This is a genomic window from Streptosporangium lutulentum (genome assembly GCF_030811455.1).
Classification (GTDB): domain Bacteria; phylum Actinomycetota; class Actinomycetes; order Streptosporangiales; family Streptosporangiaceae; genus Streptosporangium; species Streptosporangium lutulentum.
Map to the genome: position 1 here is coordinate 7273388 of NZ_JAUSQU010000001.1, position 57240 is coordinate 7330627.

Sequence of the window (57240 nt, forward strand, 5' to 3'; positions counted from 1 at the left end):
GATCGTCCGTTATCGGCGCGGTCTACAACAAGAAGGTCTTTGAGAAGGCCGGGGTCGACCAGCCACCCACAACGTGGAGCGAGTTCCTCCAGGTCTGCGAGAAGATCAAGAAGTCGGGCGTGGCTCCGATCGCACTCGGCGCGCAGACCCCTTGGGTAACCCAGATGATCACCTTGGCGCTCGTGCCGTCCACGGTGTACGCCAAGGACCCGACCTTCGACGACAAGCAGCTCGCCGGGCAGGCCAGCTTCTCCCAGTCGGGCTGGCGCGACGCCATGGAGATGTATCTGGAGCTGCAGAAGCGCGGCTACTTCAACGACAAGCCGAACGGGACGACGTTCGAGCAGCAGACCTCCATGGTGGCGACCGGCAAGGCGGGAATGGCCATCCAGGTGTCAGCGGTGCTGGCCGCCTTCCGTGACGCGACCACGACACCGGACGACCTGTCGATGTTCCCACTGCCCGGCACCGACGACCCCGGGCAGATCCGGATCCCCGCCGGCGTGGTGGTGGGTCTGGGCGTAAGCGCCAAGTCCGGGAACGTGGAGGAGGCCAAGGCCTTCATCGACTTCCTCGGCAAGCAGGAGAACATCAATCGCTGGGCCAAGGCCATCGCCGCGATCCCGCTGACCCAGGACGCGAGCTCCACCATCGATCCGGCGGTGGAGTCGTTCATGCCCTTCACCAAGGACCAGGCGGTGCCCTTCGACCATCGGTGGCCCAACGCCGAGGTGCAGCCGACCCACTTCGCGGTCGTCCAGGAACTGCTGGCGGGCAAGAGCACGATCGACGAAGCGCTGAAGAAGATGGACGAGGCGTACGCCAAGTGAACGGCCCGCACCCCGTGACAGCCCTGAGCCGCGGCCCAGATCTGAAGCTACCTCGGCGAGGAGGAGCCCTTCGCCGGCGTGGCGAGCTTCCGGGCGATCCTCGGCGACGAGCAGGTCATGGGCTCCCTCGGGAACACGCTCCTGCCGACCGTGGCGATAACGACGACGAAGGGTTCCGGCTCCAGACGCGCATCCCGCCGGGCGCCACGGCGACGGTGCACCTGCCCGGCGGCGACACCCACCGGGTGACCTCGGGGGACCACATTTTCGAGCTAGTCCGAGGAGAGAAAGCATGACCGACCTTCGCGACGCCAGGATAAGCCGCGCGCAGTTCTTCCGCATGATGGGAGGCCTGGCGGTGGCCGCCGCGGCCACCGCGTGTTCCACCAACCCCCAGACGGGCGGCACCACCGCCGCCGGCGCGAGCGGTGACGCGGCGGTGAGCCTGAAGTTCGTGGGCGTCGCCGACCAGAAGGCGCCGATGGACGTGCTGCTCGCCGCCTACAAGAAGGCCAAGGCGAGCGTGTCGATCTCGGTCTCCTACGCCCCGACCGACCAGGTGCAGACCTCGCTGCGCACCCAGCTCGGCGCGGGCAACGCCCCCGACCTGCACGTCGTCTACCCCGGCAGCGGCAGCGCGATGTCGATGGCCGAGATCGCCAAGGCCGGGCTGCTCGCGGACCTGTCGGCCCAGGCGTGGACCCAGTCGATCCCCACCGGGTTCAAGCCGGCCTTCCAGCAGGACGGCAAGACCTTCATGTACTCGGCGGGCTCGTCGGTCATCGGTGCGATCTACAACAAGAAGGTCTTCCAGGAGGCGGGCATCGACACCCCGCCCACCACGTGGACCGAGTTCCTCGGGGTCTGCGAGAAGCTGAAGAAGGCGGGCAAGGTCCCGATCGCGCTGGGCGCGCAGACCCCGTGGGTCACCCAGCTCATCAACTACGCTCTCGTGCCCTCCACCGTCTACGCGAAGGACCCCACCTTCGACGACAAGCAGGCCGCCGGGCAGACCAGCTTCGCGCAGTCCGGCTGGCGCGACTCCATGGAGATGTACCTGGAGCTGCAGAAGCGCGGCTACTTCAACGACAAGCCCAACGGCACCACCTTCGAGCAGCAGACCTCGATGGTCGCGACCGGCAAGGCCGCGATGGCGATCCAGGTGTCGGCGGTGCTGCCGGCCTTCCGCGACGCCGCCACGAGCCCCGACGACCTGTCGATGTTCCCGCTGCCCGGATCCGACGACGCCTCGACCGTGTGGATCCCCGCGGGCGTCGTCGTGGGGCTCGGCGCCAGCGCCAAGGGCAAGAACGCCGAGGAGGCCAAGGCCTTCATCGACTTCCTCGGCAAGCAGGAGAACATCAACCTCTGGGCCAAGGCCATCGCCGCGATCCCGCTGACCCAGGACGCGAGCTCCACGATCGACCCGGCCGTGGAGTCGTTCCTGCCCTTCACCAAGGACAAGGCGGTGCCGTTCATGGACCAGCGCTGGCCCAACGCCGAGGTGCAGCCGACCCACTTCGCGGTCGTCCAGGAACTGCTGGCGGGCAAGAGCACCGTCGACGAGGCACTGAAGAAGATGGACGAGGCGTACGCCAAGTGAGCAGCTCGCACCTCGTGAGCGGTCCGGGCGATGTGAGCGGCCCGGACCGTGTGGGACGGCACGCCACCGTGGACAGGCGGGAGGCGCCGTGACCCTGACCACTCAGCCCGTCAAGACGCCGCCCGCCGCGCGGGTACGGCGGATCGGGCGCGCGGCCGCGTTCGCCCCCTCCTGGTGGTTCGCCGTCCCCGCCCTGCTGGTCTACGCGGGGGTCGTGCTCTACCCGAGCATCGTGGGCGTGTTCTACGCCTTCACCGACTGGAGCGGCATCGGCGAGGGGAAGTCCTTCGTCGGCCTGGCGAACTTCCGGGCGATCCTCGGCGACGAGCAGGTCATGGGCTCCCTCGGGAACACGCTCCTGCTGACCGTGGTGATCCTGGTCGTGCAGAACGGCGTGGGCCTGTTGCTCGCGCTCGGTGTGCACGCCAAGCTGAAGAGCAGGGCGCTGCTACGGGTGATCTTCTTCGCGCCCGTCGTGGTCAGCCCGGTCATGGTCGCCTTCCTGTGGAAGTACGTCTACACCCCCGACCCCTCCGCGGGCCTGAACGGGCTGCTCGGCCTGAACATCGACTGGCTGGGCGACCCGTCGGTCGCGCTGTGGTCGATCGCGGGCATGGTCGTGTGGCAGTACGCCGGGTACTCGATGGTCATCTTCCTGGCCGGCCTGGAGGGCGTCCCGAAGGAACTGCACGAGGCCGCGATGATCGACGGCGCGGGCACGCTCCAGCGGTTCCGCTACGTCACCTGGCCGCTGCTCGCCCCCGCCCTGACGATCAACCTGATGCTCTCCACGATCGGCGGGCTGAAGCTGTTCGACCAGGTGTTCGCGGCGACCAACGGCGGCCCCGGCTACGCCACCGAGACCTTGTCGACCGTCCTGTACAAGCAGGCGTTCGTCTACGGCAAGTTCGGCTACAGCACGGCGATCGCGCTCGTGCTCGCCCTGTTCGTGGCGGCGGTGTCGCTCGTGCAGGTCTACTACCTGCGCTCCCGGGAGGTCGCCCAGTGAAGTCCAGGACCTTCCTGCTGGAAATCGTCATGATCGCGGTGGCGGTCGCGTTCCTCTTCCCCGTCTACGCGCTGGTCACCCTGTCGTTGAAGAGCCCCGACCAGATCTCGCAGACCCCGCTCTCGCTGCCCAACCCGCCCACCACGGCCAACTTCACCGAGGCGTGGTCGGCGGCGGCGCTCGGCCCCTCCCTGATCAACAGCACGGTGATCACGGTGGCCAGCCTGGTCGCGCTGATCGCGTTCGGCTCGTTCGCCGCCTACTTCCTGGCGCGGACCGCGACCCGGCTCGGTTACGGGCTGTACATCCTGTTCCTGCTCGGCATCGTGCTGCCGTTCCAGCTCGGCATGATCCCGCTGTACGAGCTGGTCAGCGACCTGGGCCTGATCGGCACGCACGCGGGGATGATCATTTTCTACACCGGCGTCCAGATGCCGTTCACGATCTTCCTCTACACCGGTTTCATCCGGGCGCTCCCCCGCGAGTACGCGAGCGCCGCCCAGATCGACGGCGCCTCGCACCTGACCGCCTTCACCAAGGTCGTCTTCCCGCTGCTGCGCCCGATCACCGGCACGGTGCTGATCCTCAACGCCGTCTTCATCTGGAACGACTTCTTCACCCCGCTCCTCTACCTCGGCGGTTCCGGATTCGAGACGATCCCGGTGAGCGTCTTCGCCTTCGTCGGCCAGTACGTCTCCGACTACGGCCTGGTCTTCGCGGGGCTGGTGCTGGGCGCGCTGCCGATCGTGGCCGTCTTCCTGGTGCTGCAGAAGTATGTGATCAAGGGCTTCTCCAGCGGGCTGAAGGGCTGACGTGCTCCCCCGCGCCCGCGCCGGATGACCGCCGGGATCGGCGACTCGAAGGGCTGACCCGATCCTCACGGCCCGTGCCGGGGGGCTCCACGCTGGAGGAACTGGATGAACGTGTTCGACGCGCTGCGGAACCCGCCCCGCAGCCACTCTCCCGCCGCGATCTGGTGGTGGAGCGGTGAGCCGCTGCGCAGGGATCGGCTGCGCTGGCAGATGGAGCGCCTCGTCGCGGGCGGCGTGCACAACCTGGTCATCCTGAACCTGGCCCCGTCGGGCCCGCTGTTCGGTGCCGACGCCGACGACCCGCCGTTCCTCTCCGAGGCGTGGTGGGAGCTGCTGGACGGGGTCTGCGAGGACGCCCTGGAGATCGGCGCCCGCCTGTGGTTCTACGACCAGCTCGGCTTCTCCGGCGCCGACCTGCAGGCCCGCCTGGTGCAGGAGAACCCGGAGTTCGCCGGGCAGTGGCTCGCCGCCGACGGCTCGATCTCCTCTCGCGGCTTCGACTACCTGTCCCCCGCGGCGTGCGAGGTGCTGCTCGACCGGGTGCACGGCGAGTTCGCGCGGCGGCTGGGTCACCGGTTCGGCAACGTGATCGTCGGCTCGTTCCAGGACGAGCTGCCGTCGATGCCCACGTGGTCGGCGACGTTCGCCGAGGAGTTCCTCGCCAGGCGCGGCTACCCGTTCTCCCAGGACGGCGGCCCCGCCGTCCAGCGCGACTACCAGCGGACCCGGGCCGAGCTCGCCGAGGAGGCGTTCTTCCGGCCGCTGTCGGAGTGGCACGCCGAGCACGGCCTGCTGAACGGCTGCGACCAGCAGGACCCGGCCCGCGCCGGGCACCCCGTGGAGGGCGTCGAGCTGTACGCCGACTACACGCGCACGCACCGCTGGTTCAGCGCGCCCGGTTCCGACCACCACGGCGACGCCCGGGTGCACTCCTCCCTCGCCCACCTGTACGGCCGGCCGCGAACGTGGATCGAGGCGTTCCACTCCAGCGGCTGGGGCGGCACGCTGGAGGAGACGTTCGACTGGCTGCTGCCCTGGCTGCGGGCGGGGGCCAACCTCTACAACCCGCACGCGGTCTACTACACGACGAGGGCCGGCTGGTGGGAGTGGGCGCCGCCGTCGACCGACTGGCGCCAGCCGTACTGGCGGCACCACCGCGTCTTCGCCGACGCCGTCACCCGCCTGTGCGCGGTGCTCTCCCTGGGCCGCCACCTCTGTGACGTCGCGGTCCTGTTCCCCACGGCCACCGCCCAGGCCGGCTCCGGAAACCCCGGAGCTGACGCCACCGCACAGGCGGGCCCCGGAAACACCGGGCAGGACACCCCCCGGACCGGGTCCGGAAACGCCGCGGCGCAGGACGGGTCCGGAGGCGACGCGCGGGACGCCGCCGCGCGGGCGCAGCGGGTGTACCGGGAGCTCGTGGGCGACATGGCGTGGTTCCAGACCGTGCCCGGGGCGCTCGACCGGCTCTGCCTGGACGCCGACGTCATCGACGACGAGTCCGTCCGGCGCGCGGTGGTCTCCGGCGGCAGGCTTGAGGTGTCCACCGAGTCGTACGGGGTGATCGTCCTCCCGGCGGCCACCGTTCTCGACGAGGTCACCGCCGAACGTCTGGACGCGTTCGCGGCGGCCGGCGGCAGGCTGATCGCCGTCGAGGCGCTTCCCGACTCCCCGCGACTCCGCAGGCGCTTCGAGGAGGGCACCGCGCGGTTCGCGGCGTCGGCCGCGGATCTCGGACAGGCCCTGGAGGGGTTCGTCCCCCGGGTCGAGGCCCCCGTGCCGCCCCTGGTGCGTGAGGTGGACGGCACGACCGTGGTCTTCCTGACCGCCGCGTTCCCGCGGGCGAGCGAGATCAGCGTCAGCAAGCCGGACGAGCGCGGCGTCGAGCTGGGCTGGCTGGACGCGACCTGCGATTTTGATCCCGGCCGCTACCGGCGGGACATGCGGGTACGGGTCCGCGGCGTGACGGGCGCCCCGCTGCTGGCGAGCCCCTTCGGGGGCGAACCCCGCCCCCTGCCGTACACGATCGAGGACGACGCCGTCGAGGTGACCGTCCCCTTCGACGACGGTCCCGCCGCCCTCCTGTTGTTCCCCGCCGCGGGGACGTTCCCCGAGCCGCCCGTGGAGGGGAGTGCCCTCGGAGCGTGGAGTCCGGAGACGGACGCCGGGGCACGGCGTGAGCCGTACGCGCATGAGATCGACCTCGGCGACGAGTGGGACATGGAGCTCGTGCCCACGCTCGACGACACCTGGGGCGACTTCGGTGCGTCCGCCACGGTCGAGCGCTGGGAGGTGGAGACCCCCGACGGCGAGGCCGTGCACGTGACGTTCGGCCCGCGCGGCCTGCGGCGGACCGGCGACGGCGACTGGCACCCCGCCGTCTGGTCGACCTCGCGCGGCCTGCGCAAGGACCCGATCCACCGCGACACCCTGGGCCCGAAGGGGCACGTCCCCGAGGAGTTCATCGACTTCGGTCCCGTCTCCGCGGGCCAGGCCGCGTGGTTCCGCACCCGCGTCACCGTCCCCGGTGACCTACCGGAGTCCTGGCTGGTCGTGGGGGCGGCGGCGGCGAAGGAGATCCGGGTGGACGGGGTGGAGCTGCCCCTCGACGACGCCGGATACCTCGCCGTCTGCCCGGCTCCGCTCGCGCCCGGCGAGCACCTGCTGGAGCTCCGGCTCATCCCCGACGAGGACCTCACGCTGCGGGCGCACGTGTCCCTCACCGCGGACCCCGGAGCCGTCCGCAGGCCCGAGTGGATCACCGGTTCCGACCTGGAGACGGTCGTCGAGGCCGAGGAGGGGACGCTCCAGGTCGCCTCCACCGCGACCTGCCTGGTGCTGGTGAACGGCGTCGAGGCCGGAAGGCAGGGCGGGTTCGACCCGTACGCGGAGGCGGACATCCCACGCGTACGCCGCTACAACGTGTCACACCTGCTGCGTCCCGGCCCCAACACGATCCGCGTGGAGTCGGCGGGGGCGGTGCTCGTCGACGGTCTGGTGGTCTCCGGTCCCGGCTGGTCGAGCCGTCCTCCCGTACGGCGGCGCCAGCACGGCGACCCCGCCGCGCTCCACCTGACTCCCCGCCCGCACCCGCTCCCCGAGGCCGGGTGGATCGACGCGCGCGCCACCGCCCTGCCCGCGACCTTCGCGGTGCCGGACTCCGCGGAGCGGGTCGAGCGGTTCCTCGTGGACATCCCGCCGGGCGCGACGCTGATGGAGGCCGACGCGCACGGCCCGGTCCGGGTCCTCGTCGACGGTGTGGAAACCGGCCTCCCCGCCGTCCTCGACGGCTCGGCCCGCCGGGCCGAACTCCAGGTGACGGCCCGCCCCGGCTTCCAGGGTGGCGCGGCTCTGGCCGGACCGGTCAGGTTCTCCTGCGGGCCCGGACGGATCAGGCTGGGCGACTGGGAGTCGCAGGGGCTGACCGGGTACAGCGGCGGTGTCCGCTACCGGACCGCTCTCCGGCACTCCGGGCGGGCGCGGCTCGACCTGGGACGGGTGCGCGGCACGGCGGAGGTGACGGTGAACGGGCGTTCGGCCGGCGTGCGCGTCTGCTGGCCGTACACCTTCGACCTGAACCTGGACGAGGGGGAGAGCACGATCGAGATCCTCGTCCTGGGCACCCTGGCCCCCTACCTCGACGCGGTCAGCCCCACCCACTTCGTCTTCCCCGGCCAGCGCGTGACGGGCCTGTTCGGCCCGGTGATCCTGAGCACGGAGGACGCCGCGAACCCCGGCCCGCACCAGACGACCTGAGAACGGAGAACGCCACAACCTCCGGCCCGCGACAGGATGTCTGAACCGCGGTCGCCGGGGGTGGTATCGGAGACACCTTCCCGAATGTCCGGCTTGGGGCCTTCCCACCGCATGAGCACCGGATTCTGTCGTAACGACCTGCCATGATCAGGCCGCCTGGAACCCACTGCGAAGGGAAACGCGATGAGTGGCACGACAGCGGCGGATTACGTCTGGTTCAACGAGCAGTACGGCGACACCCTGGCCGTCTCGGGATTCTGCGTCACCTTCGTCAAGGACCTGACGCCCGTGGAGGCCCTCAACCAGATCGGCGTCGTCATCGAGGAGGGCGCCGACCCCGACGACATCGACGGTTTCGACGAGTATCCCATCGTCGCGAGCGCGGCCGCCGGGGGAACGATCCTCGTCGAGCAGGGCGGCTACTCGTGCAGCCTGGACGATGTGGCGAACCGTCTCTCCCGGGGCACGGTGACAGCGACGGTGTTCCGCAATGTCAACTTCGACCAGGCATTCATCCAGTCCGAGAACGGCAGCGTGGTCCTCACCTTCGACTCGGACATGCCGTACGACCGTAGCTGCCACTCCGACCGGATGCTGTCGCACATGCGCGACCTCGGCATGCCCCTCGAAGAGTCCGACGCCCCGGACCCGAACTACATCCTGACCGCCTTCGCCCTGGCCGAGCGTGCCACCGGCGTACGGCTGCTGCCCGCCCACATCGACAAGCCCACCCTGCTCGGAACGACCGAGCACCTCTGCTGAAGAACGAGCTCTCCACGGCCCGCGCCATCACCTTGTCCTGGGTACTTGTCAGCATCGTGCTGACGTTGTGCCGACCCACGACGGCCTCACTTTTCCTGAATCGCTTGACGGTCTTGTCCTCGCGGCTCAAACTCACGGTGCGCAAGTTCGTACATGCCCAAAGTCCAGGAGATTCTCATGGCGCTACGGTTCTACGGCAAGGGCGGCAGTCAGACCGAAAGCTGCCCCTCGGTACACGGCGACGACGCCGACGGGAGCCTGGTGATCGTTGGCTGGCCGGTAGAGGACCCTGAAGTGATCGCCAAGATCATGGAGGTGAGCCACATCGAGCCTCATGAGCGCGCGTTTCGGGTACCGAAGGAGCTAAAGAAGGCACTTTGGGAGGCATGCGGTGGCCATGATCCAGACTTTGACTGAGCTGTTCTCGAAGGCCCAGCACTCGGTGACGCACCTGGAGTTACGCGACACCTATGGCTCCGGAGGCCCCGGCTATCGCGCGTGGCGCGAGGGGGCCTCGCTGGAGGCCGCCGCCCAGATAGACGAGCCCTTTGTGGCTCCCTGGGTGGAGTTGGTGCGGTCTACCACGGAGCGCGGGGTTACGTTCCGCCGTGCCCGTGTCATCTCAGAACCGGTCACCAAGTACATCCGTTTCGAGCACGCCGCGACCGGTTACTCCAACCTGGCCGGTGGCGAGCAGGTTCGCTGGCTTCCTCGCCCGCAGGCGAGAGGAATTGCAGTACCGGGATGTGACTTCTGGCAATTCGATGACGGGCCGGTGTGCTGGATCTTCCAGACCGGGGAGGGCGATCCGGCCGGTTACGTCCTGTCGGAGGACCCGGACGAGGCCACGTTGTGCTCCACGGCCTTCGAGGCCGTCTGGGAACTGGCATTCGACCATTCGGAGTACGAGCCCTCCTGACGACCACCCCCGCACGTGTCCAACTCACAGTCCAGTAGCGTCCAGCAGGCGCGACGGGCCATCGCTGACAGGCTACGAGAGGTCCTTCGCGATTCGGGCCTGTCCTCCCGGGCGTTGGCTCGGGAGGCCGGCTGGGAAGAGTCGAAGTGTTCTCGGCTCATCAACGGCCGCACTCCGCCCAGCGATGAGGACATCCGCCTCTGGTGCATTATCTGCGGCGTGCCAGAGGAGATCCCAAATCTGATCGCGGCCAGCCGCAACGCAGAGAGCGCCTACCTGGAATGGCGCCGGGTCAGTCGCAGCCAGAGGCACATGCAGGATCTGGCACTGAAGCTGTTCAGCGAGCCCCAGTACCGCTTCTACAGTTCCAATCTGGTTCCCTGGCCCTTGCAGGTGCCCGCCTACATGCGGGCCATCATGCTTCGCTTCAACGATTTTCATCAGTCCACAGCCAACGATGTCGAGGAAGCTGTAAAAGTGCGGCTGGCCCGTCGCCGCTTTCTGAAGGACGGATCACGCAGCTGCGCCCTGATCATTGAAGAATCGGTACTGCGTAACCGGCTTTTTGATGACGATACGACCCTTGACCAGCTTCGGTATCTGCTGGTCGGGATGCGCCAGCCGAACGTCTCACTCGGCATTATCCCTTCGACTGCCCGTCGCATGCAGAAGCTGACCGAGACGTTCCACATATACGGCGAGAAGACGGTGTCCATCGAGCTGACCTCGGCCATGATCACGATCACCCGGCCGTGGGAGATCGATCTCTATGTGAGGTGCTTCAACAGACTCGCCGGGAGTGCTGTCTACGGGGCCGCCGCCGAGGACATCATCAAGGCAGCCATCGAAGCCCTGGAGTAACTGACGTAGAAACTCGTACACACTCGTTGAGCCCTGGAAACCCCCACTCCTACTGTCTGAGTTATGGCATCCGGACAGACCGTGACGGAGTCCCGCGCTGGGGGACATGAAGAGGAACAGGTCTCCGACGCGACGGCGGAAAAGCACGATCAGGAACTGGCCACCGTGCAGCGATTGCTGAACGTTCGGGGAGTTCGCTCATGCCTCATCCACACGATCGCTTTGAGAATGTTCGGTGATGGTCGGCTGCTTCCCCGGGGAAATCTGGGGCTGTATGCGCCCGAGCTGGTCGTTCGCAGCGGTGCCGGGTGGGGGATCACCACGGTAAGCGTGGGGTCGCGTTCCGGCTGCTTCCTGGTGTCGATGCGCAATGGCAGGGGCATCGAAACGGCGCCGTCCGTGGACCCGGAGAAGGTCGCGGACCTGATTCTCTCCGCTCAATTCGGCGGGAGGGTGTGAGGTGGCGCTCAGAGACTGGGACGTCGTCGGTGACATGGCCCTGCGGCACGTCAACGGACAAGCGATCATCGTCAGGAAGGGCCTTCATGGGAGCCTGCCCGTCGCGGTGGCGGTCTGGGAGGCCAGGGAGCAGCAACTGGTGCAGGCCCGGCTGATCGAGCTGGGAAGGCTTGTGGACGGAGCCATGGACCGCCTGCATGCGCGCAGCATCAAGATCGGCCTGGGTGTCTGAAAAGCCCTCTTCGGGATGGGCTTTCTTCCCTGTTGATAGCCCTAACGGGGCCACAACGCAAAAAACGCCCTCGGACCGTAGGCCGAGGCCATGTCTCAGATGGTCGCCGCGTTGGCGCGAGGCTGCACAGGCGTAGCAGGAACAGCGAGCAAAGCTCAATGAGGAGGAACAATGACAGCGACGGCTGCCCCCTGGGGCTTAACCCGGATGACCGAACGTCTTCCCGCAGATCCATCACCGTATGCCGCATTTCGGCTCGACTCTGACACTCAGATCACCAACTTTTACGACGCGCACGGCGCGATCATAGATATGGGTAAGGACAGCACCAGTTCGACCTACCAGACGATCACCACGTCGAAGGGTGGCGGCGGAGACGGCTCAGGGGGCTCCTCCCCGATGGCAGACGACTCTACAAACGACCACCGGTCGGACTAGCGAATGCCGATCTCACCACAGATCGTATTGGTCATCACGTCAATAGAGGACGCCACCGCCAATCTGGTCATCCGGGCGCTGAACGAGCGTCAGGTACAGGTCGCCCGTGTCGACCCCGCCGATATCGGCGCTGACCTGATGTTCAGCGCCCGCATCGACAAGGACCGCACGAAGTGGACTGGGCGGCTCCGAACGCCGAGTCGTGAGATCACACTGGAGGAGGTCGGGGCGGTGTACTACCGCCGCCCCAGCCTCTGGCGCTTTACGGAGCTGGAGCGGCAAGCTCAGCAGTTCGCCGTGACCGAGGCCAGGCACGGGCTGGGCGGACTGCTGGAGAGCCTGCCGGTCTGCCGCTACGTCAACCACCCCGCCGATATCAGTGAGGCCGATTTCAAAGCCACGCAGCTACAGGTGGCCGCCCAGGTGGGTTTCAAAGTGCCTGCCACGCTGATATCGAACGACCCGGAGGCGATCAGGAAATTCGTCGCTGAACATGAGCCAACCATCTACAAATCGTTCCGAGGCGCTCCGTCTACCCTGGATGGTCATGTCGCTGCGATATGGACACAACGGGTAACCCAGCAAGACCTTGACGACTCCTTGTCCGTGACCGCTCACCTCTTCCAAGAGGAAGTGCGTAAGGTCGCCGACGCCAGGGTGACCGTGATTGGTCGAACCGTGTTCGCGAGCAGAATCACCACCCCCGACGGCGCGCTCGACTGGCGCAGCGGCGATTGGGATGCACTGGTCTACGACGCCATCGACGTGCCCAAGCCGATCAAGGACGCTCTACGCGCCTACCTTGACCACTTCGGCCTGGCATTCGGAGCGTTCGACTTCGCTCTTGAAGCGTGCGATTCCTGGACCTTCATCGAATGTAACCCCAACGGGCAGTGGGGCTGGCTGCCCGGCTCCGATGCGATGGCGCACGCTTTCGCTGATGTTCTGTTGGAAGGATGGTGGCCATGAGCGGCATGGCCGCGAAGCTCCGCCTCGCGCTGGCGGATCAGGTCGGTTCTCCCGGCTGGCACGAGGCACTGGAGGCGGTACCGCGCGAGCCGTTCCTGGGCGAGGCCGTCTATCGGGTCGATGAGACCCGTGCCGATCAGTGGTCCCCTGTCCATCGCGCTGAGGTGACCGAGGAAGAGTGGCTGACCCTGGCCTACACCGACGCGACATGGGTGACCCAGGTGGCAGGAGTCCTGGCCGAAGACGCGACCGGCATCGTGACCGGGTCGCCGAGCTCCTCCTCCACATTCCCCAGCCTGGTCGTGCTGATGCTGGAGGCCGCGCAGATCTCCGAAGGTGACAGGGTGCTGGAGATCGGCACCGGCACCGGCTACTCAACGTCGTTGATGTGCCAGAGACTCGGTCAGGAGGCCGTCACCTCCATCGAGTACGACTCGAAGGTCGCCGATCGGGCCAGAAAAGCGATCGCTGAGGTCGGATACGCACCGACCCTGGTCGTGGGTGACGGGCTCCACGGCTATGACGAAAATGCCGAATACGACCGGCTGATCGCCACCTGCTCGGTTCGGACCATCCCTGCGGCATGGATGCGGCAGGTCCGCAAGGGAGGGACCATCACCGCCCCCATATGGGGCTGGATGAGCGGGGTTGCCTTCGCTCACCTGACCTTGGCCGATGAGGGCAGCGCCAGCGGGCACTTCCTCAAGGAGGATCTCTATTTCATGACCGCCCGATCCCACCTGCCGCCGCCGCGACCTCCCCTGGTGACCGGCACCGGAGATGCCAGCCGATCTAAGATCGATCCGGCGATCCTGGAGGACGAGGCGGCCCTGTTCGTCGCCCAGCTCGCCGCACCGGCCGCCCAGCGGTCCATGGTCGGTGACGTAACGATCCTGTTGGATGTCGGCACCGGGTCACGGGCCGACACCAAGCCCAACCCCGACGGCGGATGGACCGTCCACCAGCACGGCCCCGTACGGCTGTGGGATGCGGTAGAGGAAGCCGTCCTGACTTGGCAGGACGCCGGGTCTCCGCATCAGTCGGCGTTCGGGCTCACCGTCACCCGGGATCGCCAGTATGTCTGGCTGGGCGAGCCGAACGGCCGGTCCTGGGACCTGCCCGCCTAGCTCGCCGAAAGCTCCCCCGGCAGAGGTAACGTCAGACGGTCACCAATTACAGACGTCGGCTCTCAATCAAGTTTCTGCCGGGGGGGGTAACTCGATGCAGCCGGATCGCCCGATCTCCTCGCCTGTGCGGAAGAAGACTTCGGTTGATGAGTTGATCAGAGCCAAACGTGCACGGCCGATCCGTTCTGTCGAGGACCTCACCGCCCATACCTTCGAAAGCGATGAGGAACTGGACGAGTTTTTGGCCTTCATCCACTCCGAGCGTCACTTCGACCTCGTGTAGCGCATCCGATTACCACGAGGCCGGGTGGCTCACGCGGGGCGCAGTGAGCGGCTGACGTCTATCCAGCGGTCCAGGAGGGCCGAGGCCGCGCCGGAGTCGACGGCCTCGGCGGTGCGCTTGCACGCCTGCCGGAGCGCCTCGGTGAGAGCGTCCGGAGCCGGGGCGCCCTCGGCCGCCACGACGGCGGCGGCGGCGTTGAGCAGCACGATGTCACGCACCGGCCCCGGTTCTCCCGCCAGCACCGCCCGGGCGATTCGGGCGTTGTACACGGCGTCCGCGCCGCGGAGATCCTCAAGGGCGACGGGGGCGAGGCCCAGGTCGGCGGGGTCGAACCGGGTCTCGGTCACCGTGCCGTGCCGTACGACCCAGACCGTCGAGGGACCGGACGTGGTGAGCTCGTCCAGCCCGTCGTCGCCGCGGAAGACCAGCGAGGAGCCGCCGCGCCCGGCGAGGACGCCCGCGATGACCGCGGCCATCCGAGAGTGGGCGACGCCGACCGCCTGCGCGCGGGGCCGGGCGGGATTGAGCAGTGGGCCGAGGAAGTTGAACACGGTCGGAATGCCGAGCTCGCGCCTCGGACCGGTCGTGTGCCTCAGCGCCGAGTTGAAGAGCGGGGCGAAGCAGAAGGTGATACCGACCTCCTCGGCGACCTGAGCGGTCTGCTCCGGAGGCAGGGAGATGTCCACGCCCAGTTCCTCCAGGAGGTCCGCCGAACCGGAGGAGGACGAGGCCGCCCTGCCCCCGTGCTTGACCATCTTCACGCCGGCGGCCGCCGCGACGACGGCGGCCATGGTGGAGATGTTGACGGTGTGGGCCTGGTCCCCGCCGGTGCCGACCAGGTCGACCAGGTCGCCGGAGATCTCGATCGGGACGCTGTGGCCGAGCAGGCCCTCGGCGAGCCCGGACACCTCGGCGACGGTCTCCCCCTTGGCCCGCAGGGCGACGGCGAATCCGGCGATCTGCGCGCCGGTCGCCGCACCGGTCCTGATCTGGTCCGTCGCCCACGCGATCCGGGCGGCCGACAGCGACTCGCCGTCGAGGAGCGCGCCGAGAAGCGCGGACCAGGTCGTACGGCCCACCGGCGGGCTGGATTGTGCTGCGGTCATCTCTGACGTCTCCGATGTCGAGGACTCGACGCGACGGCTGCCCTCGGAAACGACGACGGCCGCCTCGTCGAGGCGGCCGATGGTGCGCTGGAACCCGGGACCGCCTACGAGGCGGGCCACCACTGGTTCGAACGCGTAGTCACGGTGGAAAAGGTACACCAGGCCCCCGGACCGAGGCAGGCCGAGGCCCGCTACGAACCCGTCCCGGACGCATTCATCCGGTTTCCCGGAGGGTATGTCGACATCAAGTATCTTGACATCGAGACTATCTTCGTGCAGACTCTCCCCCGATGTTTAATCTCTTGATATCGAGATATATTCGATGAGGCGGGAGACACGGCGCCACACAGGGGCGAGCAGGGCCTGACAGGGCGGCTGCGCGATCCGCCGGGCGTCCGCAACGCACGGATCATGCTGCCCGCCCTGACCACGGACCGGACCGGCCCGGGGCTGTGAGCCTCGTCCCCGATCTCCGTTCTCCGTGGGAGGGCGCCCGGACGAAGGAAGAACATGAACGACGTCACCGAATTCGAGGACATCCCCCCGACCACGCTCGCCGATGTCCTGGGACGCGAGCAGGTCATGGATATCGGCATTCGCCCACTGTGGCCCTCGATCCGGCGAGTCGCCGGCCCGGCGTTCACCGTACGGTGCCCTCCGGGTGACAACCTCATGCTTCACGCGGCCATCTATCGCGCGGAGCCCGGCTCGATCATCGTCGTCGAAGCGGGTGACGTGGACTACGCCGTCGCCGGAGGGAACGTCTGTGCCGTCGCTCAACGTCGGGGGATCGCGGCGTTCGTGGTCGACGGGGTGATCCGTGACCTCGCCGAGGTGCGCGAGATGGACTTTCCCGTCTTCGCCAGGGGAGTCATCCCCGTGCCCGGAACCAAGGCGGCCGTCGGGCCGCTCAACGGCCGGGTGCGGTGCGGCGGGGTGGACGTGAGGGCCGGCGACGTCGTGGTGGCCGACGAAGAGGGCATCGTGGTCACTCCCGGCGCCCGTCGGGAGCAGGTGCTCCTCGACGCTCAGACGAGGCTGGCCAAGGAGGCCGGCGAAACCCTCGACGCGTGGGAGGCCGCGCATCGCGCCCGCATCGACAAGATCCTGGGCGAGAACGGCTTCGAATAAAGCAGCCGCGGTTGCGGGCTGTCCGGCATGCGCCGAGCGTGCGCGCCTCGGGTCTGTGGCGTCGTGGCCGGCGCGACGTGGTCCCTACCGAGTCGTCCGGCGATCAGGTGCGGCGCTTGAGCTGCCGGAGGGTGTAACCGTTGCCCGCCGGCTCCAGGGGCTTGGTGGCCTGCTTGAAGAGATACTCGGCCCGTTCGTAGGACAGGCGGCCTCGGCCCGTCTCCGGGCACAGATCTGCCCGCGCCGGGGTACGGGACGGCCCGGGCCTGCGGTCGGCGAGGAACAGGGGACCCCGGGTCCGGCCGCCGACCAGGTCGGGCAGGAGCCGGGCGGTCCCGGAACGCCAGCTCACCCAGGTGTCGCCCGCGCGGGCCCGGCGGTCGTCCAGGTCCAGGTCCTCGACGTTCAGGGACAGGACGGTCCTCACCCCGGCCGCCGACTCGTGCAGGAGCCGCCACAGGGTCCGTTCGCGCAGAGGCAGGTCGGGGCGGCTCCAGAGCGCCTGGAGCTGTGCCGAGCCGATCGTCTCCGTCCGGGGACGGGTCTCGGCACGCCGGTCGAGACCCGCCGCGAGGTGGTCCGAAGACGTCCAGGCGCCGAACGACCGGACGGCCGACCGGTGCCTGTTCCACGTCTTGGCCGCCGCCTCACCCCAGGCCATCGCGAACGCCCGCGCCACCTGGTCGGCGGTCAGGGAGGCCAGCGGCGTCTGATCGCCCAGGGTCAGGCAGAGGCGCCGCAGAGTCTGCCCGTACGAGCGGATCGTCTCGGCGTCCAGGTCGTCGCGTCCCAGGAAACTCCGAGCGGCCCGCCCGAGGGTGACGCCCTGCGCGCCGGGCACCGCGATCCCGTCCGCCCGGCGGCGCAGAAAGGCGCGTTCGGCGACGTTCCTGGTGAGAGACGCGGCCCGCTCGAACTCCCGCCGCGCCTCTTCGTGCCGGCCCAACCGGACCAGGAGATCGCCCCGGACCCCCGGCAGAAGGTGGTAATCCTGCAACGCGGGGTCGCCGGTCAAGGAGTCGACCAGGGCGAGCCCCGCCTGCGGCCCATGCGCCATCCCGAGCGCCACCGCCCGGTTGAGCTGCACGATCGGCGTCGGCAGCAGCCGGGCCAGCGCCTCGTACAGGGCCGCGATCTGTGGCCAGTCGGTGGCCTCGGGGGTCCGTGCCTGCGCGTGGCACACGGCGATCGCCGCCTGCAGCACGTACAGGCCGGGTGTGCCGCCGATCTCCCGTGCTCGCAGCATCGCGATGAAACCACGGCGGATGAGGAGCTGATCCCAGCGCCCCCGGTTCTGCTCGTGCAGCTGGACGGGTTCGCCCGAGGGCCCGATCCTCGCGGCGGAGCGGGACGCCTGGATCTCCATCAGCGCGACCAGCCCGTGCACCTCGGCCTCGTACGGCACCAGCTCGGCCAGCAGCCGGCCCAGCCGCAGTGCCTCGAGGCAGAGCCCCGGCCTCATCAGATCGTCCCCGGACGTCGCCGAATACCCCTCGTTGAAGATCAGGTAGATGACCTCGATCACCGACGACAGGCGCTCGGCCAGCTCCGAGCCGTCCGGCAGCTCGAACGGCACCCGCTCCTCGGCCAGCGTCCGCTTCGCCCCGGCGATGCGCTGGGCGATCCTCGGCTCGTTGACGAGGAACGCCCGGGCGATCTCCTCGGCCGTCAGACCGCCGAGGAGCCGAAGCGTCAGCGCGACCCGCGCCTCGGTCGGCAGCACCGGATGGCAGGAGATGAACATCAGCCGCAGGATGTCGTCCTGCTCGGGATCCTGCGGCTGTTCCAGCTCGTGGGCGAGCTGCTCGTGCTTGCGCTCAAGACGCCGGGAGCGCCGGAGGTGATCGATGGCGCGGCGCTTGGCGACGGCCATCAGCCAGGCGCCGGGGTTGCCGGGGACACCCGACTCGGGCCACTGTTCGAGCGCGGAGACGAGCGCGTCCTGAGCCAGCTCCTCGGCGAGGCCGACGTCGTGCACCATCCGCGTGAGCCCAGCGATGATCTTTGCCGACTCGAGTTTCCAGAGCGCGTCGATGGTGCGATGGACGTTCGTCACCGCCTGATGACAGCACCGTCCCGGCTCGCCCGCAAGCCGGGACGGTGCCGTGGGCGGCTCAGGGGCCGAAGACCTGCTGCATGATGCTCTCGCCGTCACCGACGATCCTGCGGAAGCGCCGGGCCAGCTCGATCGCCTCCTCCTTGGAACGGACCTCGATCAGCGCGAAGCCGACCACGGCCTCCTTGGCCTCGGCGAACGGCCCGTCGGTCATCGTGATCGTGTCGCCGGAGGATGTGATGCGGACACCGCCCGGCTCAAGGCCACCGGTGGCCAGTAGTGCACCCGCCGCGGTCAGCTCCTCGACGAACTTGGCCATCTCGACGTACAGCTTCTCGTCGGGGGCGGTGTCGGAGGCCTTGGACATCATCAGGTAGCGCATGAATTCTCTCCTTCGGTTTTGTTGCTCTGCCTACGCGTCGAACAACCCAATGTGACAGGGAACGCGATCATTCCCTGTCACATCACCGGATCGACGTGTGAGCGAGAACCGAAGAAGACGAACCTCAGAAAGGCCTCGGCCATGACCGCCGTCCAGCTTCCCGCCGCCACCACCCCCGCCTCGGCCCCCACCACCCGCTTGCTGCTCACCTGCGCGGTCGTCTCGGCGCCCCTGTGGGCGGTCGTCTCCCTGGCCCAGGCCGCCACCCGTGAGGGCTTCGACCTGATCCGCCATCCGCTGAGCGTGCTGAGCAGCGGCTCCCTCGGCTGGCTGCAGATCACCAACTTCCTGGTCGCCGGCGTCCTGACCGTCGCCGGGGCGACCGGCCTGCGCCGGGCCATGCACGGTTCCCCCGGAGGCACGTGGGCGCCCCGGCTGGTCCTGGTCAACGGCATCGGCATGATCGCCGCGGGGGTCTTCGTCATGGACCCGGCCGACGGCTTCCCCGTCGGCACCCCCTCCGGGATGCCCGAGACGCTCACCTGGCACTCCTACGGCCACATGGCCTCCGGCTCGATCGCCTTCATCGCCCTGATCGCCGCCTGCTACGTCCTGGGCCGCCACTTCAGTCGCGCCGGGAACCGCGGTCATGCCGTCGCCTCCCGCGTCGCCGGCACCGCCCTTCTGCTCGGCAACGGCTGGTCGATGACCGGCGGCAAGGCCGGATCCCTGACCTTGGCCGTCGGCGCCATCACCGCGATGCTCTGGATCTCCGTGGTCGCCGTCCGATACCGTCGCGGCCTCTGAACCTCCCTCCGGGAAGCGAGAGGAACCGGCTCCGCATCGAGCACGACCGGTGAGACGGAGGGCCGGGATCAGAAGCTGCAGCGCTGGGGGGCGTCGAAGTGAGGCGGCGGGCCGGTGAGCGCCGACCGCACCGACCGCTCCAGGACGGACAGATCCGGGCCGCGCAGGCGCAGGGGCGCCACCAGGCCGGCCTCCGTGTTGCTGATGAAACGCGGCGGACCCCCGTGCTTGTATCCACGGCTGTGGAACAGGAAGGGGTGCGCGAGGACCACGTCGCCCGCCTCCCCGGTCAGTTCGTGGAAGTTGCCGATGGGCTCGGCCAGGACCTCTTCGAACAGCTCCAGGTGGGTGAGCCCGCCGGGATGCTCACCGAGCACCTGTGCCGTGCGCCGATGGGACCCCTCCGACACGAGGGTCCCGCCGCCCCGGGGTGCGACGTCGGAGAAGAGCCCGATCAGCAGCAGGCCCTGGTGCTGGGCATCGATCGTGTGCCGGAACCAGTTGCCGTCGATGTGCCACCCCGAAGGGGGAACGGCGTACGGGAGCCGGGCACCGTAGGAGAAGTTGACCGGCCAGAAGCCCCACCCGCGGATGCCTCGCCAGCGCCCCTCGCCGATGAGCTCCTCGACGGCGGCCACGAGCCTGTCCGTGAAGCAGTCGAGCACCTCGGGGACGGCGAGCCGTTCCTCGATGTCGTAGACCTCCGGCCAGGTGGCGGGGTCGTCCTCACGGATACCGGCCTTCTCCTCCATCCGCCGCCACACGCGGGCTCGCGCGGCCGAGGCCCGCCAGGCGTCGAAGGCTCCGGGCAGGACGCAGAAGCCGCGCTCGACGAAGGCGTCCAGATCCGCTTTCCGCAGGACACTCACCAGTAGAGGCTCCAGCGTCCCGAGCACCACACCCCGTGGCCCTGCAGGGTCAGGCGCTCGTCGTCGGGCTCCACCCGGGCGCATGGCGCCACCTGGTGAAGGATGTGCCCGGAGTGCATGACGAGGCGGCCCGCCGTGTAGGCCACGTACTGGCGGGGGTGGAAGCGCTGCAGGTCGGACGCCCCGTCTATCCATCCCCTGTCCAGCGCCTCCCGGAACTCCTCGTAGGTGGCCTCCCAGACGTTCAGCCCGCCGCCGGCTTCCGGCAGGCGCAGGGGAAGCGTGAACGAGATCAGCCTCGACAGATCGGTGCCCGGCGGCCACTCCATCTCGCGGTACTGCATGTCGAAGTGGATCGGCGCCTTGGGCTTGGTGAACACCGCGGGCGCCAGCCACACGTGGAACCCGGGAAGAGCCAGGTTCTCCGGATAGTGCACGGGCTCCTTGAGGTGCTCTTCGAGCATCCCGGCCAGCCGTTCGTACAGCCAGCCGAACCGCTCCCACAGGACGGGCCGGTCGGCCCGCGCGTGGGCGTAGTAGCCGCCGCCTTCGGGATTCTCCGCGAGGTCCAGGTAGCTGGGCGATCCCAGGGTGAAGAACGAGGCCGGTTCGAGCCCCCGGGGCATCCAGCTCGAACGCAGCGCGTACACGTCCTGCCTGACCCGCGCGCTCTGTTCCTCGTCCAGCACGTCCAGAGAGGTGATCATGATTTCTCTCCCGTCAGAAGGCCGACCAGTGATTCGCTGATGGCGCCGCCCGCCCTGCGGTCGTACCAGTCGTAACCCGGCATGGGATTGACCTCCAGGCACCAGTGGACGCCTTGCGGGTCGCGCTTGAAATCCCACCCGGCGAACGACATCCCGAAGGATCGTGTGCGATCGGTCAGGATCTCGGCCAGGTCGGCCGGGAGCGTGTAGGGCTCGAAGACCGCGTCGTCGTCGGCCCGGTAGTCGACCGCCTCGGACCGGATCTCCTCCGCGTGCGCGCGGGTCCCGCACACGTGCACGCGGACGTCGCTTCCGGCGACGTATCGCTGCAGGTGGACGGGGCCCTGACCGCTGACGAAGGTATCGAAGTCGGCGGGGGTGACGAGCCTGCCCGTGGCCCGGACGCCGGAGAGCGTCTTCACGATGGTGGGCCCGGCCTCCGCGAAGGCGCGCAGCCGCTCTCCGTCGGAACTCGTCAGGCTCTCGGGGACGGTGAGGCCGTGGCTCTGGAGCGTGAACTCGTGAAGCGGTTTCGACGCGTTGTCCGACCACGCGCCCGGCCGGTTGACCACGGTGCCCGGCACCGCGTCGAGCCAGGCGAACAACCCCCTGACCAGGCCGTGCCACCGGGCGGCGGCGCGCGTGTCGTCCTGGAGGGCGGACAGGTCGATGAGCCTGCAGAAGTAGGACGCGGCGGGGTCGAGGTCGTACCGCCGGTCACCGTCCGTCACCCAGGCGGCACCGTCGTCGGGGACGGCGAGCCGCCAGTCGCCCCGCGTGGCGACGTCGCGCAGGTCGATGGGGACCACCCGCTCCCCGCACCGGCGCGCCTCGGCGACGAAGTGCTCGAACGTGCCGTCCGACGCGAGACCCAGGGCGTAGATCATGGGAAGAGCACCTCCATGAGACGCGGGCCGAACCCCGGCCAGACCATGCGCAGTTCCTCCAGGCCCGGGTAGGGCTCCACGTTGACCAGGAGCGCGTTCTCGGCGTCCGCCGTCACCCGCCAGGTCACGGCGGCGAGGTCCAGCCCGAGCCGCGCGGAGGCGGCGAGGCTGCGGCCTTCGAGATCCAGGTGGTCCAGGTCCACGGTCGTGCACCGCCAGGCACGCCCGTCCAGAACGACGACGATCTCGAAGGCGGGGTCGGGATCGGACCAGCGCCCCCGGTAGGGCCCCTCTCCCACGGGTCGATCGGGCCACTGGGAGGTCGTCAGCGCCCCGGTGTCCTGCACCCACCACCCGCCGCCTTCCGGCACGCCCGGCTCGGGGTAGACGGAGGTGAAGACCTCGGCCGAGCCGGCGTGCTCGCCCGCCCTCATCGCGGTGAGCGCCGCCGAATGGGACGCCTGGCCTCCCAGAGACCGGGCGGAGGGCCTGTTGATCACCGGAGCGGGTGACAGTGTGGCCACCGCCCACAGCTGGGCGAGGCACTCGTTGAACTGGAACTCGGCGTCGACGCTCGTCCGCGGCGCGGGTGGGGCGGGCAGCCGCAGGAGCATCGGCAGCGCGGGCTCGACCGTGGCCCGCCCGTTGGCGACGGAGAGCGTGAAAAGCTGTGCGGCCTCGAACATGTCGAGCACGGCCGCCGCCCGGCCGCGCTCTTGAACGTATGCGACCAGCTCGGCCGCCACCTTGTCGGCGGGGTCGGCGACTATCACGAACTCGATGTCGACCGGCGCCACGGCAGCCGGCTCCGGGACCGGTACGGTGACCGGCCCCGAGGTGGGCGACGACTCAGATGACAAGGCCACGTCTCCTCAGCAACCGGGTCGCCCGCGACCCGCGGAGTGTCTCAAGGATCTCGGCGGCGTCGTCCTGGGAAACCGTCACCAGAGTGTCGTCGACGGCCGACGAGGCTCCGGAGCGGTCCGTATCCGCGAACACCTTGAGCTCCGCGGAGACCCCCGACCAGTCAGAGCCGTCCTTGAAATCCTTGGAGTCCTTGCTGTCCTTTCCGTCCTTGAAATCCTTGGAGTCTTTGGAATCCTTTCCGTCCTTGAAATCCTTGGAGTCTTTGGAATCCTTGCTGTCCTTGGAATCTTTGGAGTCCTTGGAATCCTTCGAGTCCTTGCTGTCCTTGGAATCCTTGCTGTCTTTGCTGTCCTTGAAATCCTTGGAGTCTTTGGAGTCCTTCGAGTCCTTGTCGTCCTTGGAGTCCTTCCATTTGAACGCACTGGACGTGTATGACCGCCCCTCGGGGGATTCCTCCTCGAAGACGCGGCTCACCATGGGCTGCACCAGCAGCCTCGTGACGACGTCTCTTCGGTCAGACGTCGTAAGGAACGGCATCACGCGCGATTCCTCCACCACCCATGCCATCGGCCTTTCCTCTCTGTACGGAATCTCACTGGTCGCGATACAGGTGAAGCGCCGCGGACAACGCCTTCTGGGCGGTGGCGTCATGCGGATTGAGATTGCAGATCAGATGGCTGACCCCGTGTGCGGCGTACCCGTGGAACCCCGCCGCGATCTGCGCGGACGTCCCCGACAGCACCGGCCGATCATTGGGTGGGCCGGCAGGCGAATCGCCGGGGACGACGTTCACGCCCACGGTGATGCCCAGCGAGGCCGGGTCTCGTCCCACCTCGGCGCAGGCCGCGTTCACGCGCTCCGGCCAGTGTCCCAGGGTCGACGGCCCGCCCAGCCAGCAGGTGTTCCACAGGTCGGCGTAACGGGCGGCCAGGCGCAGCATCCTCGGCTGGAACGCGGCCACCAGGATCGGCGGACCGGAGTCGCGGACGCCCCGCGGGCGCAACTCACCGCCCCGGATGCGAATGTGCCGCCCCTCGAAGTCGAGCGTGCCCGTACGCAGCAGGGAGGTGATCACATGGAGCGACTCCTCGAAGCGTGACACCCGGTTCTCGAAGGGGACGCCGAACGCCTCGAACTCCGGCTCGTGCCACCCGCTGCCCAGTCCGAGGATCAGTCGGCCCTGGCTGACCTCGTCGAGCGTCACGGCCATCTTGGCCAGCACCGCGGGATTGCGGAACGCCGTACAGAGCACCAGCGTGCCCAGCGTGACCCGTTCGGTGGCCTCCGCGAGCGCGGACAGGATCGTCCAGGACTCCCAGATGCCCTCGGTCGGTTCGCCGGCGGCACGGAACAGCAGGTGGTCGAAGACCCAGACCGAGTCGAAACCCGATTCCTCAGCCGAGAGCGCCAGCGCGCGAATCTCGGAATATGAAGGTTGTTTCCAGGGATACTCCGCGAGCGGTAGGACCACACCGATTTCCAAAAGCGCCTCGCAAACCCGAACCGCCCCGAACCAAGGTAGGCACAACGTACGCCGATTTACGCGACCGGGGAATCGAGGTGACCGGATACGGACGCCACCGCTACATCAGCGAAGAACCGCCGCCGGAGCAGGAGCGATGCGGAAGATCTCGGTGAACCGATTCAGGAGCGCGGGGTCTCCGGTGACACGGACGGTGCCGCTCTCGACGGCCTCGCCGGGGTCGAGCTCTCCGGTCATCAGGCACCTGATCTCCGCCCCCGTCTCCAGGACGAGATCCGCCCCGGCCAGAGGCCCCTCCCCGATATCGAGGACGCCGTCGTCGACGCGCGCGTGGACGACGACCTCGCCGACGTGCAGTTCGTAGCCCACCCGCGTGCCTCGGGCCGCCTCGGCGCCGAAGGTGGAGCGGAGGGCCATGATCAGTGAGTCGGGGGTGACGATGTCCTCGGGCCCGGGCTCGCCCAGTGCCCTCGCGCCCCAGCGTCCGAGCCGGAGGACGATGTCGTCGAGCTCGCGGCCGTACTCGGTGAGCTCGTAGACGACCGAGGCCGCCGGGCGTGGCAGGACGCGGCGGCGGACGATTCCGGTGTGTTCGAGCTCCTTGAGGCGGCTGGAGAGGATGTTGGTCGGGATCTTCGGCAGACCACGGCGCAGGTCGGTGAACCGCCTGGGTCCCACGAGGAGATCTCGGACGATGAGAAGCGCCCAGCGCTCGCCGACGATCTCAAGAGCACGGGAGAGCCCGCAGAACTGCCCGTAGGTACGACCGGCCATGCTCTTTATATTAGCTTTTCGTTCTCTTGATAAAACTAAATTCATTGTAACAATTATCTGATTGCATAAAACAACCATGGAGGCGCGCGACCCTGTCCGGCCTTCAAGGCGCTCGTCGTCGCGATCGACGGCACGCCCGCCCTCGCCGGGCCGCTCACAACGGGGAGGCGGTGCGACGGTCCGGCGCGGCGAGCCGGGCGGCACGGGTCCGTTCCGCCCAGCGTACGGCCGGCCCCATCGCGAGACCGGCCCCCAGGAACAGGCCGCCCAGCAGGAGCCAGCCCGGTGCTCCCCAGGTGACGATCAACGTGGTGAGCAGCAGGGGGCCGAGCATTCTCGCGATCGCCGCGCCCGTGCCGAAGAAGCCCTGGTACTGGCCCTGCCTGCCGGGCGGGGCCAGGTCGAACCCGATCTCCCAGGCGCCGGAGCCCTGCAGCATCTCGCCGAACACCTGCAGGCAGGCGGCCACGAGCAGGACGGCTCCGGCGACCCAGGCCGAGGATCCGGCCGCCGACAGCGCGAACGCCGCGCACGCGACGAGCATCACCATGCCCGCCCGCCGTACGGACCGTGAGGCGGTGGTCAGGTCCGTCACCCGCCGGGCCACGCGCACCTGGAAGAACACGACGCCCAGGGTGTTGAGCACCATGAGCGCCGAGACCGTCCAGGCCGGGGCCTCGGTCCGCTGCACGATCCACAGGGGGATCACCAGGCTGAGGAGAGGCATGTTCAGCAGCGTGATCATGTTGAGGAGGGAGACCAGCGCGTACGGCCTGTCCCGGAGCACCGCCGGCGCCGGCTCACCGGGGGCGGTGGCCGGAGAGGGGGGCACCGCCGGAAGGCGGAGCAGCACGAGGGCGGACAGCAGGAAGCTCACCGCGTCCATCGCGAGGACCGCCAGATACGCCTCCTCCGTGTCGGCGCTCAGTGCCGCCCCGCCGAGTGCCGCGCCGATCGCCAGTCCCGCGTTCACCGTCGCCTGCAGGTAGGACCGGATCTCGGTCCGCCGCGCCCTGTCCACGAGCTCCGCGAGCAACGCCTGCCGGACGGCGGCGAGTCCGCACTGGCAGCTCGCGTAGAGGCAGGCGACCACGACGAACGGGACGAAGGATCTGACGAACAGGAACGAGCCGACCGCCGTACCGGTGGCGACGGCCAGGAGCACCGCCGTTCCCCGGGGCCCCCGCCGGTCGGCGAGATGCCCGAGCGGAACCCCCGCCACGGCCCCGACGGCCCAGCCGAGGGTCAGGCCGAAGCCGATCCGGGTCGGGGAGAGCCCCACCATCCGGACGAAGTACAGCGCCGAGCACACGTAGTACGCCCCGTCGCCGACGGAGTTGGCCAACTGCGCCAGGGCGAGAGTCCGGGACGGCCCGGAGAACGGCATGATCCGGCTGAACATGGGGGCTCCTCGGTCGTCTCCGCGATGAGTCGGGGGGCACGAACGACGGGAGCGACGCGAGGTCTCCGGGGCGTTCGCGCGGGCCGTACGGAGACGAGACGGGGCCGGCGGGCGCGACCTCGCCTCCCGCCTGTTCCGAGCGGTACGGAGATCACCTTAGGAGGTCGATTGGCATCGCAGGAGATCCAATAGTTGGCAAACCAGACAGACCAATACGATGGAAAAGTGGATTTTCACGTGAGTCTCACGGGACGCGGCGATCTGACGGCCCGGATCTACCGGCAGCTGCTGGAGGCCATCCTCGACGGCCGCCTGCGGCCGGGAGAGCGCCTGCCTCCCACCCGTGAGCTGGCACAACGACTCGACGTCTCACGCACCACGGTGACCGTCGCCTACGAACGGCTCACCGCCGAGGGCTTCCTCGTCGGCCAGGTGGGCGCCGGCACCTTCGTGGGCACCGAGCCCCTCAATCGCACGCGCCCCCGCAAAGCGCCCACGGGCAGCGGCGTGCGCCCCCGCCGGCTCTGGCGGTCCATCGCCGCCGAGCCCCGGCTCGAACCGGACTCTCCGGGTCCCGGACCGCTCTACGACTTCAGGGTGGGTGTCCCCGACGCGCGGCTGTTCCCGCTCGAAACCTGGCGCAGGATCGTCGCCCGCGAGCTCCGCCCCGCGCTGATGCACTCCGTCGTCTACAACGCCCCCTCGGGCCACCCGGGGCTGAGGGAGTCCATCGCCCGCTACGTCGGGGTCTCCCGTTCGGTGCGCGCGAACGCCGACGACGTGCTCGTCACCCAGGGGGCCCAGCAGGCACTCGACGTCATCGGCCGCGTCCTGATCGAGCCGGGCGGTTGCGTGGCGGTGGAGGAACCCGGCTATCGCCCGGCGCGGCTGCTGTTCCAGTCGCTGGGCGCGCGGGTCGTCGGCGTCCCCGTCGACGCCGAGGGGCTGGACGTCTCCGCCCTCCCCCAGCACGCCCGTCTCGTCTACGTCACCCCCTCCCACCAGTTCCCGCTGGGGACGCCGATGTCTCTCGGGCGCCGCGCCGCGCTGCTCGAATGGGCCGAACGGCGCGGCGCCGTGGTGATCGAGGACGACTACGACAGCGAGTTCCGGTTCGAGGACCGCCCGCTCGAACCCCTCCAGAGCCTGGACCGCAGCGGCCACGTCGTCTACGTCGGGTCCTTCTCCAAGACGATGCTGCCCATGCTGAGGCTGGGCTTCCTGGTGGCGCCGGCCTCGCTGCAGCCCGCTCTGCGCAGCGCCAAGCAGCTCACCGACTGGTACAGCGAGCTTCCCACCCAGGCGGCGCTGGCACGGTTCATCGACGAGGGCCTGCTCGCGCGGCACATTCGCAAGGCGACGCGCGAGTACGCCACCCGCCACGAACGGATCCTCACGACGCTCCACCGGGACTTCGCCGACTGGCTGGAGCCGGTGCCCTCCGCCGCGGGCCTGCACCTGTGCGCCCGCCTGGCTCCGGGCGCGGAGGTCGACCTCGACCGCGTGACGGCTCACGCGATGGAGGCCGGAGTCATGGTCGAGAACCTCGCCACCTTCTGCGGTGAGGCCCCCGCACAAAGGGGAATCGTGATCGGCTACGGCGCGATCCCGCCGGAGATGATCGAGCCGGGTCTGCGGCGGCTCGCGGAGAGCTTCCGCGCCGCAGGGGGCCCGCGGGACGCGAGGGTCCACGAGGAACGGCGTCACGAGCACGCCCCCTGAGACGCGGCGTCACGAGTCTGCCCGTATGTCCAGGGCGTCCAGAAACGCGGCGGCGGCCGGTGAGGGGCGCAGGCGGCTCCAGATCAGGTGCTCCACCCGGGTGGGCGGATCACGGAGCTCGACGACGTGCACGCCGGGGAGCTCCGGCACGAAGGCGGCGGGCATCATGCCGATACCCAGGCCCAGCCGGACCAGCCGCGCCAGGAGGTCCGCGTTCGTCACCTCGAAGGCGACCTCACGGCTGACGCCGGCGGCGGCGAACGCCTCATCCGACTGAGCGCGCGCGGCCGTACCGGCGGGAAAGTCGACGAACACCTCGTTCGACAGCCGGCGCAGATCCACGCCGGTCTCGTCGGCCAGCGGGTGGCCGGGCGCCACCACCGCGACCAGCTCACCCCGCGCCAGGGCGCGTCCGCGGACGCCCTTCGGCTGTACGTTCGGCGGCAGCCCGAGGAAGGCGATGTCCAGGGTGCCCTGCCGTACCTGTGCGGCCAGCTCGTCGCTCGACCCCACGCGCAGCGTGATCCGCACCTGCGGATGGAGCAGGTGAAAGCTCTTCAGCGCGCTCGGCAGGTCGACCGCCGTGACGGTGGGGATGGTGCCGATGGCGAGCCGGCCGCGAAGCTCCCCGGAGGCCGCCGCCACCTCGGCGCGAGCCCGTTCGGCGGCGTCGAGAGCCTGCCGGGCAGCGGGCAGGAACGCTTCGCCGGCGGGGGTCAGCCTGACCCGGCGGCTGGTGCGCTCGAAGAGCCGGGCGCCCAGTTCTCGTTCCAACCGGGCGATCTGGTGGCTCAGTGCGGACTGGACAACCCGGCAACGCTCGGCGGCACGGGTGAAGTTCGCCGTCTCCGCCACCGCGACCACGTAGCGCATCTGCTGTAGCTCCACGAATCCATCGTGAATCACGATCGCTGGCGTGACAAGTATGCGTTGGACTCATCGATCGTCGACGTCCGAGGCTGGGGGCATGACGAACGTGTCAGCCACTCCGCGCCGTACGACGCGCCACGAACCCACCGAGGCGCCGGACGGCGGCGCGCCGCTGAGCCGCGGGCTGCTGCTCCTGATGGCCGCGGCCACGGGACTTTCGGTTGCGAACAACTACTTCGCCCAGCCGCTGCTGGACCTGCTCGGCCGGGAGCTACAGCTCAGCACCACGATGGCCGGAATGATCGTGACGGCCGCGCAGGTCGGTTACGGGCTGGGCCTGATTCTGCTCGTGCCGCTCGGCGACCTGGTGGAGCGCCGCAGGCTCGCCGTCGTGTTGTACGCGGCGACCGCGGTGTTCCTGCTGGTCTCGGCGACCGCGCCCAACGGAGCCCTGCTGCTGGCCGGAACCGTGCTCACCGCGTTCACCTCGGTGGCGGCCCAGGTCGTGGTGCCGTACGCCGCCACGCTCGCGGCGCCGGGGCAGCGCGGCCGGGTGATCGGCACGGTGATGACCGGCCTGATGCTGGGTGCGTTGCTGTCCCGTACGGTCTCGGGAGGGCTCGCCGAACTCGGCGGCTGGCGGACGGTCTACTGGGTGAGCGCGATCCTCGTCGCCGGGGTGACCGTGCTGCTGTGGCGCTTCCTGCCGCCCCTGCACACCCCGGTCGGGCTGTCATACCCGGAGCTGCTGCGCTCGACGATCGCGCTGTTCCGCCACGAACCCGTGTTGCGGTGGCGGGCCGGTATCGCCGCCCTGTCGCTCGCGTCGTTCAACGTGCTGTGGACGGCGGTGAGCGTCCTGGGCGGCTTGCTGGCCTGCGGGACCTTCGTCCTGTGGGTGCTGGAACGCCGCGGGACCCGAGGGAGCTGAGAACTCTGCGGCTCACCGTATTCGAAGCGGTCGGAGTGGTCGGAGTGGTCGAGGCGCTGTCGCGCGGCCACGAGGTCACCGGATGATGCGTAATCCCGTTCGCTCGCGTGACCTGCCCGCTGCCGCCGACATCCGGATCGGCGACGCCGGAACCGTCGCTCTGATCGGCTCACCCGAAGCATGCCCCATCCCGTCGGCTCTCACGGAGCCGGCTTCACCATGACATCGTTGGAAGGATCTCGCAGTGTCGAACAAGAAGACCGTCCTGGTCACGGGCGCGACCGGCGGCCAGGGCGGCGCCGTCGCCCGCAGGCTGCTCGACAACGGCTGGGCGGTGCGCGCCCTCACCCGTGACCTGGACACGCAGAGGGCCAAGGACCTCAAGGCACTCGACGTGGAACTGGTCACCGGCGACCTCGACGACCCCGAGTCGCTGCGCGCGGCAGCGCAGGGCGTGCACGGCGTCTTCAGCGTGCAGCCCGCCGACCTGGCCGACCCGCACCCCGAAGTCGAGGTGCGGCAGGGCAAGAACGTCGCCGACGCGGCCGAGGCCGCAGGCGTCGCGCACCTGGTCTACAGCTCCGTCGGCGCCGCCTGGCGCGAGTCCGGCGTCGCGCACTTCGAGACCAAGGCGGAGATCGAGGCGCACCTCGATGCCATCGGCGTGCCCACGACGGTTCTGCGGCCGGTGTTCTTCATGGAGAACTGGCGGTACATGGTGCCGGAGGTGGAGAACGGCGAGCGGGTCGGTTCGATCGCGCTGGACGCGGACACCTCGCTGCAGATGATCGCACTGGTCGACATCGGCCGGATCGCCGCGGACGCGTTCGACAAGCCGGCCGAGTTCATCGGCAAGAAGATCGAGATCGCCGGCGACGAGCTGACCGTGCGGCAGATCGCCGAGATGTTCACCAAGGTCGACGGCATCCCGACCCGCTTCGAGCGGAAGCCGATCGAGGAGCTGCGGGCCGAGGCCGAGGAGGTGGCGAGCATGTTCGACTGGTTCGACAAGCAGGGGTACCAGATCGACATCGCCGCGCTCCGCGAGCGGTACCCGGAGCTGCTGACCCTTGAGGCGTGGCTGAACAAGAACCGGTAGGAAACCGGATGCCGTTCACCGACGGGGATACGGCGAGCCGAACCCGTCTGCGCCGAAGTCGTGGATCACGTCCCGGACCTGGCCGTCGCCGGTGAAGGCCACCTTGGCGAGCTGGCCGACGCTCATGCCCTGGGCCGACGGCAGCACCGCCCGCGCTCGCCGCCGGGTCACCGCCGAACCGCTGCCGCGCCGTACGATGCGCGGCAGCGGGTTTCCCGCATCGTCGTCGACCCCGCCCGGCCACGAGCGGGGTCTGAGGTGATCACACCGGTCGAGGTGGGACCTCGACCGGCGCGTCACACAACAGGACAGACCCAAGGTGATACGGCACGCTAGCGGGCCTGCTCCAGCAGCTTCTCGGTCGCGACGAGACGCACGCAGACGGTCAGGCCGGCGATGGCGAGCTCGACCTCGTCCAGCTCGGGATAGGTGGGGGCGATGCGGATGGTGCTGTCGCGGGGGTCCTTCCCGTACGGGTGGGTGGCACCCGCGGGGGTCAGGGCGATGCCCGCCCCGGCCGCCCGGCGCACCACCTCGCGCGCGCACCCCTCCAGCACGTCGAGGCTGATGAAGTAGCCGCCCTCGGGGTTGGACCAGGACGCCAGTCCGGTGCCGCTCAGTTCCTTGGTGAGGATCGTCTCCACGGCGTCGAACTTCGGCCGGATCAGCTCGCGGTGGCGGCGCATGTGCTCGGCCAGGCCGTTCTCGTCGCGGAGGAACTCCACGTGACGGAGATGGTTGATCTTGTCCGGGCCGATGGTCCGCTTGGCGGTGTGCCCGAGCATCCAGGCCACGTTGTCGGCGGACGAGCCGAAGAAGGCGACGCCCCCACCGGCAAAAGTGATCTTCGAGGTGGAGCCGAAGACGAAGGCGCGGTCGGGATTGCCGTTCTCCTCGCACAGCGCCAGGAGATCGGCGATCTCCACCGGCGTGTCCGTGAGGTGGTGTACGGCGTAGGCGTTGTCCCAGAAGATCCGGAAATCCGGGGCGGCGACCGGCATGGCCGCCAGGCGCCGCACGGTCTCGTCGCTGTAGGAGACCCCGGTGGGGTTGCTGTACTTGGGCACGCACCAGATCCCCTTGACCTGGGGGTCCTCAAGCGCGAGACGCTCCACGACGTCCATGTCGGGACCCTCGTCGGTCATCGGCACCGGGATCAGCTCGATGCCGAACCGCTCGCACAGGGCGAAGTGACGGTCGTAGCCGGGGACCGGGCAGAGGAAGGCGATCCGCGGCTCGTCCGCCCAGCGGCGCTCGCCCCCCGGAAGCCTGCTGAGCAGCGCGTGGACGATGGAGTCGTGCATGAGCGAGAGGCTGGAGTTGTCGGCGGCGATCAGCTGGGCGACGGGAACCTGGAGCGAGCCGCTGAAGATCTCACGGAGCTCGGCGAGCCCGTGGAGACCCCCGTAGTTGCGGCAGTCGGTACCGTCCGCGGCGGTGTGGCCACTGGGAAGGGTCAGCATGCGGGAGGCGAGATCGAGCTGGCGCGCCGACGGCTTACCCCGGGTGAGATCAAGGGAGAGACCGCGCCGGACGAGTGCCTCGTAGTCACGCAGGGCATCGTCTCGCTGTGCGGTCAGTTCGTCGAGGGTCAAGGCCGGAGGGCCCTGAAAGGCCGAAGATGACACGGAAGTTCCTTCGCCTGCTGGTCGGAAGTCTGCTTCGAACGGTCTTCAAAGGATAGAAGACCTCACCTGGCAGCGGGAAACCGGACCGTACTCATGTCAGGTCCCGCCACGCCCCGGGCGCATGCCCGAAACGCCTTCGAACCACACTCGGACCGCGTCCGGCCCGCTCACTCGAACCACGCTCGGGCGGTGTCCGCGCGCCCCGGCACCCGTACCAGACCCGATGCCGGAGGGCCGGACATGAGAGGGAAACGCATCATAGGATTCCCCTTATGGCTGAGGTCGTGGTTCGCGACGGTACCTGGACATTCGACGGTGAAATCCTGCGGATCGTGCCCGGCCACGACCGGAGCGTGAAGAAGCTGCGGCAGTTGCTGGGCGAGATGGCGGTGCCGCTGGAGGCGGTGGCCGGCATCGCCTACGAACCGGGCAAGAAGGGCGGACGGCTGCGCCTGCGCCTGCGGGAGGGCGCCGACCCGTTCACCCAGGCCACGCGCGGGCGGATCGCCGACACCGCCGACCCCTACCAGCTCACCATCGACGCCGACCGTACGGGCGCCGCCGAATACCTCGTCGACGAGGTGCGCAACGCCCTGGTGATCGAGCAGGTGCCGGAGGGCCCCTCCGACCGCTACCTGCTGCCGGGCCCGGCGCTCCCGCTGACGGTGCCCGGGGGCGACGGCACCGCGACGTTCGACGGCGAGTGGATCCGCATCGAGTGGAACTGGATGGCGGAGGAGGTCAAGAAGTCGGCCGGTCCCCAGCGGTTCGCGCTGAAGGATCTGATCGGCCTGGAATGGATCCCGAACGCCGGCCTGGAGAACGGCCTCCTCCGGTTCCACCTCAGAGGCTCCGAACACAAGCTGGCCCCCAAGCACAACCCGCACTGCCTGGTCCTGTGGGGGATGGACAAGGAGACCCGAACGACCGCGTTGTTCGCCACCGCCGTCCTGGTCCGGCTGCCGCATCCCTCCGCCGCCCCGGACTCCCGCCTCTCCCTGGAGGCGGCCCCACCATCGGCTCCCGCCGAAGACGACGGCCCGGACGCGCTCCTGCGCCGCCTGCGCGAGCTCGGCGACCTGCACAAGGACGGCGTCCTGACCGACGAGGAGTTCACCCTCGCCAAACAGTCCCTGCTCCGGCGTCTCTGACGCCGTGTCCCACGGGTTTCCGTGGCCCACGGACGATCGCGTGCCGGCACGTCAGCGGCACTGGGTGAGCATGACGGCCTTGTCGGCCCGGGTGACCGGCAGGTTGTACTTCAGGGCGACCTGGGCGAAACGGACGACGTAGGCGCAGCGGACCCGGCGCACCGGCGGGAGCCACGAGGCGGGACCGGAGCCGCCCTTGGCCTCGTTGGCGTCGCCGTACACCGGCAGCAGGTTGAGCGGGTCGTTGGCGATGCGCACCCGCTTGGACATCGGCCAGCGGGAGGCGCCCATCCGCCATTCGTAGGACAGCGGGACCACGTGGTCGACCTGGATCTCGTCGGAACGCTCCTTGCTCCACCGGATCACCCTGCCGGTGTAGGGGTCGCGCAGCTTCATCGAGACGACCACGCAGTCCGACCCCCGGCGGTACCGCACGTTCTCGCCGTCGCGGGCGAGCAGGTCGTTCCGGGTGCCGCAGCCGTTGCGCGCGTACGGCACGCCCTTCGCCGTGTCCGCCCAGTTCTCACCGAACCTGGACCGGCTGTAGCCCGCCTTCGTCCCCATGGTCCCGACCCGCAACCTCTTGATCATCCTTACCGCCGTGCCCTTGTCACCCGCGGATCCGACCGGGGCCAGCCCCGGCCGGACACCGTCCGGATTGTCGAGCGGCACGGCCCGCGCTCGGGCGGCGCCCTGAGACCTCGGCGAGCCGGTGTCCCCCTGGGACGCCAGTGAGAAAAGCACCGCGGCGCCCAACGCCACGATGAACACGTCCCGCGTGCCCACCCAGCCTCCAGGAAAGGGTCCACAGACCTAGATATGACCAATTCCCGGAAAACCCTTGGTTGACACGGGTGTGCCACCCAGGGTGACAGCTCGGTGACACTGTGATGACTTTACGGGAAGGCGACCGGGACCGGGGACGGATCCCGCTCCCGGCCGGGTGGCACTCGGCGCCGAGGACTTCCGTTCTCGCCCGGCGGCCGTCAGGGCTGGAAGCGGTATCCCATTCCCGGTTCGGTCAGGAGGTGGACCGGACGGCCGGGGTCGGGTTCGAGCTTGCGGCGGAGCTGGGCCAGATACTGGCGGAGGTAGTTGGTCTCCGTGCGATAGGAGCTTCCCCAGACATCGTTCAGCAACTGACGCTGGGTGATCAGCTTTCCGGGGTTGCGGACCAGGATCTCCAGCAGGCGCCACTCCGTCGGCGTGAGCCGTACCCCGCCGGAGACCGTCTTACCGACCAGGTCGACCACGTGGTCTCCGATGGAGATCCGGGCGAGCTCGGACTCGTGTACGGCGGACCGGCGGGACACGGCGCGGATGCGGGCGAGCAGCTCGTCGATGCCGAACGGCTTGGTCACGTAGTCGTCCGCCCCCGCGTCCAGGGCGTCCACCTTGTCCTGACTGCCCGCTCTGCCGGACAAGACGATGATCGGGATGGCCGTCCAGCCGCGCAGGCCGTGGATGACGTCCACGCCCTCCATGTCCGGCAGCCCGAGGTCGAGGACGACCAGGTCGGGATGCCAGTCGGCGGCCTGACGGAGCGCCGATCCCCCGTCCGGGGCGACCGCCACCTCGTAATGGCGCGCGGCCAGGTTGATCCTCAGCGCCCGGAGGAGCTGCGGCTCGTCGTCGACGACGAGGATTCGCGTCATGGCGAGGTCTCAGAGGTCTCGGAGGTCTCGGAGGTCTCGGAGGTCTCGGAGGTCTCGGAGACCTCAGAGGTCTCGGACGCCTTGTTCTCCGACGTGGGAGGACCGCCCCTCACCTCGGCCCCGCCCGGCGACCGGCGGGAAGCCCTGCCGGCGTCGGCCGCACCCGACGACAGGTGAGAGGCCCCGCCCAGGCCGACCGCGCCCGGCGACGGCGGACCGCCGCTCACGTCGTCCTCGCCCGAGAGCCCGGGAGAACCGCCGCTCACGGCAGGTGAGGAGATGGGCAGTGTCACGGTCATGGTGAGACCTCCCCCCGGTGTCTCTTCGGGGGTGAGGGTCCCGCCCATCGCCTCCGCGAGTCCTCGGGAGAGCGCGAGGCCGAGACCGACACCGGTGTGGTTGTCCCGGTCACCGAGCCGCTGGAACGGCAGGAAGACACGATCGTGCGCCTCCACCGGAATGCCCGGACCACGATCGACGACCCGGATCTCCACATGGTCGCCGTGCGAGCTGCCCGTGACGAAGACCTTCTGATCGGCCGGGCTGTACCGGATCGCGTTGGACATCAGATTGACCAGGATCCGCTCCAGCAGCGCCGGATCCGCGAGGACCTCGGGCAGTTCGGCCGAGATGTCCCCCTCGACCCGGTCCCACATCGGGCCGAGGTCGTCCATCGCACGCGGGACGACCTCCTCGAGTGCCGTCGGCTGGAGCGCCAGCCCGAGCACCCCGGCCTGCAGGCGGCTCATGTCGAGGAGGTTGGCGACCAGCCGGTCGAGCTTGACCAGGGACTCGTCGGCGGTGGCGAGCAATTCCTCCCGGTCCTGGGGCGACCAGTCGACATCGGTGGTGCGCAGGCTCTCCACGGCCGCCATGGCCGAGGCCAGCGGGGTGCGCAGGTCGTGACTGACGGCGGCGAGCAGCGCGGTGCGCATCCTGTCGGTCTCGGCCAGCGGCCCGACCTGGTCGGCCTCTTCCCTCAGCCTCTCCTGGCGCAACGCCACGGCCGCCTCCGCGGCGAACGCCTCCAGCACCCGCCGATCGGCCGCGTCGAGCAGCCGTCCGCAGGCGGCGAGCACCAGGTCCTCATCGATGATCACGTCCGTGTCCGCCCTGCCGGGGCAGGTGCACGGGGAGCCGCCCGCGGTGGCCACGATCCGCCAGGCCTGCGGCTCCGACCGGTCGTCGGGACCGTGCTCGCCCGTCCGCTCCAGCAGCGTCACCGAGTCCAGGCCGAAGGTCTCCCTGAGCCGGGCCAGCAGGGACGGCAGCGCCGCGTCACCGCGCAGGACATGCCCGGCCAGCGTGGACAGCGTCTCGGCGTCGGCGCTCGCGCGCGCGGCCTCCCTCGTACGGCGGGCGGCCAGGTCGACCACGGCGCTGACCATCACGGCGACCAGCACGTAGACGCTCAACGCGAACACGTTCTCCGGCTCGGTCACGGTCAGGGAGTGGAGCGGTGGGGTGAAGTACCAGTTGAGCAGGAGGAAGCTGACGACGGCCGCCGTGATCGCCGACCACATGCCGCCCACCAGCGCCACGCAGACGACCATCAACAGGAACACCAGGATCTCGCTGGGCAACGTCATGAGGTGCCGGACCGCGACGAGCGCGAGGGTGAGCAGCGGGATGCCCAGCAGCGCCATCAGCCAGCCGGTCACCCGACGGGAGATCGTGAGCGCCGCCCGCGACCGGCTCCGGGCGCTCCCCTTGCTGACCTCCTCATGAGTGATCATGTGGACGTCGATGGTCCCGGACATCGTGGTCGCCGTGACCCCCACCCCCCGGGAGAAGATCTGAGCGAACCGGCCACGCCGGGAGGCCCCCAGCACGAGCTGGGTCGCGTTCACCCCCCGGGCGAAGTCCAGCAGAGCACGCGGGACGTCATCGCCGACGACCTGGTGATAGGTGCCCCCCAGTTCTTCCACCAGGGTCCGCTGCCTGGCCGTGTTCGCCGGATCGGCGCTGGTCAGGCCGTCGGACCTGGTGACGTGGACGGCGAGCAGGTCGGCGCCCTTGGTCCTGGCCGCGATCCTGGCGGCCCGCCGTACCAGCGTGTCACCCTCCGGACCACCGGTCAGCGCCACCACCACCCGCTCACGGGCCTCCCACGTCCCGGCGATGCCGTGGTCGGCGCGATAACGGTCGAGCTGCTCGTCGACCTTCCCCGCCAGCCACAAGAGTGCGAGCTCCCGCAGCGCGGTCAGGTTCCCGACCCGGAAGTAGTTGGAGAGGGCGGCGTCCACCTTCTCCGGCGCGTACACGTTGCCGTGGGCCATCCTGCGACGCAGCGCCTCGGGCGACATGTCGACCAACTCGACCTGGTCGGCCCGCCGGACGACCTCGTCGGGGACGGTTTCCCGCTGCGGCACCCCGGTGATCGCCTGAACGACGTCGTTGAGCGACTCCAGGTGCTGGACGTTGACCGTGGAGATCACATCGATCCCGGCATCGAGGATCTCCTCGATGTCCTGCCAGCGCTTCGCGTTCCGCGACCCCGGCACATTGGTGTGCGCCAACTCGTCGATCAACGCCACCCTCGGCCCACGCGCGATGACCGCGTCCACATCCAGCTCGGTGAAGACGGTCCCCCGATAGGTCAGGGACCGCCGGGGAACCACCTCCAGGTCGTCGATCAACTCGGCCGTACGGGGCCGGTCGTGGGTCTCGACCAGGCCAACGACCACGTCGGTGCCACGCCCCCGGCGCCGCCGGCCCTCGCCGAGCATCGCGAAGGTCTTGCCGACACCTGGAGCCGCACCCAGATAGACGCGCAGCCGCCCGCGTGCGGTGTTCACCCGGTCACTCCACTCCGAAGCCACGACACGAACCTCGCGTTCCACGGCGCCCACCCGGTCGCTCCGCTCCGGGGCAGGTCGGGCTCCAGCGCGTCGACGGCCGGACGGCCCATGAAACCAGGCTACGACCTTCGGCGTTCTCCTCGATCAGCTACCCGGCCGTCCCCACGGGGACCGGCCCGCCCCGGGCTCGGGAGGACCGCCTGCCCCTGGGATTCGCGGCGCGGGGCCCGGTGGGCGCGCGGCACCCGGGTCAGAGCCAGTTGCGCTTCTTGAACGCCCGGTAGAGCAGGATGGTCCCCGCGACGATCAAGGTCGTGGACGTCCAGAAGCCGAGGGTGTGCCCCTCGCCCGGGTAGGGCACGTTCTGCCCGTAGAAACCGGTGATCAGGGTGGGCACCGCGATGATGGCCGCCCAGCTCGTGATCTTCTTCATGATGTCGTTGAGCCTGAAGCCCTGCTGGTTCATGTGGGCCTCGCGGACGTTTCCCACCAGTTCCCGCAGGGAGTCGGACCACTCGGCGGTGCGCAGCGAGTGATCGTAAATGTCCTGGTAGTAAGGGACCAGCTGGGGCGTCAGCATGTCCTCGCTCCTGCGGAGCAGGCTGCCCACGATCTCTCGCACCGGCACCGCCAGCCGCCGGAACCGCACCAGCTTCTTGCGCATCCCGAAGGTCTGCCGCTGGATGTACCCCTGGTCGCCGGAACTTCCGTCGAAGAGATCGTCCTCCAGCGCCTCGATCCGGTCGTCCAGTGTCTGCAGCACCTCGAAGTAGCCGTCCACCACGTAGTCGAGCAGGCCGTGCAGGAGGTACGGCACACCGTACTTGGCCATCTCGGGGCTCGCGTCCCAGCGCCTGATCACCTCGTCGATGTCGAAGCTCGGGCTCTCCCTGACGGTCACCAGGGCGTTCTTGGTGACGAAGACCGACACCTCGATGAGTTCGAGCCCCATGTCCGCCGGGTCCGCGGCGTGGGCGCGCCCGGCGTCGGACGGCTTCTCTCCACGGCCGCCTCCGGACGCGGGATCCGCCAGCTTCGCACCGTAGACGCTGATGAACAGATGACTGTCGTAGGTGTCCAGCTTGGGACGCTGATGGCTGTGGAGCGCGTCCTCGACGGCCAGCGCGTGCAGGCCGAGCTCCTCACTGATCGTCGCCAGGTCCTCACGCGTGGGGGAGCACAGGTCGAACCACACGACGGCCGCCGGGTCCGCGACGTGGTCGGACACCTCGGCGATGGGGAAGCCCTCTGCCTCAAGGACGCCGTTGCGATAAAGGCGGGTGCGCTCCATGACCACCAAGGGTAGTCGCGTCATGCGAGTCCCCAGATTTCCTTTTATTCAGGGATCGGCGCACTTCGGGAAGTCCGTCTGAAGCGGTTCCTAGGCCGCGGAGGCGTCCGGCGCCGCGAGGAGGAGGCGGATGTGCCGGACGGCCGTACGGCCCGCGCGGTTGGCGCCCTCGTCGAAGACCCCCTCCTTGAAGACGGGAGGACGCCGGGTGACCCAGGTGGTCGTGGTGATCTCCGCGATCTCCATCAGAAGCTGGATGCCCGAGGCTCCGGCGCCGACCACCACCACGTGCTTGCCCGCGAACTCCTCCCGGGAGGTGTAGTCGGCGGTGTGGAGCTGCCGTCCGCGGAAGGTCTCCTGGCCCGGGTACCGCGGCCAGAACGGACGGTCCCAGGTGCCGGTGGCGTTGATCAGCGCACGGGCCGACCAGTCTCCGGCCGAGCTCTCCACCAGCAGCCGTCCGCCCTGTCCCTCCCGCACGGACCGCACCTCGACCGGACGGCGCACCGGCAGGTCGAAGGTCCGCTCGTAGGCGGCGAAGTATTCGGAGACGACCTCCGAGGACGGCCTGGTCGTGTCGGCGACGCCCAGCGGCAGCCCCGGCAGGTCGTTCACGCGATGCGTGGCGCCGAGGGTGAGGGACGGCCAGCGGAACTGCCAGGCGCCTCCGGGACGCGGGGAGCGGTCGAGCACCACGAAGTCCAGCTCGGTCCTGTTGAGGAAGTAGGCGCTGGAGAGGCCCGCCTGCCCCGCCCCGATGACCACGACGTCGATGTTCGCCACGTTTTCCGGCAACCATCGGCGCCCGATGAATAATCCCGCTTCTTCGGGGCAGCAGCAGTTACCACAACACACGCAGCCTGAGTGAGGTCACATGATAGTACTGGGACTTCTCTTGATCGTCCTCGCAGGAGCGACCGTGATCGCGGTCTCCTGGGATGAGACCGCGGCGTCGACCGCCACCGCGTCCTTCACGATCTTCGATCGCACGGTCCAGCTCTCCCAGCTGGAACTCTTCTTCGCCGGGGTCGCCGTGGGAGCCGTCTTCCTGCTCGGCCTGATGATCATGTTCGCCGGGATGCGCCGCACCGCCGTCCAGCGTCGCAAGCTCCGTGCCTCCCGGTCGGAGGCGCGTGACCGCGTCGCCCGCCTGGAGGAGGAGAAGCGGGAGCTGGAGCGCAAGCTCGACGAGACCCCGGAGGTCGTTCCCGTGACCGCCACGGCCCCCGTGGTCGACCGCGACCGCGACGGCATCGACGACCGGGACGAGACGACGGCGCCCCACCCTCGCGTCGACGTTCCCAGCCAGTCCACCACCGATCAGCTCGTGGCCGGTCGCCACGGACGCCCGGGCGTCCGCGGATAACTCCGGCGCCATCCCCGACCCCTGCCGGACACACCGTTTCCTCCATCTTCCGCCGGTACGGCCATGCCGTACCGGCGGACGGCGTCTTCAGAGCGATGCCCATCCGTGCACGACCCGCTTCTCACCGCTTCTCGCACGCGGCCTGGTCCCCGCCTGCGACCCGCTCCTCGGACGCGACCCGCTCCTCGGGTACGGCCCGCTCCTCGGACACGGCCCGCGAGACCTTCCTCTGGCGGTACAGGAGCGTCATGAGCCCTCCCGCGACAAGTCCCCAGAAAACGGCGCCCACTCCCAGCAGCGTCAATCCCGAAGCGGTGACCACGAAGGTGACCACCGCGGCCTCCCTGCCCTCGGATTCGGCGACGGCCGCGGTGATCGCCGAGGCGAGTGCGCCGATCAGGGCGAGACCGGCGACGGCCTCGATGAGCACCGGCGGGGACAGCAGGAACAGCGCCGTGGCCAGCCCCGCGCCGAGCCCAAGGACGATCATCGAGCCCCCGGCGGTGACCGCGGCGATCCACCGGCGGCCGGGATCGGGGTCGGCGTCGGGCCCGGCGGCCAGGGCCGCGGTGATGGCGGCCAGGTTCACCGCGTGCCCTCCCAGAGGGGCTCCCAGGGTGCTGGCCAGGCCGGTGGAGAGAAGGATCCCGCGCAGCGGCGGGCGGTAGCCGTACCCGGCCATGACCGCCATGCCCGGCACGTTCTGCGAGGCCATGGTGACCAGGAACAGCGGGAGCGCGATGCTGATCATCGCCTGGGCGTTCCAGGACGGGACGGTCGGCTCGATCACCGGGAACACGTCCACCGCCCCCAGTCCCGGCCCGGTCAGCGCGATCGCCACGACGGCGACCAGCAGGGCTCCCGGGATCGCCCACTTGCGGGCGAAGCGGCTCAGCAACGCCCAGGTGAGCACGACGGGACCGGCCATCATCGGCACCTCGGCGAGCGCCCTGACCGGCGCGACGCACAGATCGAGCAGGACCCCGGCGAGCATGGCGCTCGCGATGGGGGTGGGGATGGCCGCGATCCAGCGGCCCAGCGCGGGGAAGAGCCCGGCCGCGGTGACGAGCAGCCCCGAGACCACGAACGCGCCGACCGCGACGGGAAAACCGCCCTCGACGGTGCCGGTCGCGACCAGCAGCGCCGCTCCCGGCGTGGACCAGGCGATGGTGATCGGCACGCGTTGCCGCAGGCCCAGCCAGATGGCCACCACGCCGATCGCCACGCAGAGCGCGAGCAGTCCCGAGGCCGCCTGCCGCTGGTCGGCACCGACCGCGCGAAGCCCGGCCAGCACCACGGCGAAGGAACTGGCGAAGCCGACGAGCGCGGTCACCACCCCTGCCAGAACCGGCTGGAGCAGACGTGTCATTTTTGCCGTTCCTTCCGCCGACTCCCCCGAATCACCCCGGCGCGTCACGGGCCGTTCCGTATATGGAACAGGTGTCGTGATGCACGATAGCCTCATGGACTCCGGCCGACAAACCCCCCGCCCCGCGCTGGAAACCGGCACTCACGACGTGGGCCGGAGGATCCGGCGACTGCGGGAGGAGCAGGGCATCTCCCTGTCCGAGCTCGCCCGCCGGGCCGGCATCGGCAAGGCCACGCTGTCCGGCCTGGAGAACGGATCGCGCAATCCCACCCTCGAAACGCTCTGGGCGGTCACCGCCGAACTCGGCGTCCCGCTGGCCTCGCTCCTCGCCGCCGGCACGACCCAGGTGATCCGCGGCACGGCCGTGGAGGGCACCCTGCTCCAGGTCTTCGAGGACGAGTCCGTCACCTACGAGCTCTACCGGCTGGTGATCCCCGCGGGGTCGACCCAGCTCTCACCCGCCCATCACGAAGGCGTCACCGAGCACATGACGGTCTTCGCGGGAGTGCTGAGCGCGGGCCCCGCGGACGCCCCCCTCCTGGCCGGGGCGGGGGAGCACATCACCTGGCGGTCGGACGTCCCCCACACCTACGCCGCGATCGGCGACCAGGACGTCCACGCCGGCCTGCTGATCCGTTACCCGCTCAGAGAATCCCGGTGATCACCTCTCCGTTTCCCGCTTCACCGATGGTCGGTTAATCGCGGTGGAGCGTCGGCTGCAATGGTGAAATTTGCTGGACTTTCTCCCTTTGGGAACACCGAAGACCCAGCTACATCATGAAAAATACCCAAAAGTAATATTCATCCCATGAGCCCACGGTCCAAAGCAGTGCTCTTCTGGGCCACGGGCGTACTGGCCTACGTCATCGCGGTCTTCCACCGCCAGTCCCTCGGCGTCGCCGGCATCGAGGCCGGGGCGAGGCTCCACGTCGGCGCGGCCGGGCTCTCGGTCCTGGCCATGCTGCAACTGCTGGTCTACGCGGCCATGCAGGTGCCCGTCGGAGTGCTCGTCGACCGGCTCGGGTCCAAGCGCATGCTGGTCATCGGGGCCGCCGTGATGGCCTGCGGCGAGCTCGTCTTCGCGCTGGCGGGCGGGCTGCTGCCGGGAATCGCGGGCCGGGCGCTGATCGGCTGCGGCGACGCGATGACGTTCATCAGCGTGATCCGCCTGGTCAACCTCTCCTTCCCCGCCCATCGCAATCCGGTGATGGTCCAGCTCACCGGCCTGCTCGGCCAGCTCGGCGCGATCGCCTCGACGGTGCCCCTGATCCACTCCCTCCACGCGTACGGCTGGACGCCCACCTTCCTCGGTGCCGCCCTCCTGGGCGTGGTGTCGGTGTTCCTGGTGCTCACGGTCCTGCGCGACTCCCGTCCCGAACGAACCGGAGAACCACCGAGCCTCAGGGCCGCCTGGGCCGAACCCGGGACCCGGCTGGGCATGTGGACCCACGCGGCCACCCAGTGCTCGGCGGCGGCGTTCCTCCTGCTGTGGGGATATCCGTTCCTGGTCCAGGGCCAGGGCCTGGACCCCTCCACGGCGGGCGCGCTGCTGACGACGCTGACCGTGTGCGGCATGGTGTGCGGGCCGCTGCTGGGCTATCTCGCCGGGCGGTTCCCCTTCCATCGCTCCCGGATGGTGTTCATCGTGATAGGCAGCACCGCCGGAGCGTGGACCGCCGTACTGCTCTGGCCGGGCCGGGCTCCGCTCTGGCTCCTCTTCCTGCTGGTGGCGGTGCTCTCGGTCAACGGCCCCGGATCGATGATCGGCTTCGACTACGCCAGGACCTTCAATCCGGCCGCCCGGATCGGCGCGGCCACCGGCATCGTGAACGGCGGCGGCTTCGTCGCGTCCGTGTCGGTGATCGCTCTTGTCGGCGTCGTCCTCGAACTGATGGGGGAGACCACCCTGGACACCTTCCGGTGGGCGTTCGCCGCGCAGTATCCGATCTGGACACTGGGCGCGGTCCAGGTCCTCCGCTACCGCGGCAAGACCAGGCGCCTGCTCCTGGCCACCCAGGCGACACCCGGACCCGCTCCCGGCCATCAGGCGGCACCTGAAACGGCCTAGAGGTCGCCGAGTTCACCGAGCGGTTTTGTCCAGTAGTCCTTGTTCACGGGCTCGCCCTCATCGAGGGCGAGCGTGTCGGAGGCGACGCGGCCGGGGTCGATGGCGGCGTGCATGATCTGAGTGAAGACCTTGTACGCCTCGTCGTCACCGGACCGTATCTGGCCGCGCTCGATGAGGCGGTACCAGTACTTCTGCTCGATCTCGATGCGGTCGAGAAGCTGTTCACGATTGAGGGTGCGAGCTTCCTCGATGGTGAGTCGTTCGAAGCGTGGCATGTGGTGATTGTCACATCCGGCCCGCCCGATTGCCGGAGCCCTCGCGCGATGACGGCCGGGCGTCGCCTTCCGAGCGGACGTGCCTCGACGGCGGGCGGGGCACCTCAACGGCGGGCAGGGGCGTGTCCGGGGTCGGGCTCGGCGAACGCCCTCCGGCTGTGTGCGAGCAGCTCGCGCACCGCGGGGTTGTGTGTGCTCCTCCAGGTCAGAGCGAGCAGGGCGGGCGTCTCGACGTCGTCGACGACGAGGGCGGTGAGCCGGTCGCGGTAGCGCTCTGCCATCGAGGCGCTGAGGACCGCGACGGCGAGCCCGCGGGTGGCGAGGTCGGCGATGGCGTCGGCGGCACTGGCCTGCAGCGCGATCACCGGGTGGAGGCCCTGTGCCGCGCAGGCCTGGTCGAACACCGCGCGCAGGCCGGTACCGAGTGGCATGCACGCGATCGGGTGGGCGCTCAGGTCGCGCAGGGTGACCCGCGACCGCTCCGCCAGGGGGTGCCCGGCCGGGACCGCCGCGACGAGCCGCTCGCTGATGATCGTCATCGCGTCCAGCCCGTCGGGGGCGGCGGTCGCGGTCCCGATGAGGGCCAGGTCGACGGCGCCGTCACGCACCCCCTCGACGAGCCGGTCGGAGTTGTCCTCCAGCAGGGAGATCTCCACGCCGGGATGCGCCCGGTGGAAGGCGGCGAGGGCGTCGAACAGCGGTGTGACGGTACAGCCGATGATCATCCCGACGGTGAGCCGGCCCCGGATCAGGTCGGTCACCTCTCCCACAGCCTGGCCGAGCGCCGCGGTGGCGGCGAGCGCGGCGCGGGCGTGTTCGAGCGCGGCCTTTCCCGCGACGGTGAGGGTGGCGGTGCGTGCCGACCGGTCGAACAGCTCGGCGCCGAGTTCGCGTTCCAACTGGCGGATCTGGGCGCTGACGCCGGACTGGCTGATGTGCACCCGCTCGGCCGCCCGGGTGAAGTTCCGCTCCTCGGCGACCGCGACGAAGTATTCCAGCTGCCTCAGTTCCATGACTGCAGATTCTAGCTTCCAGCAGATCCATCTGTTGGACTTCTGGTCAGCGAAAGACCAGGCTGGGAGGCACCGAAGCCCCACACCAGGAGGAACCCATGCCGGAGTACGAGAAGGCCATGCGGCCCGAAGACCTCACCCGCCTGTTCGTCGAGCGGTCCAACGCCGGCGACGCGGCCGGAGTCGCCGCACTCTACGAAGAGAACGCGGTGCTGGCCTACCCGCCGGGAGGCCAGACGGTGGGCCGGGAGGCGATCCGCGCGCTGTGGGAGAAGGTGCTGGCCAACCGCCCCCACTTCGAGCCGGAACAACCGCTGCCCACGCTGACGAGCGGCGACCTCGCCCTCACCTCGACCCCGCCGAAGGACGGGACCGGCGCCCGCGCGCAGGTCGTCCGGCGCCAGCCCGACGGAAGCTGGCTGCGCCTGCTCGACCAGCCCGAGTTCGTCCCTCCCACCCGCTGAACCACCCACCTCCCGACGCGAGGAACGGCCCCTGGTCCGGGTCCGGCGAACCCGGACGGGAGCCGAATCCGACGAACCCGAGCACGTGCCACCCATCTTCACCGCCTTCAGAGCACTGCCCCCGCTGCGCCACGTGATGGGCCGCTTCATCGGGCTGGGTGTACGGCAGGAGCACATCACCCGCACCTGAATCGCCCCGGATCGGGGTCGCCGTGGTATCCGCCGCGACCAACGGACATGTGCCTGCCCAACGGCGGACTGCCGAGAGCCGAGGAGCCCGGAGCGACACCTCGGCCTCCTGCCGGACAACCGAGCGTCTCAGCTCCTCGCGCCGGTGTACGGCCACCGTGCCGACGAGGCCGTACACCGTGCGCCTCCCGTCAGAGAACTCTGGTGAACGGCTCGGCGAAGTGGGCGGTGGCGATCGTCCCCCGCTCCGCCCTGACCCGGTCCAGCAGTTCCACCCGCGTGGCCGCGGCGAGTTCGGGGTCGTCGTCGTAGAGGTAGGTCACCGTGGGATCGCTCAGTTGCACGGGGTGCAGCACCACGTCCCCGGTCAGCACCAGATCGCCGACCTGGACGACCTGGTGGCCCGGGGTGTGGCCCGGTGCGAGGAGCGCCCGGATGCCGGGGAACACGTCCGAGTGCCCGTCCACCACCTGGAGCCGCTCGCCCAGCGGCCGGACGACGTGGTCGAGGACCTTCTCCCCGGCCGTGTCGATCTCGGCCCGCTGGAGGACGTACCGGGCGTTGGGGAAGGCCGGTGACCCGTCGATCACGGCCCCGCCCGCGTGGTCGCTGTGCAGGTGCGTGATGACCACCGCGTCCACCTCCTCCGGGGCCACCCCGACCCGCGCGAGCTCGGCCCCGAGAATCCCGGGAACGGGCGCCCAGCTCGCCGCGGGCGAGTTCTCCGGGCCGACTCCGGTGTCCACCAGCACCGTCCGGCCCACCGCGTCGCGCAGCAGGTAGCAGTGGAAGTGCAGGACCCATTCGTCCTGCTCCCCGTGGCAGCCTCCGGGGAACATCTCCGGCAGTGGGCGCCGGATCGAGTCGCCCATCGGTCCCACGGCGTCACACAGCGGGAACACGTCGACTCCCGCGACCGTTATGAACTGATGTGGCATCTGTTCTCCTGTTCGGAATGGATTGACGATGCTACGGTGATATCGGGTGTGACGCACTGCTGGCCAGGCCGCATGCGACTTTCCACCCGCGTCTCTCATTTACCGCCCCTTTTCAGGCATGCGGTTCACCCCCTGTGAAAGGTCGTCGATGACCTTTCACCCCCTGTGAAAGGTCATTCATGACCGTCGAAACACCCATCAAGAAATCCTCGCGTCCTCGCGAGAGCCGTCCCCGACCCCCGCGTCCCCGCGAGAGCGACGCCCCGGTCGACACCGTGGCCGGCCTGCTCGACGTCCGCGACAAGACCGGATACATCCGGACCTCCGGCTACCTGCCCGGTCCGGGCGACGTGCGCGTGCCCCACTCCCAGATCACGCAGTACGGCCTGCGCCCCGGCGACCACGTCGTCGCCACCGCACGCAGGCCGTACGAGAAGCTGATCGACGTGGAGACCGTCAACGGCGACACCGACTGGCGGCGCAGACCCGACTTCGCGGACATGACCCCGATCCACCCGCGCGACCGGCTCCGTCTGGAGACCGGCTCGGTGACCGGCAGGGTCGTCGACCTGTTCGCCCCGATCGGCAAGGGGCAGCGCGGCCTGATCGTCGCTCCGCCCAAGGCGGGCAAGACCATGGTCCTGCAGGACCTGGCCGCCGCGATCACCCGCAACCACCCTGGCTGCCACCTCATGGTCGTGCTCGTCGGCGAGCGCCCCGAGGAGGTCACCGAGATGCGCGAGTCCATCCACGGCGAGGTGGCCGCGTCCACGTTCGACCGCCCCGACCGCGATCACACCGCCGTCGCCGAACTCGCCGTCGAACGCGCCAAGCGCCTCGCCGAGACCAGGCACGACGTCGTCCTCCTGCTGGACTCCCTCACCCGCCTCGCCCGCGCCTACAACAACCTCGCCCCCGGCGGCGGACGCACCCTCGCAGGCGGCATCGACGCCTCGGCCATGCTTCCCCCGCGCCGTTTCTTCGGCGCCGCGCGCAACCTGCGCGACGGCGGCTCGCTGACGATCCTCGCCACCGCCCTGGTCGAGACCGGCTCCCGGATGGACGACACCCTCTTCGAGGAGTTCAAGGGCACCGGCAACATGGAGCTGCGCCTCAGCCGCGCCCTCGCCGACAAGCGCCTCTATCCCGCCGTGGACCTCGACGCCTCCGGCACCCGCCGCGAGGAGATCCTCCTCGACCCGCAGGAACGGCAGCTCACCTGGCGGCTGCGCCGTACTCTGGGCGGCCTGGAGAAGCAGCAGGCCCTGGAGCTCCTCACCGACCGGCTCAGGGAGACCCCCTCCAACGCCGCCTTCCTCCAGCAGATCCAGCAGACCGCCTGAGCCCCCGCTCGGCTCCCCAGAACCGGCAGCCGGACCACGTCCCGAACCAGGGATGATAGGGACATGCTGGCTGACGTCGTCGACTACCTCGCCTGCCCGGTCTGCGGCGACGGGCTGAGCCTGAACGGCCCGGCCGTCAGGTGCCCCCGGGGGCACGGCTTCGACGTGGCCAGGCAGGGATACGTCAGCCTGCTGACCGGCTCCCAGGCGCCGGGCACGGCCGACAGCCCCGCCATGGTGGCCGCCAGGGAGGCTTTCCTCGGAGCCGGGCATTTCGACCCCCTGGCCGAGGCGGTCGCCGGCGCCTGCCGTACCGGCGCGAGGGTGGTCGCCGACGCGGGCGCGGGGACCGGGCACTACCTCAGCCGGGTGCTCGACCGGCTCCCGGAGGCCGTCGGGATGGCGCTGGACGTGTCCAAACACGCGACCAAACGGGCGGCGCGGGCGCACGCCCGGCTGGGAGCGGTGGTGGCCGACGTGTGGAGGCCGCTGCCCGTCCGCGACAACACGGTGGACACCCTCATCAACGTATTCGCCCCCCGGAACGGGGCAGAGTTCGCCCGGATCCTCAAAGGTGACGGCGAGCTGATCGTGGTGACACCCACCTCAAGGCATCTCGCACCCCTGGTCGAGCGGCTGGGTCTTCTCTCGGTGGACGAGTCGAAGGAACGCCGGGTGGCGGAGAGCCTGAGCGACCACTTCCTTGAAACCGGACGGAGCACTCACGAGTTCGAGATGGCCCTGGGACACGAGGCCGTCGAGGCCGTCGTGGGAATGGGTCCGAGTGCCTGGCATACGGATAAGGAGGTTATGCGACGAAAAATCACAGAGCTCCCCGAAACAAGCAATGTGGTTGCTTCTTTCCGTATGTCTATCTTTCAACCCCACCTCCGATCAAGTCGTGTGCTTGACAGCCACCTTCGTGACACATGTTACTGATGTGACTTTTAGTCCGAAATTCCCACACATTAGTGAAGCGGATAATCCCTGAAGGCGACATACTGGACCGCAATCCGGCGAGCCCACGCCTGGACGCGTGAAGCCAATGCCTTGACGGAGGGAAGCGCCATATGAAGGCGGAGGAACGCTGGCAGGCCAGGTTCGGTGCGCCGCGTGTGACGCTGCCCGTGTGGGCACGCCAGGCTCCCGCCCGGGCCGTCTACCGCAGTAACGCCTCCGGCGCGTGGGAGGTCTACGTCTGGGACCGCGCGGCAGGCTCGGCGCGCCAGGCGACCGCCCGGCCCAAGGGCACCTCGCACGGCGCGCTCGACCCCACCGGCCAATGGATCTGGTGGTTCTCCGACACCGACGGCGACGAGTGGGGCCGCTGGATGCGCCAGCCCTTCGGCGGCGGTCCCGACGAGCCGATCGACCTCGAACCCGGTTTCCCCGCGGGGATCGCCCTGTCCTCGACCGGCGAGGCGGCCATCGGCATGGCCCGCCCCGGCGAAGGCTTCACGATCTATCTCGTACGGCCGGGCGAGCCCGCGCGCGTGATCTACGAGCACGCCGAGGCCGCCTCCGTGTCCGCCATCTCCCTGGACGGCTCGCTGATCGCGATCAGTCACAGCGAGCACGGCGACTCCCGGCATCCCGCGCTGCGGGTGCTCCGGCCGAACGGCGAACTCGTCGGCGACCTGCACGACGGCCCCGGCAAGGGTGTTCTCGGCCTGCGCTTCGCGCCCCTTCCCGGCGACCGCAGGCTGCTCACCCTGCACGAGCGCAGAGGCCGCCGCGAACCGCTGGTCTGGGACCCCGAGACCGGCGACCAGCGGGAGATCTGGCTACGCGACCCCGGTGAGATCACCGCCGACTGGTACGACGACGGGCGCTCGCTGCTCGTCATCCGGGCCAACCGCGGCCGCACCACCCTGACCCGCTACGACCTCCCCGGCGGCGGGCACTTCCCGATCGAGACCCAGCACGGCGTGATCGAGGCCGCCGCGCCCCGTCCCGACGGCTCCGTGGAGTACTCCTGGTCCAGCGGCGCCCACCCGCAGGTGATCCGGTCGACCAACGGCCACGTGGTGATGAACCACGGCGGGCCGATCTCCCCGCCGTCCGTCCCGGTGGAGGACGTCGACGTGGAGGGCCCCGGCGGTCGCATCCACGCCCTGGTCTCCCGTCCCGAACGCGGGTCCGGGCCGTTCCCCGCGGTCTTCCTGCTGCACGGCGGGCCGACCGCGCAGGACGACGACTCCTTCGTGCCCCAGGTGGCCGCGTGGGTGGATCTCGGCTTCGCGGTGGTGCGGGTCAACTACCGCGGCTCGACCGGGTACGGCTCGGCCTGGCGCGACGCGCTGAGCGGCGACGTCGGGCACATCGAGCTGGCCGACGTGGCCGCCGTCAGGGACACCATGGTCGACCGGGGCGTCGTCGACCCGGATCGGCTGGTGCTGTCCGGCGCCTCGTGGGGCGGCTACCTCACGCTCCTCGGTCTGGGCACCCAGCCCAAGATGTGGGCGGCGGGCATCGCCACGGTGCCGATCGCCGACCATCTGGCCGCCTACCAGGAGGAGACCGAGGCGCTGCGCGCCTACCACCGCGCGCTGCTCGGCGGCTCTCCCGCCGAACAGCCTGAGCGCTACAGGCACTGCTCGCCGATCACCTACGTCGACCAGGTCGAGGCGCCGCTGCTGATCCTGGCCGGGGAGAACGACCCGCGCTGCCCGATCGGGCAGATCGAGACGTACGTGTCCCGGCTCGCCGAGCGCGCCCACGACCACGAGGTGTACCGCTACGACGCGGGCCACGGCTCGCTGGTCGTCTCCGAGCGCATCGCGCAGATGTCGGCCCAGCTCGACTTCGCCCGCAAGCACGTGAAGACGGAGCCCTGACCCTCTCCGTGCCCGGTGTCCGCCGTTTCGCCGCAGGCCGGAACAAGCGCCCTCGGACCTCCCGCCGTGCCGTTCGTCATCGGGCCGGCCACCGCGCCGTCGCGATCGTGACGGCGAGGCCGGTGGCCGGAAATCCCGGCGCCTAAAGGAAACCGTAAGCAATCCGTAAACGGGTCCCGCCATGCTTGAGGCACATCGAACAGCGGGCCGCACCGGACCCGCCGCCCATTGAGGAGCAGGCCATGAGCAAGGTCGTCGCAGTCATCTACATCTCGATGGACGGCGTCGTGGAGGCGCCCGCCTGGACCGGGCCGTTCTGGAACGACGACCACGGCAAGTTCCAGGCCGGTCAGCTCGCCCAGAGCCGCGCCCTGCTCCTGGGCCGCGTCACCTACGACGGCATGGCCCAGGCCTGGCCGCAGATGGAGGCCGCGGGCCAGGACGTGGGCGAGATGAACAACCTTCCGAAGTACGTGGCCTCCACCACGCTCACCGACCCGACGTGGAACGCCACCGTCATCGACGGCGACGTCGCCGAGGAGGTCGCCAAGCTGAAGGCCGAGGACGGCAAGGACCTCCTCATCTACGGCAGCGGCGATCTCGTCAACTACCTGATCGAGCACGACCTCGTCGACGAGCTCAAGCTCTTCCTGCACCCGGTCGTCGTCGGCACCGGCAAGCGCCTCTTCGCCGACGGCATCGACACCAAGACCTGGCGGCTCGGCGGCACCCACGTCTTCAGCTCCGGCGCGATCGTTCTGGACTACCGCCCGGCGGCCCGGCAGGAGGCATAGGGACAAGCCGGCGAACCGGGGGCGCCGGACCGCCGAGTCGTGAAACCGCCAGGATCCCGATCACAGGGTTCACCGGGTCTCACGAGGACCACCGAGGTCACCGGGGCCTCGGTGCCGGGCCGCCGGCACCGGCCGCCGGACCCTCTGGTTCATCTGGCGCGAAGGACCACGATCGCCAGGTCGTCCGCGCTCGGCTCGGGGGCGAAGTCTTGCACGGCACGGCGGATCCGCTCGGCGACCGCCCGGGCCGACAGGCCCACGCACTCGGCGAGCAGCTTGGCCAGACCCCCGTCGTCGTCGAGCAGGTGGCCGTTCCGGCGTCGCTCGGTCACCCCGTCGGTCACCGCGAGAAGGACGTCTCCGACGTCGAGGTGGACGAGCTCCGCCTTGAAGGTCGCCTCGGGGAAGACCCCCAGCAGGGACTGGGAGGTCACCACGGTCTCCACGACGCCGCTGGGCCGCAGTCGCAGCGCCTCGGGATGACCCGCGGAGACCACCCACACGTCCAGCCCGGTCGGCACCGGCGTGATCTCCCCGTGCAGCAGGGTCAGGAACCGGGCCCGCTCGCCCTCCTCCAGGATCGCCTGGTTGAGGCGGTCGAGGACGGCGGCCACGCCGTACCCCTCCCTGGAGAGCAGACGCAGGGTGTGCCGGGCCAGGCCGGTGACCGCGGCGGCCTCGGGACCGGTCCCGCAGACGTCGCCCACCGCGAACCGCCACGCGTCGTTCCCCGCGGCGAACAGGTCGTAGAAGTCACCGCCGACCTCGTTGGTCTCCCCCGCGGGCTCGTAGACCACGGCGGAGTCGAGCCCGGGGATCTCACCCGGCTCGTTCGGGGGCAGCAGGCTGCGCTGCAGAGCCCGGTTGGCCGCCGCCTGGGTGGCGTAGAGCCGGGCGTTGTCCATGGCGAGGGCGGCCCGGCGGCCGATGTCCTCGGCGTACTGGAAAATGTCCTCGGGGAACCGGTCGGGCCGTCCCAGGCACATCGTCCCCAGCACCCGTCCGCGGGCGAGGAGCGGGATCACCAGCATCTGGGAGTCGCCGAGCTGCGTCGAGCCGCCGGACTGCGGGATCTGGACCGCGGCGAGCTCCTCGGCCAGCTCGTCGATGCGCCGCTCGTCGGTGTGCCACAGGTAGGCCGGGCGCTGCGGGCCGCCGCCGTCGGTCCAGGTGTAGACGGCGCACCAGGTGGCCAGCCGGGGCACCACGATCTGCGAGATGATCGCGGGCACCATGTCGGGGTTGAGGGTGCCCGCGAGCAGGTCGCTGGCGTCGGCCAGGAAACCCATCCAGATCGGCCCGCGGCTCGGCTCCTCCATGGACGACTCGGAGACCGTCCGTCCCGCGAATTCGGGCAGCCGGAGCCTGGCCCACTGGGTGCGGTGCTGTCCGGCGAAGGTGACACCCCACTCTTCGACGGGCACACTGGGACCGTTGGGGCCCTGTTCGGGGGCGCTGTTCTGGCGCACCTCGATCCGGACACCATCACCCAGATGGCTCCAGACGACCTCGAACGGCAGGTCGATCACCTGTGAGGTCAGCTCTTCCGCCAGGCGATCCGCCAGTGTCAGCACAGACGCGGCGGCCCAGGCGGTCAGCACCTCTTCGGTGAACCGCCTGGCGGCAGAGACGGCCGTGTCTCCTGGGGCGAATGTCGCGGCCAGGACGGCTCGGGGAGCATTGGTCACTGTTCCGTGACTACCACACATCCCGCTGCCATGGGGTGAATCGAAGGCGGGACTACAGGTTGCGCACCGTGACAGACTGGGGTGACTCACGGCTGCGCACCCGGGAGTCAGGGAGGTCTTATGACCACGGCCAACACCGTGTCCGACGTCGAGGAGCGACGTTACAGCGAGTCTGATCTGCAACCGATTCTTCAGACGCTCATCACCTGGCGCGACGGTGACTTCCGCCGCCGGGTTCCGCATGCCCCACCAGGGATTCTCAGCGAGATCCGACTCCTGCTCAACGAGGTCGCCGACCGTCGCGAACACCTCGCCAACGAGCTCCATCGCGTCCGCCGCGAGGTGGTCAAGGAGGGCCGGTTCGGCGAACGCCTCACCGCCGGGCCCGGCGTGGGCTCCTGGGCCGAGAGCGTCGACTCGGTGAACTCTCTGATCGACGCCCTGGTCGGGCCGGTCAGCGGCGCGGCGGACGTCATCGACGCCGTGGCCAAGGGAGACCTGTCACGCCGGATCGACCTCGATCGCAGCGCCAGGGGCGAGGTGCGCCGCCTCGGCAAGGCGATCAACGGCATGGTCGACCAGCTCTCCCTGTTCACCTCGGAGGTGACGAGGGTCGCCCGCGAGGTCGGCACCGAGGGCCGGCTGGGCGGCCGGGCGAACGTGCGGGGCATGTCCGGCAGCTGGCGCGACTTGACAGAAGCCGTCAACACCATGTCAAGCCGCGTCTCCGCGCAGGTCCGCGACATCGCCCTGGTGACCACGGCGGTCGCGAGGGGCGATCTGAGCCGCAAGGTCACCGTCGACGCGGTCGGCGAGATGTTCGAGCTGAAGAACACCGTCAACACCATGGTCGACCAGCTTCTGGCGTTCGCCGAGGAGGTCACCCGCGTCGCCCGCGAGGTCGGCACCGAGGGCCAGCTCGGCGGCCAGGCCCAGGTGCGCGGCGTCTCCGGGGTCTGGAAGGACCTCACCGACAACGTCAACTTCATGGCGGGCAACCTGACCACCCAGGTCCGCGCGATCGCCACGGTCGCCACGGCGGTGGCCCAGGGCGACCTGTCCAAGAAGATCACCGCCGACGCCCAGGGTGAGATCCTCCAGCTCAAGGACACCCTGAACACCATGGTCGACCAGCTGTCGATGTTCGCCGACGAGGTCACCCGCGTCGCCCGCGAGGTCGGCACCGAAGGCCAGCTCGGCGGCCAGGCCCGGGTCCGCGGCGTCTCCGGGGTCTGGAAGGATCTCACCGACAACGTCAACTTCATGGCGAACAACCTCACCTACCAGGTCCGCAACATCGCCGAGGTCACCACCGCCGTCGCCACCGGCGACCTGACCCGCAAGATCGACGTGGACGCGCAGGGTGAGATCCTCGCGCTGAAGACCACCATCAACACCATGGTCGACCAGCTCTCCTCCTTCGCCTCCGAGGTGAGCCGCGTCGCCCGCGAGGTCGGCACCGAAGGCCAGCTCGGCGGCCAGGCCCAGGTGCGCGGCGTCTCCGGCACCTGGAAAGACCTCACCGACAACGTCAACGTCATGGCGAACAACCTGACCACCCAGGTCCGCCAGATCGCGGCCGTGTCCACCGCGGTGGCCCAGGGCAACCTGTCCAAGAAGATCACCGCCGACGCCCAGGGCGAGATCCTCCAGCTCAAGGACACCCTGAACACCATGGTCGACCAGCTGTCGATGTTCGCCGACGAGGTCACCCGCGTCGCCCGCGAGGTCGGCACCGAAGGCCAGCTCGGCGGCCAGGCCCGGGTCCGCGGCGTCTCCGGGGTCTGGAAGGACCTCACCGACAACGTCAACTCCATGGCGAACAACCTCACCTACCAGGTCCGCAACATCGCCGAGGTCACCACCGCCGTCGCGAACGGCAACCTGACCCGCAAGATCGACGTGAACGCGCAGGGTGAGATCCTCGCGCTGAAGACCACCATCAACACCATGGTCGACCAGCTCTCCTCCTTCGCCTCCGAGGTCACCCGGGTGGCGCGCGAGGTCGGCTCGGAGGGCCAGCTCGGCGGCCAGGCCCGGGTCGACGGCGCCGAGGGCATCTGGAAGCGGCTCACCGAGAGCGTGAACGAGCTGGCGGGCCGCCTCACCACCCAGGTCCGCGCGATCGCCGAGGTCACCACCGCCGTCGCCCGCGGCGACCTGACCCGCTCGATCGCCGTCGACGCCGAGGGAGAGATCGGCGAGCTCAAGGACAACATCAACACGATGGTGTCCAACCTGCGCGACACCACCACCGCCAACCAGGAACAAGACTGGCTCAAGTCCAACCTGGCCCGCATCTCCCGCCTCATGCAGGGCCATCGCGACCTGATGGAGGTCGCCAAGCTCATCATGAGCGAGCTGACCCCCCTGGTCTCGGCCCACTACGGCGCCTTCTACCTGGCGAACCCCTTCGGCGACCACGACCTGCACCTGATCGCCGGGTACGGCGCGCGCCCCGGCTCCCACCCCCGTCAGCGCTTCTCCACCGGCGAGGGGATCGTGGGACAGGCCGCGATGGAGGGCAAGAGGATCATTCTCCGGAACGTCCCCGCCCGGTATCTGACCGTGGACACCGGCCTCAGCACCTCGACCCCGGCCCAGATCGTCGTGCTGCCGATCCTGTTCGAGACCCAGGTGCTCGGTGTGCTGGAGCTGGCCTCGTTCAGCCAGTTCAGCGAAGTCCACCACGACTTCCTGAACCAGCTCGTCGAAACCATCGGCGTCACCATGAACACGATCATCGCCAACTCCCGGACCGAGGACCTGCTGACCGAGTCGCAGCGCCTCACCACCGAGCTGCAGGAGCGTTCGGACGAGCTCCAGCGCCAGCAGGAGGAGCTGCGCCGCTCCAACGCCGAACTGGAGGACAAGGCCGCGCTGCTGGCCAAGCAGAACCGGGCCATCGAGATCCAGAACTTCCAGATCGAGCAGGCGCGCCGTACGTTGGAGGAGCGTGCCGAGCAGCTCGCGGTCTCCTCCCGCTACAAGTCCGAGTTCCTGGCCAACATGTCCCACGAGCTGCGCACTCCCCTGAACAGCCTCCTCGTGCTGGCCAAGCTGCTCACCGAGAACGCCGAGGGCAACCTCACCGCCCAGCAGGTGGAGTTCGCCAAGACCATCCACGGCGCCGGTTCGGCCCTGCTCCAGCTGATCAACGACATCCTCGACCTGTCCAAGGTCGAGGCCGGCCGGATGGACGTCCACCCCCAGCAGA

Annotated in this window: 54 protein-coding genes and 2 pseudogenes (2 of these 56 only partly in view); 31 read left to right on the top strand and 25 right to left on the bottom strand. The window is 69.4% G+C overall.

All coding sequences use genetic code 11. The annotated features are described in order from the left end of the window. From J2853_RS32570 to J2853_RS32635, 16 genes and pseudogenes are all read left to right on the top strand, one after another. Positions 1-830, top strand: the 3' portion of a protein-coding gene (locus tag J2853_RS32570; RefSeq protein ID WP_307564533.1) for an extracellular solute-binding protein. 478 nt of this gene lie to the left of the window's left edge; 830 of the gene's 1308 nt are visible here — the last part of the coding sequence; the start codon falls outside the window, past its left edge; the stop codon is at positions 828-830. A 292-nt stretch (positions 831-1122) separates the two neighbouring features. After that, a complete protein-coding gene (locus J2853_RS32575; protein WP_307564534.1) occupies positions 1123-2433 on the top strand; it encodes an extracellular solute-binding protein in 1311 nt (436 codons plus the stop codon). 88 nt (positions 2434-2521) lie between these two features. Further along, positions 2522-3442, top strand: a complete 921-nt coding sequence (locus tag J2853_RS32580) for a carbohydrate ABC transporter permease (protein ID WP_307564535.1) — start codon at positions 2522-2524, stop codon at positions 3440-3442. Then, on the top strand, positions 3439-4254 hold the full coding sequence (locus tag J2853_RS32585; protein WP_307564536.1) for a carbohydrate ABC transporter permease: 816 nt from the start codon (positions 3439-3441) through the stop codon (positions 4252-4254). Before J2853_RS32580 ends, J2853_RS32585 begins: the two co-directional genes overlap by 4 nt. Positions 4255-4359: 105 nt before the next feature. Then, complete coding sequence (locus J2853_RS32590; RefSeq protein ID WP_307564537.1) at positions 4360-8010, top strand: hypothetical protein; 3651 nt, start codon at positions 4360-4362, stop codon at positions 8008-8010. Positions 8011-8193: 183 nt separating this feature from the next. Further along, complete coding sequence (locus tag J2853_RS32595; RefSeq protein WP_307564539.1) at positions 8194-8772, top strand: DUF6461 domain-containing protein; 579 nt, start codon at positions 8194-8196, stop codon at positions 8770-8772. A 177-nt stretch (positions 8773-8949) separates the two neighbouring features. Next, positions 8950-9189, top strand: coding sequence for a hypothetical protein (locus tag J2853_RS32600; protein WP_307564540.1), 240 nt, complete (start codon positions 8950-8952; stop codon positions 9187-9189). Then, positions 9182-9691 carry a DUF6879 family protein gene (locus J2853_RS32605; protein WP_307564541.1) on the top strand — a complete coding sequence of 170 codons (510 nt, stop codon included), beginning with the start codon at positions 9182-9184 and terminating at the stop codon, positions 9689-9691. The genes J2853_RS32600 and J2853_RS32605 overlap by 8 nt, the downstream gene beginning before the upstream one ends. A 15-nt stretch (positions 9692-9706) precedes the next feature. After that, positions 9707-9910: pseudogene (locus J2853_RS47965) on the top strand (helix-turn-helix domain-containing protein); the annotation flags it as partial. Next, the gene (locus tag J2853_RS32610) at positions 9911-10552 is read left to right on the top strand and encodes a DUF5753 domain-containing protein (protein WP_307564542.1); all 642 of its coding nucleotides are present in this window, start codon (positions 9911-9913) and stop codon (positions 10550-10552) included. It begins immediately after the preceding pseudogene. A 63-nt stretch (positions 10553-10615) separates the two neighbouring features. Further along, entirely contained in the window at positions 10616-11011 is a 396-nt protein-coding gene (locus J2853_RS32615) for a hypothetical protein (protein ID WP_307564543.1), read from the top strand. A 1-nt stretch (position 11012) separates the two neighbouring features. Continuing rightward, positions 11013-11243, top strand: a complete 231-nt coding sequence (locus J2853_RS32620) for a hypothetical protein (protein WP_307564544.1) — start codon at positions 11013-11015, stop codon at positions 11241-11243. A gap of 171 nt (positions 11244-11414) precedes the next feature. Then, a complete protein-coding gene (tgmA, locus tag J2853_RS47970; RefSeq protein ID WP_370879430.1) occupies positions 11415-11681 on the top strand; it encodes a putative ATP-grasp-modified RiPP in 267 nt (88 codons plus the stop codon). Between the two features lie 3 nt (positions 11682-11684). After that, positions 11685-12650: an ATP-grasp ribosomal peptide maturase gene (tgmB, locus tag J2853_RS32625; RefSeq protein WP_307564545.1), complete on the top strand. Its 966-nt coding sequence runs from the start codon at positions 11685-11687 to the stop codon at positions 12648-12650. Then, a complete protein-coding gene (gene tgmC, locus J2853_RS32630; protein ID WP_307564546.1) occupies positions 12647-13777 on the top strand; it encodes an ATP-grasp peptide maturase system methyltransferase in 1131 nt (376 codons plus the stop codon). Before tgmB ends, tgmC begins: the two co-directional genes overlap by 4 nt. A 94-nt stretch (positions 13778-13871) precedes the next feature. Then, positions 13872-14060: a hypothetical protein gene (locus J2853_RS32635; protein WP_307564547.1), complete on the top strand. Its 189-nt coding sequence runs from the start codon at positions 13872-13874 to the stop codon at positions 14058-14060. 29 nt (positions 14061-14089) lie between these two features. On the opposite strand, the gene trpD is transcribed toward J2853_RS32635, so the two are convergent. After that, on the bottom strand, positions 14090-15166 hold the full coding sequence (gene trpD, locus J2853_RS32640; RefSeq protein ID WP_307568907.1) for an anthranilate phosphoribosyltransferase: 1077 nt from the start codon (positions 15164-15166) through the stop codon (positions 14090-14092). Positions 15167-15676: 510 nt separating this feature from the next. On the opposite strand from trpD, the gene J2853_RS32645 reads away from it, so the two are divergent. After that, entirely contained in the window at positions 15677-16297 is a 621-nt protein-coding gene (locus J2853_RS32645) for an RraA family protein (RefSeq protein WP_307564548.1), read from the top strand. A gap of 103 nt (positions 16298-16400) precedes the next feature. Here J2853_RS32645 and J2853_RS47975 read toward each other — a convergent pair whose 3' ends face one another. The 3 genes and pseudogenes from J2853_RS47975 to J2853_RS32655 form a co-directional block, all read right to left on the bottom strand. Then, positions 16401-17138 carry a site-specific integrase gene (locus tag J2853_RS47975; protein ID WP_370879547.1) on the bottom strand — a complete coding sequence of 246 codons (738 nt, stop codon included), beginning with the start codon at positions 17136-17138 and terminating at the stop codon, positions 16401-16403. Between the two features lie 6 nt (positions 17139-17144). Continuing rightward, positions 17145-18278, bottom strand: a pseudogene (locus tag J2853_RS47980) (RNA polymerase sigma factor); the annotation flags it as partial. Positions 18279-18411: 133 nt separating this feature from the next. Further along, the gene (locus tag J2853_RS32655) at positions 18412-18735 is read right to left on the bottom strand and encodes a YciI family protein (RefSeq protein ID WP_307564550.1); all 324 of its coding nucleotides are present in this window, start codon (positions 18733-18735) and stop codon (positions 18412-18414) included. Between the two features lie 141 nt (positions 18736-18876). On the opposite strand from J2853_RS32655, the gene J2853_RS32660 reads away from it, so the two are divergent. Then, positions 18877-19542 (top strand): DUF998 domain-containing protein, encoded by a 666-nt coding sequence (locus J2853_RS32660; RefSeq protein WP_307564551.1) that lies wholly within the window; start codon positions 18877-18879, stop codon positions 19540-19542. A 68-nt stretch (positions 19543-19610) separates the two neighbouring features. Here the strand turns inward: J2853_RS32660 and J2853_RS32665 are convergent, their stop codons facing one another. The 8 genes from J2853_RS32665 to J2853_RS32700 all read right to left on the bottom strand — a co-directional run bounded on the left by J2853_RS32665 (position 19611) and on the right by J2853_RS32700 (position 26531). Further along, positions 19611-20411 (bottom strand): phytanoyl-CoA dioxygenase family protein, encoded by an 801-nt coding sequence (locus J2853_RS32665; RefSeq protein WP_307564552.1) that lies wholly within the window; start codon positions 20409-20411, stop codon positions 19611-19613. Then, positions 20408-21118 carry a hypothetical protein gene (locus tag J2853_RS32670; protein ID WP_307564553.1) on the bottom strand — a complete coding sequence of 237 codons (711 nt, stop codon included), beginning with the start codon at positions 21116-21118 and terminating at the stop codon, positions 20408-20410. The genes J2853_RS32665 and J2853_RS32670 overlap by 4 nt, the downstream gene beginning before the upstream one ends. Beyond that, positions 21115-22005: an ATP-grasp domain-containing protein gene (locus tag J2853_RS32675; protein ID WP_307564554.1), complete on the bottom strand. Its 891-nt coding sequence runs from the start codon at positions 22003-22005 to the stop codon at positions 21115-21117. Before J2853_RS32675 ends, J2853_RS32670 begins: the two co-directional genes overlap by 4 nt. Further along, a complete protein-coding gene (locus J2853_RS32680; protein WP_307564555.1) occupies positions 22002-22865 on the bottom strand; it encodes a hypothetical protein in 864 nt (287 codons plus the stop codon). Before J2853_RS32680 ends, J2853_RS32675 begins: the two co-directional genes overlap by 4 nt. Further along, positions 22855-23439 (bottom strand): hypothetical protein, encoded by a 585-nt coding sequence (locus tag J2853_RS32685; protein ID WP_307564556.1) that lies wholly within the window; start codon positions 23437-23439, stop codon positions 22855-22857. Before J2853_RS32685 ends, J2853_RS32680 begins: the two co-directional genes overlap by 11 nt. Positions 23440-23464: 25 nt before the next feature. Then, a complete protein-coding gene (locus tag J2853_RS32690) occupies positions 23465-24343 on the bottom strand; it encodes an LLM class flavin-dependent oxidoreductase (protein ID WP_307564557.1) in 879 nt (292 codons plus the stop codon). Between the two features lie 117 nt (positions 24344-24460). Next, a complete protein-coding gene (locus J2853_RS32695) occupies positions 24461-25129 on the bottom strand; it encodes a winged helix-turn-helix transcriptional regulator (protein WP_307564558.1) in 669 nt (222 codons plus the stop codon). Positions 25130-25283: 154 nt separating this feature from the next. Further along, the gene (locus J2853_RS32700; RefSeq protein WP_307564559.1) at positions 25284-26531 is read right to left on the bottom strand and encodes an MFS transporter; all 1248 of its coding nucleotides are present in this window, start codon (positions 26529-26531) and stop codon (positions 25284-25286) included. A gap of 225 nt (positions 26532-26756) precedes the next feature. Between J2853_RS32700 and pdxR the strand changes: the two genes are divergently transcribed. Then, positions 26757-28253: a MocR-like pyridoxine biosynthesis transcription factor PdxR gene (gene pdxR / locus J2853_RS32705; protein WP_307564560.1), complete on the top strand. Its 1497-nt coding sequence runs from the start codon at positions 26757-26759 to the stop codon at positions 28251-28253. A 9-nt stretch (positions 28254-28262) separates the two neighbouring features. Here pdxR and J2853_RS32710 read toward each other — a convergent pair whose 3' ends face one another. Continuing rightward, the gene (locus J2853_RS32710; protein ID WP_307564561.1) at positions 28263-29141 is read right to left on the bottom strand and encodes a LysR family transcriptional regulator; all 879 of its coding nucleotides are present in this window, start codon (positions 29139-29141) and stop codon (positions 28263-28265) included. A gap of 79 nt (positions 29142-29220) precedes the next feature. On the opposite strand from J2853_RS32710, the gene J2853_RS32715 reads away from it, so the two are divergent. Together J2853_RS32715 and J2853_RS32720 are read left to right on the top strand one after the other, a co-directional pair. After that, positions 29221-30054 (top strand): MFS transporter, encoded by an 834-nt coding sequence (locus J2853_RS32715; RefSeq protein WP_307564562.1) that lies wholly within the window; start codon positions 29221-29223, stop codon positions 30052-30054. Between the two features lie 244 nt (positions 30055-30298). Beyond that, the gene (locus tag J2853_RS32720; protein WP_307564563.1) at positions 30299-31153 is read left to right on the top strand and encodes an NmrA/HSCARG family protein; all 855 of its coding nucleotides are present in this window, start codon (positions 30299-30301) and stop codon (positions 31151-31153) included. Between the two features lie 15 nt (positions 31154-31168). Here J2853_RS32720 and J2853_RS32725 read toward each other — a convergent pair whose 3' ends face one another. Beyond that, complete coding sequence (locus J2853_RS32725; protein WP_307564564.1) at positions 31169-31453, bottom strand: hypothetical protein; 285 nt, start codon at positions 31451-31453, stop codon at positions 31169-31171. A gap of 32 nt (positions 31454-31485) precedes the next feature. Further along, positions 31486-32781 carry an aspartate aminotransferase type Ic gene (locus J2853_RS32730; RefSeq protein WP_370879434.1) on the bottom strand — a complete coding sequence of 432 codons (1296 nt, stop codon included), beginning with the start codon at positions 32779-32781 and terminating at the stop codon, positions 31486-31488. A gap of 272 nt (positions 32782-33053) precedes the next feature. Here J2853_RS32730 and J2853_RS32735 point away from each other — a divergent pair, with 272 nt between their 5' ends. After that, complete coding sequence (locus tag J2853_RS32735; RefSeq protein WP_307564565.1) at positions 33054-33932, top strand: DUF4429 domain-containing protein; 879 nt, start codon at positions 33054-33056, stop codon at positions 33930-33932. A gap of 51 nt (positions 33933-33983) precedes the next feature. Here the strand turns inward: J2853_RS32735 and J2853_RS32740 are convergent, their stop codons facing one another. The 5 genes from J2853_RS32740 to J2853_RS32760 form a co-directional block, all read right to left on the bottom strand. Beyond that, the gene (locus J2853_RS32740) at positions 33984-34718 is read right to left on the bottom strand and encodes an HNH endonuclease family protein (protein WP_307564566.1); all 735 of its coding nucleotides are present in this window, start codon (positions 34716-34718) and stop codon (positions 33984-33986) included. A gap of 200 nt (positions 34719-34918) precedes the next feature. Continuing rightward, positions 34919-35587 carry a response regulator gene (locus tag J2853_RS32745; RefSeq protein ID WP_307564567.1) on the bottom strand — a complete coding sequence of 223 codons (669 nt, stop codon included), beginning with the start codon at positions 35585-35587 and terminating at the stop codon, positions 34919-34921. Then, positions 35584-38385 carry a DUF4118 domain-containing protein gene (locus tag J2853_RS32750; protein ID WP_307564568.1) on the bottom strand — a complete coding sequence of 934 codons (2802 nt, stop codon included), beginning with the start codon at positions 38383-38385 and terminating at the stop codon, positions 35584-35586. Before J2853_RS32750 ends, J2853_RS32745 begins: the two co-directional genes overlap by 4 nt. 253 nt (positions 38386-38638) lie before the next feature. After that, positions 38639-39703: a magnesium transporter CorA family protein gene (locus J2853_RS32755; RefSeq protein WP_307564569.1), complete on the bottom strand. Its 1065-nt coding sequence runs from the start codon at positions 39701-39703 to the stop codon at positions 38639-38641. A gap of 66 nt (positions 39704-39769) precedes the next feature. Continuing rightward, positions 39770-40462, bottom strand: a complete 693-nt coding sequence (locus tag J2853_RS32760) for an FAD-dependent oxidoreductase (RefSeq protein ID WP_307564570.1) — start codon at positions 40460-40462, stop codon at positions 39770-39772. 91 nt (positions 40463-40553) lie between these two features. Between J2853_RS32760 and J2853_RS32765 the strand changes: the two genes are divergently transcribed. Continuing rightward, the gene (locus J2853_RS32765) at positions 40554-41045 is read left to right on the top strand and encodes a hypothetical protein (protein WP_307564571.1); all 492 of its coding nucleotides are present in this window, start codon (positions 40554-40556) and stop codon (positions 41043-41045) included. A 121-nt stretch (positions 41046-41166) separates the two neighbouring features. Here J2853_RS32765 and J2853_RS32770 read toward each other — a convergent pair whose 3' ends face one another. Further along, the gene (locus J2853_RS32770; protein WP_307564572.1) at positions 41167-42414 is read right to left on the bottom strand and encodes a benzoate/H(+) symporter BenE family transporter; all 1248 of its coding nucleotides are present in this window, start codon (positions 42412-42414) and stop codon (positions 41167-41169) included. A gap of 79 nt (positions 42415-42493) precedes the next feature. Here J2853_RS32770 and J2853_RS32775 point away from each other — a divergent pair, with 79 nt between their 5' ends. After that, a complete protein-coding gene (locus J2853_RS32775; RefSeq protein WP_307564573.1) occupies positions 42494-43075 on the top strand; it encodes a helix-turn-helix domain-containing protein in 582 nt (193 codons plus the stop codon). Between the two features lie 147 nt (positions 43076-43222). After that, the gene (locus J2853_RS32780) at positions 43223-44482 is read left to right on the top strand and encodes an MFS transporter (RefSeq protein WP_307564574.1); all 1260 of its coding nucleotides are present in this window, start codon (positions 43223-43225) and stop codon (positions 44480-44482) included. On the opposite strand, the gene J2853_RS32785 is transcribed toward J2853_RS32780, so the two are convergent. Both J2853_RS32785 and J2853_RS32790 read right to left on the bottom strand, forming a co-directional pair. After that, positions 44479-44757: a hypothetical protein gene (locus tag J2853_RS32785; protein WP_307564575.1), complete on the bottom strand. Its 279-nt coding sequence runs from the start codon at positions 44755-44757 to the stop codon at positions 44479-44481. The genes J2853_RS32780 and J2853_RS32785 overlap by 4 nt on opposite strands. A 104-nt stretch (positions 44758-44861) precedes the next feature. Continuing rightward, positions 44862-45770, bottom strand: a complete 909-nt coding sequence (locus J2853_RS32790) for a LysR family transcriptional regulator (RefSeq protein ID WP_307564576.1) — start codon at positions 45768-45770, stop codon at positions 44862-44864. Between the two features lie 98 nt (positions 45771-45868). On the opposite strand from J2853_RS32790, the gene J2853_RS32795 reads away from it, so the two are divergent. Next, a complete protein-coding gene (locus J2853_RS32795; protein WP_307564577.1) occupies positions 45869-46234 on the top strand; it encodes a YybH family protein in 366 nt (121 codons plus the stop codon). 380 nt (positions 46235-46614) lie between these two features. On the opposite strand, the gene J2853_RS32800 is transcribed toward J2853_RS32795, so the two are convergent. Beyond that, positions 46615-47361, bottom strand: coding sequence for an MBL fold metallo-hydrolase (locus J2853_RS32800; RefSeq protein ID WP_307564578.1), 747 nt, complete (start codon positions 47359-47361; stop codon positions 46615-46617). Positions 47362-47540: 179 nt separating this feature from the next. Here J2853_RS32800 and rho point away from each other — a divergent pair, with 179 nt between their 5' ends. From rho to J2853_RS32820, 4 genes are all read left to right on the top strand, one after another. Beyond that, a complete protein-coding gene (gene rho / locus J2853_RS32805) occupies positions 47541-48704 on the top strand; it encodes a transcription termination factor Rho (RefSeq protein WP_307564579.1) in 1164 nt (387 codons plus the stop codon). A gap of 63 nt (positions 48705-48767) precedes the next feature. Beyond that, positions 48768-49643 (top strand): putative RNA methyltransferase, encoded by an 876-nt coding sequence (locus tag J2853_RS32810; protein ID WP_307564580.1) that lies wholly within the window; start codon positions 48768-48770, stop codon positions 49641-49643. A 131-nt stretch (positions 49644-49774) separates the two neighbouring features. Continuing rightward, a complete protein-coding gene (locus J2853_RS32815; protein WP_307564581.1) occupies positions 49775-51541 on the top strand; it encodes a S9 family peptidase in 1767 nt (588 codons plus the stop codon). Between the two features lie 242 nt (positions 51542-51783). Continuing rightward, positions 51784-52335, top strand: coding sequence for a dihydrofolate reductase family protein (locus J2853_RS32820; RefSeq protein ID WP_307564582.1), 552 nt, complete (start codon positions 51784-51786; stop codon positions 52333-52335). A 149-nt stretch (positions 52336-52484) separates the two neighbouring features. Here J2853_RS32820 and J2853_RS32825 read toward each other — a convergent pair whose 3' ends face one another. Then, positions 52485-54023 carry a PP2C family protein-serine/threonine phosphatase gene (locus J2853_RS32825; RefSeq protein WP_307564583.1) on the bottom strand — a complete coding sequence of 513 codons (1539 nt, stop codon included), beginning with the start codon at positions 54021-54023 and terminating at the stop codon, positions 52485-52487. Positions 54024-54143: 120 nt separating this feature from the next. Between J2853_RS32825 and J2853_RS32830 the strand changes: the two genes are divergently transcribed. Then, a protein-coding gene (locus J2853_RS32830) for a HAMP domain-containing protein (protein ID WP_307564584.1) crosses the window boundary here: on the top strand, positions 54144-57240 show its 5' portion. It continues 1079 nt past the right edge of the window; only the first 3097 of its 4176 coding nucleotides appear in the window; it begins with the start codon at positions 54144-54146; its stop codon lies off the right edge, out of view.

Coding starts and splice junctions, on each gene's coding strand:
- J2853_RS32575 (WP_307564534.1), top strand. CDS start 1,123: ATGACCGACCTTCGCGACGCCAGGATAAGCCGCGCGCAGTTCTTCCGC.
- J2853_RS32590 (WP_307564537.1), top strand. CDS start 4,360: ATGAACGTGTTCGACGCGCTGCGGAACCCGCCCCGCAGCCACTCTCCC.
- J2853_RS32595 (WP_307564539.1), top strand. CDS start 8,194: ATGAGTGGCACGACAGCGGCGGATTACGTCTGGTTCAACGAGCAGTAC.
- J2853_RS32600 (WP_307564540.1), top strand. CDS start 8,950: ATGGCGCTACGGTTCTACGGCAAGGGCGGCAGTCAGACCGAAAGCTGC.
- J2853_RS32615 (WP_307564543.1), top strand. CDS start 10,616: ATGGCATCCGGACAGACCGTGACGGAGTCCCGCGCTGGGGGACATGAA.
- tgmA (WP_370879430.1), top strand. CDS start 11,415: ATGACAGCGACGGCTGCCCCCTGGGGCTTAACCCGGATGACCGAACGT.
- tgmB (WP_307564545.1), top strand. CDS start 11,685: ATGCCGATCTCACCACAGATCGTATTGGTCATCACGTCAATAGAGGAC.
- tgmC (WP_307564546.1), top strand. CDS start 12,647: ATGAGCGGCATGGCCGCGAAGCTCCGCCTCGCGCTGGCGGATCAGGTC.
- J2853_RS32635 (WP_307564547.1), top strand. CDS start 13,872: ATGCAGCCGGATCGCCCGATCTCCTCGCCTGTGCGGAAGAAGACTTCG.
- trpD (WP_307568907.1), bottom strand. CDS start 15,166: ATGACCGCAGCACAATCCAGCCCGCCGGTGGGCCGTACGACCTGGTCC.
- J2853_RS32645 (WP_307564548.1), top strand. CDS start 15,677: ATGAACGACGTCACCGAATTCGAGGACATCCCCCCGACCACGCTCGCC.
- J2853_RS32655 (WP_307564550.1), bottom strand. CDS start 18,735: ATGCGCTACCTGATGATGTCCAAGGCCTCCGACACCGCCCCCGACGAG.
- J2853_RS32660 (WP_307564551.1), top strand. CDS start 18,877: ATGACCGCCGTCCAGCTTCCCGCCGCCACCACCCCCGCCTCGGCCCCC.
- J2853_RS32670 (WP_307564553.1), bottom strand. CDS start 21,118: ATGATCACCTCTCTGGACGTGCTGGACGAGGAACAGAGCGCGCGGGTC.
- J2853_RS32675 (WP_307564554.1), bottom strand. CDS start 22,005: ATGATCTACGCCCTGGGTCTCGCGTCGGACGGCACGTTCGAGCACTTC.
- J2853_RS32685 (WP_307564556.1), bottom strand. CDS start 23,439: ATGGCATGGGTGGTGGAGGAATCGCGCGTGATGCCGTTCCTTACGACG.
- J2853_RS32695 (WP_307564558.1), bottom strand. CDS start 25,129: ATGGCCGGTCGTACCTACGGGCAGTTCTGCGGGCTCTCCCGTGCTCTT.
- J2853_RS32700 (WP_307564559.1), bottom strand. CDS start 26,531: ATGTTCAGCCGGATCATGCCGTTCTCCGGGCCGTCCCGGACTCTCGCC.
- J2853_RS32715 (WP_307564562.1), top strand. CDS start 29,221: ATGACGAACGTGTCAGCCACTCCGCGCCGTACGACGCGCCACGAACCC.
- J2853_RS32735 (WP_307564565.1), top strand. CDS start 33,054: ATGGCTGAGGTCGTGGTTCGCGACGGTACCTGGACATTCGACGGTGAA.
- J2853_RS32745 (WP_307564567.1), bottom strand. CDS start 35,587: ATGACGCGAATCCTCGTCGTCGACGACGAGCCGCAGCTCCTCCGGGCG.
- J2853_RS32755 (WP_307564569.1), bottom strand. CDS start 39,703: ATGACGCGACTACCCTTGGTGGTCATGGAGCGCACCCGCCTTTATCGC.
- J2853_RS32765 (WP_307564571.1), top strand. CDS start 40,554: ATGATAGTACTGGGACTTCTCTTGATCGTCCTCGCAGGAGCGACCGTG.
- J2853_RS32770 (WP_307564572.1), bottom strand. CDS start 42,414: ATGACACGTCTGCTCCAGCCGGTTCTGGCAGGGGTGGTGACCGCGCTC.
- J2853_RS32775 (WP_307564573.1), top strand. CDS start 42,494: ATGCACGATAGCCTCATGGACTCCGGCCGACAAACCCCCCGCCCCGCG.
- J2853_RS32780 (WP_307564574.1), top strand. CDS start 43,223: ATGAGCCCACGGTCCAAAGCAGTGCTCTTCTGGGCCACGGGCGTACTG.
- J2853_RS32785 (WP_307564575.1), bottom strand. CDS start 44,757: ATGCCACGCTTCGAACGACTCACCATCGAGGAAGCTCGCACCCTCAAT.
- J2853_RS32790 (WP_307564576.1), bottom strand. CDS start 45,770: ATGGAACTGAGGCAGCTGGAATACTTCGTCGCGGTCGCCGAGGAGCGG.
- J2853_RS32795 (WP_307564577.1), top strand. CDS start 45,869: ATGCCGGAGTACGAGAAGGCCATGCGGCCCGAAGACCTCACCCGCCTG.
- J2853_RS32800 (WP_307564578.1), bottom strand. CDS start 47,361: ATGCCACATCAGTTCATAACGGTCGCGGGAGTCGACGTGTTCCCGCTG.
- rho (WP_307564579.1), top strand. CDS start 47,541: ATGACCGTCGAAACACCCATCAAGAAATCCTCGCGTCCTCGCGAGAGC.
- J2853_RS32810 (WP_307564580.1), top strand. CDS start 48,768: ATGCTGGCTGACGTCGTCGACTACCTCGCCTGCCCGGTCTGCGGCGAC.
- J2853_RS32815 (WP_307564581.1), top strand. CDS start 49,775: ATGAAGGCGGAGGAACGCTGGCAGGCCAGGTTCGGTGCGCCGCGTGTG.
- J2853_RS32820 (WP_307564582.1), top strand. CDS start 51,784: ATGAGCAAGGTCGTCGCAGTCATCTACATCTCGATGGACGGCGTCGTG.